Source organism: Dongia deserti, assembly GCF_003574735.1.
Classification (GTDB): Bacteria; Pseudomonadota; Alphaproteobacteria; order Dongiales; family Dongiaceae; genus Dongia_A; species Dongia_A deserti.
Window position 1 is genome coordinate 1 of the sequence record NZ_QORW01000008.1, and the last position, 54,896, is coordinate 54,896.

Here is a 54,896-nt window from a genome sequence, read left to right on the forward strand (position 1 = left end):
TCGCCGCGCGGTGGAAGAGGGGCTGCTCGATCCGAAGCGGACCGTGCAGATCGGCATCCGCGGCTCGATCTATTCGCCCGACGACATGAGCTTCGCCGAGAGCTCGGGCATGCGCGTCATCTACATGGAGGAGTTCACCAAGCTCGGCCCCGCGAAGGTGATCGAGATCACGCGCCGCGTGGTGGGCGATGGGCCGACCTATGTCAGTTTTGATGTCGACGGCCTCGACCCGGTCTATGCGCCGGGCACCGGCACGCCGGAGATCGGCGGCATGACCACGCGCGAGGCGCAGGAAGTGGTGCGCGGGCTGCAAGGCTTGAACCTGGTCGGCGGCGATGTGGTGGAAGTGGCACCCCCGTTCGATCCCAGCGGCAACACCGCCCTGGTCGGCGCCACCTTCATGTTCGAGATCATGTGCCTGCTGGCGGACGCCGTCGCACGAAGGCGAAAGTGACTCCCAGTGCCGTGATGGAGTAGGCAGAAGCCTTCCGTCTTCAAAGACTGAGGGATTCTTCCCTCATTTGGACCCTAGCCTTCCGCATACATTGAACTGCGGGGGCTTCAGGCGCAGCTTCTTGCCCGTTCGCGTCGTGTCCGCTGTCAGAATCATGCAGGTCTGCATTAAGCAACCGGAACAGAGCACGCATGCCTTCAGCACCTCTGAAGAGCTACTGCACAATGCTACCGGCGGCGTGGCACAGGTCTTCCGCTATTGGGATCGCCTGCGCGGCGCGCGGCTGATGCCCTCGCCGTCGGAAGTCGATTTTCTCGAGCTCAGGCCGTGGCTCGCCGGCATCATGATGGTCGAAGTGACCGGTGGCGAAGGCCGCGAGCTCATCTACCGCGTGGTGGGCGAGCGTGCGGTGCGCCTGCGCGGCTATGATCCGACCGGGATGACGGTCTCGAAGGCCGCCTTTGGACAATCCGTTGCCTACGTGCTCGCCAACTACAGTGTGGTGATCGACCTCCGAATTCCGCTCTACGGCTGGTACGACGACGAGATCGCGGATGGCAGGCGTGTGGGCAGCGGCACATTGCTGCTCCCGCTCTCGGGCGATGGCCGGCGCGTCGATTGGGTGTTGGTCTATATTGAGGACACGGCCGCCTACGATTGGACCTGGGCTCGCTAGTCCCATTCTGGAAACGCATGGCTGCTGCGCTGCAGCATAGTAGCAATAACCATTGTAATTAAATTACGCAGCGTCGCGTTTCGCCATTATTTTGAGCCATAGGCTCGGTATCAACCGGTGGTTCCGGTTCCACTTCCACAAGTCGTGCGGAAGGCGCGTTTCGCACATGCAAAAGGGTAGCTTGTCGGACCAGCCGATTTTAGCCAAATAGCGCGCCAACAATCGGCACAACCATCGGTGAAACGGACATGTTGCGGGACGGCCTGGCTCGCCCCACGTTGGCGCGCTCGCGCGTTTGGGAGCAGTCGAGTTCTTTGCAGTCGCTGGAGCGGTGCGGCCCCAAGGCTGTCGCCCTTTACCAGTACTGGAATGCCCGCCGCGGCGTCCGGCCGATGCCAACGCGCGCCGACATTGACCCGTTGGAGATGCGGCAGTGGCTGCCGCGCCTCACACTCGTCGACGTCGGCCCTGGCGGCCAGTTCACCTATCGTCTGGTCGGGACCCAGATGGTGGAACTGCTCGGCATGAATCCGACCGGACGTTCGGTCGAGTCCGCCTGGCCCGAGGAGTTAGCCCCGCGGGTGCTGGGAAGCTACCGTGACGTGGTCGAAAGTCGCGGCCCAATCTTCTGCCAGCAGTTCAACGGTTGGCTGGACGACCAGGAGCCGACCGCCTGGTCGATGCGCCTGCCCCTGTCTTCCGATGGCGTCGAGGTTGACATGATCATGGCCTACCTCAGCAGCAACATCGGCATGCTGAGCCAGCTCTAGAGCCGCCGTTCTGTCAGCGCCAACCTCACCGCCAGCCCCACAAATACCAACGCCGAAACGCGATTGAGCCAGCGGCCGAAGCCGGCCGAACTGCCGATGGCGCGCGCCGCCGCGCTGGCGGAGCATGCGACGATCGCGTTCACGCTGGTCCCGCCGATATTGAAGAGCGCACCGAGCAGCAGGATCTGAATCGCCGGATTGCCCTGTGCCGGATCGACGAATTGCGGCAGGAAGGCGAGGATGAAGAGCGCCACTTTGGGATTGAGCAGGTTGGTCAAGGCGCCTTCCGCGAACACGCGCCACAGCGCGCTGCGCGCCAGGTTCCGGTCGACTGCCATCGCCTGATTGCTGGCCCGGATCGCCTTCCAGGCAAGATAGAGCAGATAGGCCGCACCGGCATACTTCACGAGCAGGAACGCAGTCTCCGAATGCTGCAGCAGGGCCGAGACGCCCAGGGCCGCTAGCACGCTATGGACGAAGCTGCCGGCGGCGATGCCCAAGCTGGCGGCAACCCCGGCCGTGCGGCCCTGCGTCGCGCTGCGGGCGACCACATAGGTCATGTCGGCGCCAGGGGTGAGATTGAGGGCCAGGGCGGCGGCCAGAAAGGGCAGGAGCTGGGTCAGGTCGAGCATGGCGTCCCCATCGGGTCCTTGGCGGGTCGGTTGGTTGACCCCCTCGGGGCCGATGTGCTGAATAGCCCAGCCGAAAGGGCGGGGAAAGATGGCCGACGACAAACGCGTCTATTTGTTCGACAGCACCTTGCGCGACGGCGCCCAGACCCAGGGCGTCGATTTCAGCGCGGATGACAAGGCGGCCATCGCCCAGGCGCTGGACCGGCTCGGCGTCGACTATGTCGAAGGGGGCTGGCCGGGCGCCAACCCGACCGACGACGCCTTCTTTGCGCAGCCGCCGACCCTGAAGCGCGCGACCCTGGTCGCCTTCGGCATGACCCGCCGGCCCGGCCGCAGCGCCGCTAACGATCCCAGCCTCAACGCCCTGCTCAATGCCAAGGTGCAGTCGGTCTGCATGGTGGGCAAGGCATGGGATTTCCATGTCGACGTGGCGTTGGGTGTGGCCAATACCGAGAACCTCGACATGATCGGCGAGAGCGTGGCCCATGCGAAGACGCGCATGCGCGAAGTGATGTTCGATGCCGAGCACTTCTTCGACGGCTACAAGGCCGATCCTGCCTTCGCCCTGCAATGCGTCGAGGTGGCCTATCAAGCCGGCGCGCGCTGGATCGTGTTATGCGACACCAACGGCGGAACGCTGCCGCACGAGATCGAGCGTATCGTCGGCGACGTCACCGCCAAGATCCCGGGCACGCACATCGGCATCCATTGCCATAACGATACCGAGAACGCGGTGGCCAATTCGCTGGCGGCGGTGCGCGCCGGCGCGCGCCAGATCCAGGGGACGCTGAACGGGCTGGGCGAGCGCTGCGGCAATGCCAACCTGGTATCGCTGATCCCGAGCCTGATGCTGAAGACCGACTTCAAGACCGCGCTCAGCGAGAAGGAGCTTGCGCAGCTCACCCACATCTCACGGCTGCTCGACGAGCGCCTCAACCGCGCGCCGAGCCGTCACGCGGCCTACGTCGGCGACAGCGCCTTCGCGCACAAGGGAGGGCTGCATGTCTCGGCGGTGGAGAAAGATCCGCGCACCTACGAGCATATCGAGCCCACAAGAGTCGGGAACCGCCGGCACATCGTGGTGTCGGACCAGTCCGGCCGCGCCAATATTCTCGCGCGCTTCCGCGAGATCGGGCTGGAGGTCGATGCCGCCGATCCCAAGGTCGCCACGTTGGTCGAGCAGGTGAAGGCGCGCGAGTTCGACGGTTATGCCTATGACGGCGCGGAAGCGAGCTTCGAGCTGCTGGCGCGACGCGCCATCGGCGGCCTGCCGGAGTACTTCAAGCTGTCGCGCTTCCGCGTGATGGATGAGCGGCGCTGGAACGCGCGCGGCGAGCTGGTGACTGAATCCGAGGCGACGGTGAATGTCGAGGTGCACACCGAATCGACAATGACGGTAGCGACCGGCAACGGCCCGGTGAACGCGCTCGACACCGCCCTGCGCAAGGCGTTGATGCCGCACTACCCGCAGCTCGCCGACATGCGCCTGGTGGACTTCAAGGTGCGCATCCTGACGCCACAGGCCGGCACCGAAGCCATCACGCGCGTAATGATCGAGAGCGCCGACAAGACTGGCGAGCGCTGGAGCACAGTCGGCGTCAGCGGCAACATCATCGACGCCTCCTACGAGGCGCTGAACGACGCGATCACCTGGAAGCTGCTCAAGTCGTCGCGTGGCAACTGAAGCTTCACAGAGCGCAGCGGCGCCCGCCATCGTCCTGGTGACGCCGCAATTGGGCGAGAATATCGGCGCGGCCGCCCGCGCAATGATGAATTGCGGCCTCGCCGACCTGCGCCTGGTCGCGCCGCGCGACGGCTGGCCCAATCTCGCCGCGGAGCGCGCTGCCGTCGGCGCGCTCGATCTGATGCCGCCGGTGCGGGTGTTCGATCAGCTCGGTGCGGCGATCGCCGACCTGACCATGGTCTATGCCACCACCGCGCGCGACCGCCAGATGGTGAAGCCGATCGTGACGGCGCGGCAGGCTGCGGTCGAAGCACGCGCGCATATGGCAATCGGCGGCAAGGTCGGATTCGTGTTCGGTCCGGAGCGTACGGGATTGCTGAGCGACGATGTCAGCCTTGCCAACAAGCTGGTGACGGTACCGCTCAATCCAGCCTTCACCTCGCTTAATCTTGGCCAGGCCGTCCTGCTGATCGGCTACGAATGGTTCCAGTCCGGCGATGAAACGCCGGCGTCCCAGCTGCCGTTGGGTGGTACGGTGCCGGCGACCCAGGCGGAGTTGCAGAACTTCTTCGCTCACCTGGAGCGCGAGCTCGATGCCTGCGGCTTCCTGCGCAACGAGGAAGCGCGGCCGCACATGATCCGGAACCTGCGGGCGATGTGGCAGCGGGCCGAACTGACAGAGCAGGAAGTCCGCACGCTCCACGGCATGATCAAGGAGCTGACGACCCTGCGCGCACCGCGCCGGAAGGGTTAGGCGGATAGTCGTCGAAGGTAATGCCTCTACGTCTCTTGTCAGTGGGCGCGCGTTCCGTGATGGCTAAGGCGTCTTCGACCTGCCAGTGCTTTCTAGTTTCGCGTGACCAAAAAGTATCTGCACAGCACGAAGGTTGACTGTGCGGCGACAGATCTGCGCTGAGCGGCACATCACCCCTCGTTGCACCGGATGGTCGCCGGCATTGCGCTGGCGCGGCTGGTGCCATCCGCCGATTGCTGCAGGTGGAAATTGGCAATCACTATATCGGAGCTTCATAGGGCTCTCGGGCAGTTCGATCGGATCGCGAATTATCTACCCGCGACGGCCGGTCCAGAGGTCTTCTTCCTGCCCCCGGCGCTGGACAACGCTCGCCGAGCCGCCGGGCGAGTTCATCCTGCTCCTGTTAATGGTCCGCAAGCGCTGCAAGGGGCGGCGTCCGTGGAGGCGACCGGATCGGTACCAAGCCAGCGGCACGCTCTATTTATCCCGCTATTTATCCAGCTGATTGCCAGCCGCAATTGCGGGCTTGTTCTTTGCCAAGGAGCCGAAACCTTTGCCGGGCCTAAGTGTTGAGCCTACATCTCCCGCTTATCGCAGCGAGCTGAAATGGCGGCCAGTGACCAGGTTGTCGACATTTCACGAAATCCGGAAACCAGTCGCCGGCGCCGCCGACGCACCGTCCTGCGGATGGGTGTGCCCATTTTTGGGGTGGCGCTAGTAATCGCCGCAATTCTCGGCATCGCGCTCTACTCCCATCACGCCAACAAACAGGATGTCCTGGCGCTTTCCACCCAGCTGCTCGATACGCTCGATCGACAGATTTCCCAGCGAGTCATGGGTTATCTCGATTCCTGCACCCGTTCGCTGCAGGTCCTAGGCGGTTTGATCCTGCGTCTTCCGGAGACGGAGCGACGCGCCGTCGCGGAAGGGTTCGCGGCTGGCGCTCTGCAGCAGATCCCGCAAATCTCCGCATTCCTGATGGCTGACAGCGAGGGAAACTTCTCCATGGTCAGTCGCGGGAAGCAAGTGAACTGGACCGCGGTCAAGCAGATTTCGAACGTTCCGGACCGGCGCCAAGTGCTCTGGATCGATCGCGATCGTGAAGGCGATGAGATGTCGCGCCGCGAGGATCCGACGGACGAATTCGATCCGCGAACCCGGCCCTGGTACCGAGGTGCGCTCGAAGCCAGTGGCGTCTTCTGGACCGGCGTCTATGTCTTCTTCACCGAAAAGAAACCGGGAGTCACGATCTCGGAGCGGCTGGTCACACCAGACGGCAAGGACTACGTCCTTGGGGCCGATATTTCGCTCGAGCGGCTCTCGACCTTTCTTGGTTCGCTCGAGATCGGCCGTAGCGGGCGCGCGGTGTTGATAGATGGCGAGGGGCATCTCATCGCTGCTCCCGACGCCAAGAAGACAGTGAAGCAGGTCGGTGAGGAATTCGTGCCACCGCGCGTGGACGAGATCGACGATCCAATTCTGACGGCTGCCTATGACCGCTTCCGAGTCCAAGGCGCAGGACGACGCATGGTCGAATTCAATGGGGAGAGCTATGTGACCAGCGCCACGCCGCTTCCCGGTGAGGCGCGGGACTGGTGGGTGCTGATGGTCGTGCCGGAAGCCGATTTCACCGGCTTTGTCGCCACCAATCACCAGCGCACCCTCATGATGTCGCTGGTGATCGTAGTTGCCGTCGCTGTGATGGCCTTCCTGCTGTTCCGTCAGGGTCTGCGCTATGATCATTCGGTACATCGCATGGCAGAGCAGAGTCGGACCATATCGCGGCAGAGTTCCGCTTACGCTGCAATCGCCGAACAATCCGAGCAGTTTATCTCAGAAGAGGGCCGACTGCCGCCGATCCTGACCGAAGCCCTGACCGAGCTTGCCAGTGCGCGGCGCGCCAGCATCTGGCGGCTCACTTCCGGCGATCGCGTTCTGCATTGTGACGACAGTTTCGACAGCGAGACACAGAGCCATGCCAGCGGGTTCCAGCTCCATCGCCGCGAGATGCCACGCTTCTTCGAATTTCTGAAGGAAGGTGAGGAAGCCGAGATTACCGATGCGGCGCGTGATCATCGCACGGCACAATTTTATCGCCAGCTTATGGAGGTAGTGGGTACTCACGCGCTCTTTGTCCTGCCGCTCCATCGTGGCGAGCGTACGACCGGTGTGCTGTGCCTCGAAGATGCACAATCGCTCGAAGGCCTGCGCACCTTCGTGCATACGGTTGCAAGCATGACGGCCTTGCAGCTTCGCAGCCTGGAAGAGCCGGATCACGAGCGGCGCCCTAAGGTCACACGTTCGCAAACAGAGAAGGAGCAGACGCCCAGCCGAATCCTGCCGGCCGATCTCAGGATCCCAGGGCTTGATACAGGGTCGCTGGGCGCCAAGCTGTACACCGGCATCGCGATCATGGCGCTGCGCTTTTCCGGCCCCGTAGCACTTGCCAAGAAAGCTCATGACAATGGCTCCGACCTCGCCGATGCGGTCGCTCAGGCGTTGCAGCAAGAGGCAGACGAGGTCGGCGTCGATTACTTGAAATTTGTATCGCAGCAGGCCATTGCTGCGGCGGGACTCAATGACGAAGATGCCGGACAAGCAATGGCCAAGGTTGCAGCGCTGGCCGTGGCGCTGCGCGATCGCTGTGCGACCTTGTTCGAATCGGCCGAGGGCGCCGAGTTCCGAATCGGCCTTCATTTCGGCCATGCCTTCGGCTGCGGCATCGGGGACGAGCCGCGCCAATTCAACCTTTGGGGTGAAGCAGTTGAGACTGCCGATACCATGGCGGCTTCGGCCGCGGCCGGCGCCATCCAGGTGAGTGAAGCCGCCTATCCACGGCTGCGCCAGGACTTCCTGCTTCGGCCGCGCGGCAGCTTCTACATGCCGGGCGTCGGTGAAGGCCGGACCTTTGTGCTCGCGGGGCAGCTGTGACCGCGATCGACACAGCTGCCGCGCCACGCCGGCACAGCCGCCTCCAAACCTGGCTCGCCTGGCTCGGGCGCAAGACGAGGATCCATACGCGTTTCTTCCTCATGCTGATGGCGCTGACAGCTGGCATCGTGATCGAATGTGGTCGACCCAGCTCCTGGCGCAGGCCGGTTCAGCGCGAGTTCTGGCGTGTGCTCCATTTTGCGCTCAAGGGAAGCCTCGTGCCCACCTGCTTCATCGCACTCGTGGGTGGGATTGGCATGGTGTATCAGGCGCTCTACTGGCTCAGCGTCCTGGGAGAGGAAGCCTCGATCGGCAATATTCTCGTTGCCGTCCTGGTGCGAGAGTTGGCCCCCGTTCTGGTCGGCGTCATTCTCCTGGGCCGCGCTGGCGCCGTCACCTTAACCGAGCTTGGCCAGCTTCATGCTGGGCGGCAGGTCCGTGCCTTGCGAATGCAAGGGCTCGATCCTTTGCTCTTCCTGGTCATGCCGCGCGGGGTGGCTTTTGCGCTCGCCTCTTACACACTCGGTATCATATTCGTGCTGGCGACCTTGCTCTTTGGCTTCGTCGCCGGCAGCCTCCTTGGAATTGCCGACATGTCGATCTGGTCCTTCCTTGACAATGTGCTGCGTGCGACGGCTCGGAGCGATTTCGTGCTTTTCCCGTTGAAGATGCTGGCCATCGGCCTGATGGTGGCGGCCACCATCTGCATGACGGCATTGGCAGCAGAGACGCATGATCGGTTGGGCGTGCTGATGGCGCGTGGCTTTGTCCGCGGCATTCTGGCCGTCCTGCTGACCAGTGTGCTTTTCAGTCTCATGGTCTGATCCATGCCGCAGATCCTTCGCTTGAGTCATGTCAGATCCGCGACGCTCTTCGGCAGCGCCGGCCAGGCCCAACTCGACTTTACGCTCCTGCCAGGCGAACTTGCGTTGATCGATGCGCGGGATCCGACACTGGCCGCCGGCTTTGCCGACCTCTGCTGCGGGCTGGAGCCGATCGACGAGGGCACGGTGCGGTTCTTGGACCGCGACTGGTCGGCCCTGCCGCACGATCTCGCCGATGCTTTGCGCGGGCAGATCGGGTGTGTCATGGCGTCAGCCGGGTGGCTCAGATTCCTCGACATCGCGACCAATATTCTAGTCGCGCCGCTTTACCACACCAACCACGATCTCGATCGGTTGCGTGGCGAGGCCGCCGCGCTGGCGCGCCGATTCGGCCTTCCGGGGATTCCGGCAGGACCGATCGACTCGCTGTCGCAAGACGATCTGCTTCGGGCCGGCTTTGTGCGGGCCTTCCTGGGCGATCCGAAGCTTGTGATCTTGGAAAGCCCGGTCCAGGGCCTCTTCCCTGATCTGGTTCCGATCCTGCTCAACCAGATCGCGGTCTTGCGCGATCAGGGTGGGGCTGCCATCTGGCTGACACGCAGCCGTCTGGTCTGGGACAATCGCAGCTTCCCTGCCACGCACCGCCTGCGACTGGGCTATCGTGGGTTCGTGCACGTTCACGGCAGTCATCACCCTGCCCCCGCGGGTGCGCACGCATGATTCGGATCCGCCACACCGACGAATGGATCGGTCTCGTCGTGATCGGCGCAATCGCGGTCCTCGTCGCCGCGATCCTGCAGGCGGGTGTCTTGCGCGACTGGTTCAAGCCCAGCGAGCAATTGAGGCTGGTATTGCCGGAATCCGGTGTCGCGGGCTTGGCGCCTGGCGGCGATGTCGAAGTGCTGGGCACCAAGGCTGGGATTGTGCGACGGGTCGTCCTTGAACCCAATCAGCAGATGTACGCCATCCTCGAGATCGACGAGCAGGCCACACCTTTCATCCGGCGCGACAGCACGGCGGTCATACGCCGCCGCTTTGGTTTGGCCGGTGCCGCCTTCGTCGACATTTCGCGCGGCTCGGGTCCGGAGATGGATTGGTCCTATGCGGTGATCGAAGCGACCACGGAACGCGCGCCCACCGACAATATCAGCGCCCTGATCAATGAGCTGCGCGAGAAGATCTTTCCGATCTTGGACAATGCCGGCCGGGCGACGAATGCGCTGGCTGAGATTGTGGAGCGCATCAATCGCGGGGAGGGCAACGTGGGTCGGGTGCTGGTCGATGATGCGCTTATGGTCGAGGCAGAGAAGATCATAAAGGACGCCAATCTATCTGTAGCCAGGCTCAATCAGATCCTGGTCCAGGTCGACAGCATCGCCAAGCAGGTCGATCAAGCGGCGGAGCGCTCGCCTAACATCACCAAGTCTGTCGAGCAGAGCGTCAAAGGTCTGCCGGCGGTCCTTGCGCAGCTCCAGATCACCTTGCAGGAGATCGATAAGCTCAGCGCTTCGCTGAGGAGTTCGTGGCTCGTTGGCGGGAGACGGGAACAGACTCCGGCGCAGCAGCCCAAGACCTTCTCACCCTCACAGGTCGTGCCATGAGATGGGCTGCAGCGATCCTCGTTGCGCTGAGCGCAGCGGCCTGCGGCAGCAACCAGGAGTCCGAAGAGCCACAACCGGCAGACCAGACCTTGGCACGCCACGAGGAGGCCGGCGATATCGCAGCTTCGCTCGATCGCCCGGAAGAGGCGATCGCGCAATACCAGGAAGCGTTGAGGCGCGCCGAGGCGGGCGATGATCTGAAGGCGATTGCGGAACTGAGCTTCAGTCTGGCGGTCGCTCAGCTCCGCGCCAACAGGCCGGAAGATGCCCTCGCGACGGCGACCAGGGCGCGAGGCGAACTCGAGCGGCGCGGCGGCACACAGATGCCGGCTTTGGCTCTGGCCGAGGCCTCAGCGCATTACCGGCTTGGAAATATTGAAAAGGCCGATCAGCTCGCAGCTGAGCTCGAACAGGATGGCACGAGCGAGGTGGCGGACGGCGCCAGTTACCTGCGCGGCATCATCGCCGACGAGCGGAATGATGCGGCGGGACTGAAAGCGGCGCTCGATCACATCACCGATCGGACGACGCCGGTGCGGCGCGCCGATCGCAGCGAACTCCAAGCGCGGCTCGATCTGCGCCAACGCAATTTTCGGAGCGCGCGTCTGACGGCCCTCGAAGCCGCCAAGTTCCGCCAGGATGTCCTGGATTATCGCGGCATGGCGCGCGCACTCTCTATCGCCGCGCTTGCGGCCGAGCGCGATAAGGATTTCGAAGGCGCCGCCGATCTCTATCTCCGTGCCGGGCGCAGTGCAGCGGCGCAATCCGATCCAGAGACAGCCAAACCCTGGCTCGTTCGCGCGCTCGAGCTTACCCGCAATCCCAAAACGGCGGACGCGGTGAAGGCGGCGCTGAGATCTCTTGGTGAAAACCAGTCAAGTTCCTCGGCTAGTTCGTCGGGCTAGTTTACCCGTGAGGGCACGGCTGCTGACGAACTTGACCGCAGTCCACCGAGTGTGCCAGTCACGATGGTTGTTTCGGGTCAAAACCGCGACTAACGAATATTTGGAACGGGAGGCCGCTCTCAAAGGCGCACCGGACATGAGCATGTTTTGATGGGACGAGTACCGCGTGATTCAGGCTTCGATCAAGCAGTTCCGTCGGATCACGACGCGACGCGAAAAAGCGCGCAGCTGATTTCGCGACTTTCTCCTGGCTTGGCGTGAACCGGCTATGGCTTCGACCTAGAGGGCCACAGGCTGGTCAGTCGAACTCGAAATCCGCGCGCATAGACGGGGCGGCGGTTACGGACCACGAATTCCATTTCGCGCGGATGCCTGCGGCTTCCTGCGCAACGAGGAAGCGCGCCCGCACATGATCCGGAACCCGCGGGCGATGTGGCAGCGGGCCGAACTGACAGAGCAGGAAGTCCGCACGCTGCACGGCTGACTGACGACCCCTGCGCGCACCGCGCCGGAAGGGTTAGGGTGTGCCCTCGTGAGCAACGAGCAACCAAAGCATCCGCCATCAGTTCCGTGACTGCGTTGAGACTACGCCCGGTCTAGCCCCATCATTGCCAAGGCAGCGCGACCGTTAGCGCCATAAGGATTGCCCAGGGTTTCAGCCATCTCGTCGTGGTGGTACTGGCCTTCGATGAGCGTTACCGTCTTGCCGGCCGCATTGACGGCTGCGGCGAAGTCGCGAGCCTGGCGTCGGAATTCGGGTGTCTCGAAGACGCCGTATGAGACGACGATTGGGGTGGCCAACTTGTCGATGTGGCGCTGTGGACTCATCGCGTCCGCCATTTCGTCGGTGAAGGCTATGTAACTGCGGCGATAGGAGAGGCGAACCGGCTCCATTTCGTACATGCCGCTCATGCAGAGCCCGCCTTTGATCGCGTCGCCAGGCAGTCCGAATTCCGAGGCCCAGTCAGTCACCAGCGCCACCGCGCACAGATGGCCGCCCGACGAATGGCCGCCGATATAGAGCCGTTCGGGATCGCCATCGAAGCTGGCGGCATTCCGGTGGACCCAGGCGATGGCGCGGCGGACTTGCGCCGCCAGCACGCCGAGATCGCCGTTTACCTGGGTGACCGACGCGAAATCAATGGCGAGATAGTGGGCTCCAGCCTTGACGAACATCTCGGCGGGATAGCCGGATTCCCCAGCCGAACCGAAGCGCCACGTGCCGCCATGGATGAAGACAAATATTGGCGCGATCGGTGCGATAGATGTCCAGCGTCTCCACCGCGGTCTCTCCGTAGGAGTGGTGGAGCGGTTCGCCGATGCGCCGGCGCACCTCGCCGCTGGTGGCCGACAGACGGCCTTGAACGCGCCGGCCCAGAGGTTCGTAGTACTCTTGCCGGTATGCGATATCGAGTTCGACTTGGTCGTAGTCCATGAAGACGAGCGGGCCCTTCTCGTGCTTCGGCACGCCGATCTGGCATGACTGCGCCAGGGCCGGCGTGGCGATGGCGGCCGCGGCGGTGCCCAGCATGGCGCGGCGGGTGACGGACATTTTCCCCTCCCTCTGATCGCTATGAACGCTCCGCCAATCCCATCATGGCAAGCGCGGCACGGCCGTTCGGCCCGTACGCGTTGCCGAGGGATTCGACCATCTCGTTGTGATGGTAGTGCTGCGCCTCGATGAGCGTGACCGGCTTGCCCGTCGCCTGGATGGCGGCGGCAAAGGCGCGGCTCTGGCGGATGAACTCGGGCGTTTCGTACGTGCCATAGGTCACGACGACCGGCGCGTTCAGCTTGGCGATGTGCCGCTGCGCGCTCAGCGCCTCCACCATGGCGTCGGTGAAGGCGATGTAGTTCCGGCGCCAGGAAAGCCGCACGGGCTCCAGGTCGTACATGCCGCTCATGCACAGCCCGCCCTTGACGAGGTCGGCTGGCAAGCCGAACGCGCTCTGCCAGTTTGTCACCAAGGTGATGCCGCAGAGATGCCCGCCGGAGGAATGGCCGCCGATATAGAGGCGATCGGGATCTCCGTCGAAGCTGGCGGCGTTCCGGTAGACCCACGCGATGGCACGCCGCACCTGCGCGGCCAGCACGCCCAGGTCGCCGTTCACGCGCGTCACCGAATCGAAATCGATCGTCACGTAATGGGCGCCCGCATCCAGGAACATCTCGGCCGGGTAGGCATATTGCGCGGCCGAACCGAAGCGCCAGAGGCCGCCATGGATAAAGACGAAGATCGGCGCCTTGGGACGATCGGCGCGATAGATGTCGAGCTTCTCGAATACGTCCTCTCCATAAGCAACGCGCTGCGGCTCGCCGAGGCGGGCGCGCGTGGCGGCGCTGTTGGATTCGAGGCGCTTGAGAACCCGATTGCCGAGCGGCTCGTAGTATTCCTGGCTGTAGGCGGCGTCGAGCTCCTCCAGGTCGTAATCCATGAAGACGGGTGGCCCCTTCTCATGCGGCGGCACGCCGATCTGGCATTCCTGAGCCAGGCTGGGCGTAGCGGCCATCGCCGCGACTGCCGTCAACATGGTCCGGCGGGTCATCGATGCAGGCGACATCGTCTCCTCACGAGGGTGAATGACAGGGCGCAAAACCTCAAAGGCCGCTGCTTTGCGCGAGCGGTCCTGGTATCATCGCAGCACCAGCAAGGGTCCGGTCATGGGGTCATGCGCGGGAATCCTCGATTGGCCAAAATTGAGAGCCTCGGTGCAGCTGTAAATCTGCGCGATTGCGTTCGGCGGCGTCCTGAAGTCGCGCCGAAATTTTGCCGAAATCCGCCGAAATGGCAGCGCGACCGATGAACGGCACCTTGAAGATCGGCCAGACGACCGTTGATCTCGAGACCGGTGAGGCGCAGTCCGGCGACGGCCGCCTGGCGACGCTCCGCCCGAAGACGGCTGCGCTCTTGCGGGTGCTGGCCGCGCGGCCGGGTGAGCTCGTCACCAAGGACGAGTTGCTCAAGCTGGTCTGGCCTGGAACCCTGGTCGACGAGGATGGGCTGGTCCAGTGCGTCGGCGAGATTCGGCGCGCCCTCGGCGAAGAGGGCAGGGGGGCGCTGCGCACCCACGCCAAGCGCGGCTATTCGCTCCATCTGATTCCGGAACGGCGCGCGCAGCCGACTGTTGGCGCGCACCGCTGGCCGGTCTGGGCCGGTTCGATCCTTCTGACTGCCGTCGTGCTGGTGGTCGCGGCGCTGGCCATCGGCGGGACGGCGCGGGCGCCAAAGCAGGATGCGGCATCACACCCCGACGGCCCGGTGGTGGCGGTGCTCCCGTTCGAGGCGTTGACCGAAGGCGAACGCTGGGACCGGCTGAGCCGCGCGCTGACGCACGACATGATCGCGGACCTGGCGCAGAATCACTGGCTCTTCGTGCTCGCGGACGCCACAACGCGGGCTCATCAGCCCGCCCCGCAGACGGCCGCTGATCTCGGCGCGACCTATTTCGTGACCGGCTCCCTGCAGGTCGAGGGGGACCTTGCGCGGATCACGGCCGCGCTTAGCGACGCCGGCACCGGACGCCAACTCTGGTCGAAGCGGGTGGAAGGTGCGACCGGCGACTTCCTCGCTCTGCAACGCGCGGCGTCCGAGGCGCTGGTAGGTGAGCTTTCGGCGAACTGGAACGGCCCGATCGCCCGGGCCGAGCGCACCAGGGCGCGGGAGAGGGGCATCGATGATCTCGGCGCCTACGAGCTCTATCTGGTGGCCACGGACCGCGTCCACAGCTACACGGCGGAGGACCTGGCGGCAGCGGCCGAGATGTATCGGCGCGTGGTGGCAATGGAGCCGACCTTCGGTGAAGCCTGGGCCCAGCTTTCGCTGACCATCTACAACATGGTGGCGCCGGGCATGTCCCAGGCCGAGATGGAGCGCATGTGGCAGGAAGCAGAGGCGGCTGCGCTCGAGGCCTATCGCGTCTCACCGAACGATCCGCACGCGCTCGCACAGGCAGCGAATGCTGTTCGTTGGGATGATCCTGAAAGAGCCGAGCGCATGGTTCGCCACGCCGCTTCTGTCGCGCCCAACAACGCGGACATACTCGCTTATCTGTCCTACCGCGCTGCACACTTTCCGGCGCTCGGTCCCGAGGCAGAGGAATGGATTGCCCGCGCGATCCGCCTCAATCCCGACCATCCCGCTTGGTACCACTGGAACCGCGGCGCGGTCATGATGGTCGTCGGCCGTTACGCCGACGCGGCCGAGGCCTTTGCGCGCGCGCCCGGCCATGTCGACGCGAAAGCCGGACGCATTGCGGCGCTGGCGCTGATGGGGGAGGTCCCGGCTGCACGCAAGCTGCTTGCCGAACTTATGCAGGAGGCGCCGGACTTCTCAATTGCTTGGCACCGCGACGCGGCCGGACTCGCCGAATCCGTGGCCGAAGTCTACGCACGCGGATTCAGAGTCGCTGGCGCGCGTGAGTAGCGTGCGCTTGGCAATGAACGCCCGACTCTCCGCATATCCACTTGGAGCGACTGAGAGGAGTTCTGCCCTCGATCAAGGGGTCAAATTGCGAACGCCTTCCTGAAACAGAAGCCCTATTGGGGCACACCAGACATGAGCATTGTACTCAAGTGGAAGAGCACCGTGTGGTCCAGGATTCGATCAAGCAATGCCGTCGCGGTCGCAACGTGGCACTTTCGAATTCCACGGCCTAGCTAGCTTAGCTCGAAATCCTCGGGCTCGAGGCGGTCGAAGTCTTCGATGACCACCAGCATGTCGACGCGCTCGCCGTCGGAGGAAAGCGGCCAGATCCCGGCATAGAGATCGCACAGGGCGCCGAAGCGCGAGGTCATCCAATCGCGCGCATAGACGGGGCGGCGGTTACGGACCACGAATTCCATTTCGCGCAGATAGTCCTCGCGGCGGCCGCGGTCGAAGGTGGTCGCCTCGTGCAGGTATGTCCACTTGCCCTTGGGCCGGAACTCGTCGATGCGCGTGCCGCGCAGCCGCACGCTGATGCGGAACGGATCATCGAGGACGTTGAGCAGGATGACGTTGGGCAGGATCGACTTGAAGTCTGCCGGGTCGATGTCGCTGCGTGCGGGAATCTGGCCGCGCCGCGCCTTGGATCGCCAATAGGTGTCGAATTCGGTAACGCAGGACGAGGCCACATCCTCCAGCGGGATGTCGAACTCATAGTCGTGCCGTGGCGGCGACAACGATCCGCGACCCGCTCGCTGAAACTCGACGATCTTTCCTTGCCACTCGCGATACATGGACAACCTCCGGAGCCCTGCCACTTGGAAGAGGGCGGACCAGGACAGCCATACCCCAGACTCTCGACCTGAGACACGGCGCCGTCCACCATGCAAAGGGCATAGGAAACCCAATCATTAGTATAGCACGGTCGGAACTTGGCACTACCCGGAAAGGGATTACTAAAAGGCGAAATCCTCGATCGATAAGCCTGCGAAATCCTCGATAACGACGAGCATGTCGACATGCGACCCGTCGGCGGCGAGCGGCCAGATGCCTGCGAAGATCTCGCGGACGGCGCCAAACCGGGTTGTCATCCAGTCACGCGCAAAGGCCGGCCGGTGGCCGGTCGCGACGAACTTCATCTCGGCGATGTAATCCTCACGCCGGCCGGGATCGAAGATGGTGCTGCTATCGATGTATTTGGTGGTATCGACGGGGCGGAACTGCTCCGCCCTGGTGCCGCGCAGCCGCACGCGGCAGCGGAACGGCTCCCATTCCACGTTCAGGAGCACGAGGTCGGGCAGCAGCGGCACGATCTCCGCCGGGTCGATATCCTCGCGCGATGGCAGGCGCCCGTCCTTCATCTTGCCGCGCCAATAGGCATCGAATCCCCTGATGGGTGCCGAAGCCACCTCCGACAGGGGAATGTCGAAGCGATACACCGCCTGAACGCTTGCGGTGTCGGTACCAGATCCCGGTGGTGTGGCCGTGCTCATCTTCACCACTGAACTAGGCGCATGAAAGTTGTGGCCGGAAATCCTGCGACCCGCAACTGCCCAAATCAGTATAGCAGAGTTGTGGTTAATGCGCCGATAATGCCGTCGAGGACTGCACGTCATTGCGCCGGAGCTTCAAATAGTCCTCGACCGCAATGCACATGTCGACCGTGCGGCCGTCGCTCGCCAGCGGCCAGATGCCGGTCTGGAACGGATAGCGCGCCCCAAGCCGGCCGACCATCCAGTCGAAGCTGAAGACCGGACGCGCCTGGGTGGCTGCGATCTCATATTGGCGGAGATAGGCAGCAGTGCTCCACACATCGTGCGTCGCAACCTCGTCGAGATAGCGCCCGGTTAGGTGGCCGCAGAATTCGGTGATCCTGGTCCCGCACAGCCGATAGCGCACGCGGAACGGATCGCGCTCGATATCGACCAGGATCACATTGGGGAGAATTCGCTTGAAGTTGTTGGGATCGATGTCCGCGCGGCTGGGCAGGCGCCCATTGCTGCAGACCTGCAGCCAAAGGCGATGGAAGTGCTGGATCAGTTCCGAGCTGATCTCCGACAGCGCGAGGTCGAACCTGCTCTCCGCGTCGTAAGGATGGATCATGCTCATCATAATCATCCGAAGCTTCTTGGTCGTTTGATAAGGTGTACTTATAACGGAAGGTCGCCCCAATTCACCAACAAAGGTTGAATCGCAACAGCCCTACGCGTCGCGTATCGAGCCTGCGCAACGCGCGGTGTCCCCGAGCTGTGATCAGTGAGCCAACGCTTCAGACAATTGGATCAAAGCGATAGACATGCGCGCTGTGATAATTGGATGGCTCGGGGCTGCCATCTCCGACATTGGTCTTGCACCACCTGACCTAGGCCGGACCGGATAGACAATTCGCCGCAGGGGCGGACGTGCGCGCTACGCGGCGCTGCGTACCAGTGCGAAGTCGGTCTTCGACACGGAAGCTGTGTTCCGACTGCGGCGTGGCGTGCGGCCGCGTTCAGCCGTCGGTGTGCGGCCGTACAGTTCGGTATAGCGGCGCGTGAAATGCGAGATTGAAGCAAAGCCGGTGGCGATCGCGATCTCGGTCACGCTCAGCGTCGAGTATTGCAGCATATGACGCGCGCGCTGCAGGCGGGCCTTCAAGAAATACTGAGTCGGCGTCATGCCGAGATGACGGCGGAACAGGCGCTGCAATTGGCGCTGGCTGACGCCGGAGTGCGCGGCGATGCCCACCAGGTCCTCGCCTTCCATCATGCGGCGGCGCATCGTCGCGACCGTGTGTGCAATGGCGCTGGTGCCGCGCTGCCCGCTGAAGTCGAGCTCGCTCAGCTGTGGCTCGTTCGCCTCCCGCGGGCGCGCATGGTTCAGGCTGTCGGCCACGATGCGCGCCAGCCGATCGCCGGCGGCATCCGCGATCAGGCGCAGCGCGAAGTCGAGGGTAGCGTCGCGTCCGGCGCAAGTCGCGATCCGCTCGTCGATGGCATAGAGCCGGTCGGCGATCTCCATCGTCTTCGCGCGCTCCGTCAGCGCGTCGGTGAGCGACCAGTGGGCGGCGCAGGGGCGCGTTGCCAGCAACCCTGTCTCCGCCAGCAAGGCACAGGCGCCGCCGATCGCGGCAATGTGGGTGCCGGTGGCGTAGCGCCGGCAGAGCAGGGCCGACAACGGTGTAGCGAGGTCCGCACCGCCATAGGCGGAGAGCAGGAAGAGATGCCGGTGGTCGCTGTTCAGGACCGGCCGCGCGACGGAAATCGCGAGGCCGCCCGCGGATCGCACCGGCTCGCCATCGAGGCTGGCGAGATGCCAATCGAACAGCCGCTCGCACAGCATGCGGTTCGCGCACTCGAACGCCTCGGTCAGCGCAGAGAGTTCATTCAGCTCGAACCCGGGCAGCAGCAGAATCTGGCAGGCGATGATGCCGTCTGGCCCGTGCCTTAGGAACTGCGGATTGGCGGCGCGCCTGAGCGCCTGACTGTCGGCAAGGCAAGCATCACCGAATTTGCGACGGCCTCCGGCGGGTGTGCCGCCGCGCAGCTCCGGCTCCCCCGTCCGCTCCGCGTTCGATATCGGGTCGAGCATGCCCAGCGTCCCCAAAAACGGCCATTCTCCCGGCTTTCGGCCGGTTCAGCGCGGGAATTTGACCAGCTTCTCAGGGCTCCATGAACGCCTAAAAAACTCAGTGACCTCTTGCGCCGAACTCATGCGAGGTATCGATGCAAGGAGGGCGGCATGGCCGCCGCCCCCGAGCACGTCGACTATTGGCCGTTCACGCTCTCCGGCGATTTGTCCATGATCGTGAGCCATTTCTTGTTGGCCTCCGTGATGCGGCCGGACACGTCCTCGAGCCACTTCCGCTGCACATCGGCGCTGAGATTGAGATAGAGCTTGCCATCGACCACGCGCCAGGCGGTGGGATCGCCGTTGAACTTCTTGCCGACCGACGTTCCATAGGCGCAGTAGCCGCCATATTGCGGCAGGTATTTTTCGGGGTCGGCCAGGAACTGGCTGCGGTGCTCCGCGCTCGCGAACCGATAGGTCGCGCCGTTGTGCTCGGCCGTGATGTCGGCCTTGCCTTCGATCGCCGCGCCATCAGTGAAATACGCGACCGGATCATAGCCGTGGATGGCAAGGCCGGCCTGATCGAGATTGAGCTCATAGCCCGCCGCGACAGCCGTGGTGGCCGGCACGACGTGACCGAGGCCGGTGCTGAGCAGCGCGGCCGCCAATATCAGAGTCGGTAGTCTCATGGTCGTCTCCTTCGGTTGGGCGCAGCTCATGGATCCCGGGGCTGATCGAGCTGGAGAGTCGATGGTGCCTCGGTGCCATGTTCGAGCGAGCAGGCGAGGTGCTGACGCGGCCTCGCTGGCTCTTGTCTATCTACTGATAGATAGATATACAGATCGGAGGAAGGCGGCAGCAACTGGCAGCTGATCACATGGACGTGAGGCCTCGTGGCAAAAGACACTGAACAGCGAGCAACGGACGAAGCGGCGGAAACGCGCGCCCGCATCCTGGATGTCGCGCAACGGCTCATCCAGGAACGCGGCTACAATGGCTTCTCCTACCGCGACATTGCGGATGAAGTCGGGATCCGCGCGCCGACCATCCATTACTACTTTCCCAGCAAGTCGGATCTCGCCGCGGCGCTCGTCGACCGCTATGCGACCGTCATGGCAGAGCTGTGCACCGCGCTGGCAAAGGCCGAACCGAAGGCCTGGAAGCGCCTGTCACGCTATTTCCAAGCCACGCGCCAGATCATGCTGGAGCAGCGGCACGTCTGCCTGTGCGGCGTGCTGGCGATGGAGGCGAACAGCCTGCCCGACAATGTTCGCCGCGCCGTCGATCGCTTCTTCGATACCAGCCGCAAATGGCTGGCCGATCAGCTACGCGAGGCCAAGGCCCGCGGCGATATCGATTTCGCTGGCTCGGCCGACGACGTCGCGGCCATGATCATCTCCACGATGCAGGGCAGTCTGCTGTTGTCCCGCGCCTCGATGAGCCCGGAACCATTCGACGCCGCGATCAAGCAGATCAGCCGCTTTCTCGGCTTCTGATCGCTACAGCTCCGACAGTGCCCGGTCGATCGCGTCGACAGTCATGTCGGCCTGTTCACGGGTGAAGCAGATGGGTGGGCGGAGCTTCAGGACATTGCCGTGCGGGCCTTCGGTCGCCGTCAGTACGCCGAGGTCGCGCATACGGTTGACCACGCGCTTGGCCTCGGCCGCTGCCGGTTCGAGTGTCTTGCGGTCGCGCACCAGTTCCAGGCCGATCAGCAAGCCGCGCCCGCGCACATCGCCGATAAGGTCGTGCTTGTCAGCAAGCTTGCGCAGCGCCTGCTTGAAGTGGGCGCCGACGCTCCTTGCATTCTCCTGCAGGCGCTCGCGCTCCAGCACGTCGAGCACGGCCATGCCGGCGGCGCAGGACACGTTGTTCCCGCCAAAGGTCGAGAAGAAGACGTGCTGATCGATGAGCGCCTGCACGATCTCCGGCCGCGTCACCACCGCGCCCAGGGGATGGCCGTTGCCGATGGGCTTGCCCAGGCACACGATGTCCGGCGTCACGCCGTGCGGCTGGAATCCCCACATCGCATCGCCTTGGCGGCCGAAGCCGGTCTGCACCTCATCGGCGATACAGACGCCGCCCGCCTTCCGCACGCGTTCATAGACGCCCTGCAGCCAGCCCATCGGCGCATCGAGCACGCCGTTGGTCAGCAGCCCGGCATCGGCGATCAAGAGCGCCGGCTTGTGGCCGCCGCCGGCGAGCGCCTGGATCGCACGGTTGGCATCGGCGGCATAAAGCGCCGCGATGTCATTGCCGCCGCGTCGATAGGGCCCGCGATAATCGTCAGGGCCGATCAGCGTGCGCACGTGCGGCTTCAGCTGATCGGCTGGGCGGAACTCGGGCGACAGCGCCTCAACGGATTCGGTCCAACCGTGATAGGCATATTCCATCACCAAGGCGCCGCTCGCGCCGGTGAACGCCTTGGCAAGCCTGACGGCAAGATCGACCGCTTCGCTGCCGGAATTGACGAACATGCAGGCGGTGAGGTCGCTGTCCGTAGGCATGGTGGTGCCGAGGCGCTCGGCATAATCGAGCACGTCGTCGCACAGGTAGCGCGTGTTGGTATTGAGGATGGCGGCCTGCCGCGCGATCGCTTCGACCACGTGCGGATGGCAATGCCCGACATGCGGCACGTTGTTGTAGACGTCGAGATAGCGCCGCCCCGTCATGTCGTAGAGCCAGGCGCCTTCGCCGCGCACCATGTGCAGCGGCTTGTCATAGAACAGGTAAGTCTGCGGCCCCATGACCCGCCGTCGCCGCGCCAGCAAGGCGGAGCGGTCGGCCTCGACTTCGCTCTCCGGAATGCGCTTCACCTGCACCGAACGCGCAGGCTCGATTGCCGCGCGAAAGGCCGCACAGGCGCGCTCGCGGCCGATCTCGTCCAGTGCCCAAGCGGCCTTGCGGCACGGCTCGGCGTAGCTCTCGAGGTAGTTGGCCTCGGTCATGTTCTGCGCCCGCCGTCGCGCCAGGATGGCGAGCGACATAGCGTGCCGGGTCTGGATCAGATCATACAGCAGCTCGGTTTCTCCGGCCGTTAGCGGCACGATCTCGTGATAGCCGCGCAGCAGTTCCTGCACGCGCTCCAGCAGATCGTCCGCCAGGACGATGTCCGAGGCGGCCACCGACAACTCCATGATCAGCGGCCCATGGACCATGTCGCCGAAGTCGATCACGCCCGCGATGCGATCCGGCTGCGCATCATCGACCAGCACGTTGTGCAGGTTGAGATCGTTGTGGATCACCTGCGATCGCTGCCCCTCCAGCCTGGGCAGGATGTCCGCTGTGAAATCCGCAATGATGCGCTTGAGCAGGGCGCGGTCCGCTTTGTCTTCGATGAGCGCCAGGTGCGATACCAGCCGCGGCGCCATGCGCGCATCCCACACCACCTCGCGGCCCGCGGCCGGATGGAAAAAGCCGCGCAGTGCACGATCCATCCGGCCTGCCAACCGGCCGACCTCGCGCACGGCCTTGGGCGCGATCTCGGTCTCCATCACCGGCGTGCCGGGCAGGTAGCTCAGCATCCAGACGATGTGGCTGCGCCCGTCCTTCGAGGATTGATGCGCGATCTGTGCGCCGTCGCGCGTGTGCTGCACGCGCGGGATCGGCAGGCCAGGATCTTGTTTCGCGATGCAGTTCAGCGCTTCGATCTGAAACGTGATGGCGGAGTCATGCTCGTCCGGGTGCACGATTTTGAGCACGAATTCGCGGGCATCGTCGGCACGCAGGTAGAAGCTGCGATCACGCTCGGCATAGAACTCCTTGCCCATGGCATTCAGCCCGTAGAGCTCGCGGGCGATGCGCTCCGCATCTTCAAGCGTGAAGTTCGGTCGCGACAGCGCCAGGAACTTCACATCATCGTCATGTTTCATGATTGACCTTCCATCGTCTCGGGGCGAGATCGCCGGGGGCGGCGACTGCGATCAGCGTGCTGGAGCAGAACGGTGTCGCGCTTGGCGGAAGGTTTACAATTTATCCAACAATAGAAGTTCAAGCCCGCTCAGACGTTGACCGAGCCTGAAGGCATAGTCAAGACGGTGCGCGATCGATCAATCCCGTCGCGCGTAGCGCGCATAGGCCTGCGTCAGCAGATCATGCGGAATGGCGTGCACGGTGCGGCCTTGCCAGCCGGTCATGGTTTCCGCCGCGATCATCGCGTTCCAGATTGCTTCCTCGGTCGCCTCGGCGGCCGCCTGGAACAAAGGCGTGCATTCATCCATGCCCAGCATGCGCAGGTTCGTCATGGGCGATTTCATCGGCACCTGGTTGCCGGTGGAGAAGGCGAGGAAGATGTCGCCCGACGAGTTCGAACCGAACCCGCCGACCCACGCCAAGCCCGTGGTCGCACGCCGCGCCAGTCGCTGGCACTGGATGGGGATGAGCGGCGCATCCGTCGCCAGGATGACGATGATCGAGCCCTGATCCGTCTTCGGCTTGCTGAGCCGCTCCGGCACAGGGACGATAGCATCGGTGATCTCCAAGCCCACTGGCGCATGGCCGCAGCGCAGCATGTTGCGCAGGCCGTAATTTGCCTGCACCAGCGCGCCGACGGTCCAGCCGCCTTGCTCGGCAGGCAAGCGGCGCGAGGCCGTGCCGGTGCCGCCCTTGAACTCATGACAGACCATGCCGGTGCCGCCGCCGACATTGCCTTCGGGGATGGGGCCGCCCTTGGCGCTTTCGAGCGCTGCAATGGCATCGGCCGCGATCACCGGGAAGTGCTCGGCGTCGGACAGCCAGCCATCGTACGTCTCCGCCGTCACCGGCAGGTGCCAGGCCAGCTCGATCTTGCGCCTGGCGGCCAGTTCCACGATCGCATCGCGCACCACGCCGACCGCATGCGTGTTGGTGATGCAGATGGGCGAGGCGAGGAGGCCCTGTTCGGCGAGCCATATCGTGCCCGTCATCTCGCCGTTGCCGTTGAACGAATGGAAGCCGGCGGGCAGGAAATCCGAGAACACGTTGGCCGATGGCCAGATCGCCGTGACGCCCGAGCGCGCCACATGCGGTTCATCACGGATGATGGTGGAAACGCCGACCGTGACGCCGGCGACGTCGGTAATGGCGTTCAGTGGTCCGGCAGGCAATTGCCCCAGAGTGATCCCCAGGTCGCGTAATCTGGCTTTCGGCATGATGACTCGTCCGCTGCGGAGCGGCAATTATGCCTTGGCCTCGTCGAGCTCGGGAAGCCTCATCCACCCCGGTATGTCGGGTGACAATTTTGCGTCGCCGGCGCGGAACGTCGGCGAGGGGTCCTTCGCCAGCGCTTCCAGCCGCACCATGGCGAGACCGACCGTTCCATCGGCGCTGGCGCTACGCATCTCCGCCAGCTCCTGATTGTCCAGCATCAGCGGCGTACCAGGCGCGGGCGGCGTGCCTTCGATCCTCACCGGCAAGAGGCGCTTACGCACCAGGCCGCGATAGCGGGTGCGGGCGGTCAACTCCTGGCCCATGAAGCATCCCTTGTCCCAGTCGATGGCATTGAGTTCGTCGAAGCCGTTCTCCAGCAAGATCGATTTCTCGGGGGTCAGGTCCTGCGTCGCATCCGGCACGCCAAGGCCGATGCGCAGCCGGTGATAGGCCGCGCCATCGGCATCGTTCGTGGCTTTCAGGCCGTCCAAGGTCGCCTGGGCCGTCGCGCGCGGCAGGAGGAGGCGCACACCCAGCTCCGGCAGCCGGGGATCGACGAACGCCACGCCGCCGCCGAACGCGCCTGCGCTACCGCTTGCGCCATCAAGGCCGACTGTGGCCGCGGCGCCCTCGCCAAACAACAGCGCCACGCACCACTCGGCGTCGGCATCCGCAATGGTGGCCTTCGAGCGCAGGCGATATATCGACAGCCGCTTGGTGAGCTCTGCCCGGCGCGGCCCGGCGCAGTCCACCAGATAACGACCGTCCTGCTCCGCGATGAACAGGTCGAACAAAAACCGCCCCTGTGCCGTGAGCAGTGTTGCGTAGATCGCCCGGCCGGCAGACACTTTGGCCGTGTCATTGGAGATGAGGCCCTGCAGGAAGGCCTGGCGATCCTCGCCTGCGACCGCGATCACGGCGCGGTCCGGCGGCAAATGGTAGCGAACACCGGTCATGGCTTTGGTTCGTCTCGTTTTCCGATTCGATAACTTCGAGTTGGCCGCGTAAAACGCTCGACAATTGCCGCGGCCCAGCAATAAATCTCGGTAACTGGTCTCGGATTTGCAACCATGCTAGTTGGAGGGGCAAGATGGCTTCAGGAATCGCACACGCCGAGGGCGCAGCCCCCCAAACAAGAAACAAGGAATTCGCCGATATGACGACGCTTTCGGCCGAGGATTTCTGGACCTTCAGTCTCGATTTCTACGGCAAGCCGAACGTGGCCAAGGCGTGTCTGTCCTTCCAGGACCGGCGCGATGCCGACGTCAACTTGCTGCTCCTGGCGGCCTATCTGGCCAGCAAGGGCCATGTGCTAGACGATACCCATCTGTCGATTGCCGACGGCATGACCGCCGGCTGGCGCGCCGCCGTGCTTCAGCAGCTGCGCCAGGTCCGCCGGCGCCTGCCCAAGTTCGCCGAAGAGGTGCCGGAAGAGGACCGCAAGAACGTCAAGGAGAAGATTCTGGAGGCCGAGCTGGCGGCCGAGCAGGTGGCCCATCGCCTGATCTTCAAACGCCTGGACGACGCCCCGATGCCGACCGAAGGCGGCACGGTCAAGGAACGCGCCGAGCGGAACCTGAAGCTCTATCTCCGCCGGCTGCTGTCCCAAGCTGGGGGCTCCGCCACCCCGGACGAACGGGACCTCAGCGACCTCGACACGATCGTCGCGGCGCTCTGACCACTAATCCCGCCGCTCCCGACTTACGTCAGCTTTCTGCTGGACGCTTTTTCGCGTCTTCGCCCCAGCGTTTTGCGCCTTCGAGGTGGATGCCGTAGAGGTCGAGCACGCGGGCGAGGTTCTGGTCGATCACGTCCTGCAGGGTCTTGGGGCCGGCATACATCGCCGGCACGGGCGGGGCGATCACGCCGCCCATGTCCGTCACCGCCAGCATGTTCTTGAGATGCCCGGCATGGAGCGGCGTCTCGCGCACCATCAGGACGAGGCGCCGGCGCTCCTTCAGGGTGACGTCGGCGGCGCGCGAGAGCAGGGTCGTTGTAACGCCGCTCGCGATCTCCGCGAGGCTCTTCACTGAGCAAGGCGCAACGATCATGCCAAGCGTGAGGTACGATCCGCTGGAGATCGGCGCCGCCATGTCGTCGATGTCGTAGCAGCGATCGGCGAGCGCCTTCACATCCTTGGTCTTGTGATTGGTCTCGTACGCGAGAGTCACTTCCGCGGACCGCGACATCACGAGATGCGTTTCGATCACGGTGTCACGCAGCAGCTCCAACAGGCGCACGCCGAAAATGACTCCAGATGCGCCGGAGATTCCAATGACGAGTCGTGCTGGTTGCGGCTTGTGAGAAGGCCCGGAAATCGGCGCCATTTGGGTCAATCCTGCTGCTGCATTAACCGGTAATCTTAGGTCTTTTTTGAAGGCGCGGCGGTTCGTCCGTTTACTCTGCTGCGTGATGGTAGTAGCATTCCGACATCAAAATCGGTTGATCATTTTTCGAGGATAAACGCCCGAGAAATGCGCCACTTGTCCTACAATCTGTAGCATCGGAAAGGAGATACGCCCATGGCAGTCGCCTCGCATCAGGAATCCCTCAAGGCGAAGCACGCTGATTTGGACGCGCAGATCGCCGAAGAGGAGCGTAGACCGCATCCCGATGACGTGGTGATCCATCATCTCAAGAAGATGAAACTGAAGATTAAGGACGAGTTGATGCAATTGCAGCACGCTGACTAGCGTGCGCCCAGGTTTCGCCGCCGGGACCTGATCGGACCGACGACGCTACCCCGGCGCTGCCTGCGTCGGAAACAGCCCTCCCCGAGGCAAGCCTCCGGAGGGCTGTTGGTTTTTGGGCCAGAGATCAGATTTCAGATGCCAGATGTCAGCCCACTTCTTCTGGCATCTGAAATCTGACCTCTGACATCTTGCCGGCCCTTGATTCTCTGCGGTTTGCCGGCTAGCTTCCGCCCCATGCACAGCCTCGCCCTTACCCTGCGACTTACCGCCCCGGCGCTTTAAGAGCGTCGGCCTTGGGGCGTGCAGCCCCAAATTCAGCGGGTGCAGGTGAAGAGGGTTGTTGATGTTCTCCCCCAGATCGATAATTTTGTTGCGTTCGGACATTTTCTTGCGCGCCTGCGGCTGCGGAGGTGCCAGGCTGCGACTTCGCTGCGGTCGTCGGGCTTAGCGACTGCCCGGCGGCTGAGATCCAGCGTCGCGATCAGAGCAGCGAAACCGATCCAAAGGAATTCCGATATGCGTATCGACCCCGTGAAGAAATACCGACCGTTCCAGCCCATCAACTTGCCGGACCGACGATGGCCGTCGCGTGTCATCAACGAGGCGCCGATCTGGTGCAGCGTCGATCTGCGCGACGGCAATCAGGCGCTGATCGAGCCGATGGGGCCCGAGCGCAAGCTGCGCATGTTCAAGACGCTCTGCCGCATGGGCTACAAGGAGATCGAGGTCGGTTTCCCCTCCGCCTCCCAGACAGACTTCGATTTCGTGCGTCAGCTGATCGAAGAGGATCTTATCCCCGGTGACGTCACCATCCAGGTGCTGACGCAAGCACGCGAGCATCTGATCGCCCGCACCTATGAGAGCGTGGTGGGCGCGCGCCGCGCCATCGTGCATGTCTACAACTCGACCTCCACGCTGCAGCGCCGTGTCGTGTTCGGCCAGGACATGGAAGGGATCAAGGGCATCGCCGTGCAAGGCGCGATCTGGGTGCGCGACTATGCGGCGAAGCATCCGACTGACACCGAGTTCGTGTTCCAATATTCGCCGGAGAGCTTCACCGGCACCGAGATCGACTACGCGATCGAGGTATGCGAGGCGGTGATGGATGTGTGGAAGCCGACGCCGACCAACAAGTGCATCCTCAATCTGCCGGCGACCGTCGAGATGTCGACGCCCAACATCTATGCAGACCAGATCGAGTATTTCTGCCGCAAGCTGAAGAACCGCGACAGCGCGATCGTCAGTCTACATCCGCACAACGACCGCGGCACCGGCGTCGCGGCGGCGGAGTTGGGCGTGATGGCCGGCGCCGAGCGCATCGAAGGAACGTTGTTCGGCAATGGCGAACGCACCGGCAATGTCGATCTGGTGACTCTGGGCCTCAATCTCTTCACCCAGGGGGTCGATCCCAAAGTCGATTTCTCCGACATCAATGACCTCGTGCACACGGCGGAATACTGCAACCAGCTGCCTGTGCATCCGCGCCACCCCTATGCCGGCGACCTGGTCTTCACCGCCTTCTCGGGATCGCATCAGGACGCGATCAAGAAAGGCTTCGCGGCGATGAAGCAGTCCAACAGCGGCGAATGGGCGGTCCCGTACCTGCCGATCGATCCGGAGGATCTCGGGCGAGATTACGAGGCGGTGATCCGCATCAACTCGCAGTCGGGCAAAGGCGGCGTTGCCTACCTGATGGAGACCGATTACGGCCTCAGTCTGCCGCGCCGCCTGCAAATGGAATTCAGCCAGATAGTACAGGAGATCGCCGACAAGACCGGCAAGGAGATCTCTTCCGCTGACATCTGGAAGGCCTTCAACGACGAATATCTCGGTTTCGAGAAGCCGTTCAAGTTCGTGCATCATCAGACCATGTCCGACGCGCATGCCTCCGAGATCCGGCTGCTCACCGCGAAGATGAAGCGGGATGGCAAGGAGATCGAGATCCATGGCAAGGGCAATGGCCCGATTGATGCCTTCATGGACGCGATGAAGAAAGAGGCGGGGGTCGACCTCAAGGTAATCGATTACCGCGAGCACTCGGTCGGCCTTGGCGCCGATGCGACGGCGGTGGCCTATCTCGAGACCCGCACCCCGACCGGCGGCACGGTGTTCGGGGTCGGCATGGACCCGAATATCGTGCAGGCATCGCTGAAGGCGATCGTCTGCGCCGCCAACCGCGCCCTCGCAGGTAAGATCCGGGAGTTGCACGGTTAGTCCATGGAGGCGCCGCGCGGCGCCTCCATGAAAGCACCCCGCCATCGCATATAGCCGAACGAGCGTTTTCTCTCCCCCAATTTTGGGGGAGAGAAAACAGCGCGTGCTTGTCATATGCAAAATGCGAGTGCCTCCATTCATGCCCGGTTCATCCCCGCACGGCCGACGTCGTAACGCTTGACCCGGCGGCCGTTCTGCGTGTCCCCTAGGGTGGGCTGGCGGCTCGCTGGGGAGCGAACCGCCGATTAGGGCGGCTGGGGGAGAGGGCCGTGAACGAGGCCACGCGCGCTGCGCAGCAGGCGTTGCATCCGGCGACCGTGCGTCTGCCGGCGACGTTCAGTTATCCCCTCGGTGGCATCCTTGGCCGGACTGCAATCGGGCTCGCGCTGCTAGCGGCAGGCGGTGCCATGGTCTGGCACTCCGGCATTCTGTGGATCGTCGGTGGCGCACTCCTGGTCGTGCTGGGCGGTGTGGCAACAAGCAGCAATCTCAGCGCCTTGCTCGATCCTGAACGGCGCAAGATCGTGCTCGACGAAGAGGGCATCGAGATCCGCTACGGATTGTCGCGGCGCTACTATCGGTTCCTGGATTATTCCGACTATCGCATCACGCGCCTCGGCCTGCGCCGTTTCCTGGCCGCGCTGCCGATGGATGTCGAGCGATCGCTGGGCAAGCAGGCCGAGCGCGTGCGCGTGACGATGCACGACCAGCCGGCCTTCCTGACGCCGATGCCCCTGTTGGGCAAAGGCGCGCCGGCGACCTTACTCGAATGGCAGGCGACGTTGAACGAGCTACGCCGCGCTGCGATCGCCGCGGCGGGCCTGACCGAGGAGCTGGATCGCGCAAACGAGGAAGAGACTGCGGAGGAGGCGCGCCGCGCCGCAGTCTGGCGCGCACGCGAGCAGGCCGGCGCCAAGGCGTCGCGGCTGTCGCGCCGTCGCTATGTGCGCGGCCGTTTCATCCTGGCTCTCGTGTTCGTGCTGCTGCTGCTTGGCCCGGTCGGCTTCGCGACGGCGGTGAAGCAGGGACGCATCGCTGTTTGCGGCTCGGCCGGCGGCGCGGGTTGCCTCAGTATCGATCCGATGCTTCAGCAGATGGCGATGATCGGCGGGCCGCTTCTGGCGGTGCTCGTCTTCGCCCTCGGCAATGCGCGGCTGACGGTTCGGCGCGCGCATGATCTCGATTTAGACTTGCCGTACTGGAAGGCGGCGCTCGATCTGCTCTCGCGCAACAGCGCGCTGCGGCACCGCCTGGGTCGCGAGGTGGGAACAGCCGGCACCAATCGCTTTGGACCGATGCCACCGGAGTGAGTCGCTCCGGAAATTCAATTCGCTCAAAGGCTTCTCGAATACCCGAAATGGCGCGGGCGTTTGATCGCCGCTATGCTGAGCATCGAAAATACGGTTGGTCAGACGCGAGGTGGCCCGAATGCGTAACATGGCTTTGTCCGCCGATGCTTCGTTTCACGAGCCAGCACTACGCTGGACGAAGAGCGAGCTGCCGATCTCGCTGCCCTGGCGCAGCGTGCTGTGGCGCGCCATTGTGCCCGCCCTGTGGGTGTGGGGCTGGTCGGCCTGGCTCTGGGTGATGACCAACGACAATCCGGGGCGCAGTCTCATCGCTGAGGCCTGGCTCTTCATGGGCATGCCGCTGATCTTCGGCCTTTCCCTGCTGTGGTGGGTCCACCAGTGGCTGCATCGGCGCCAGGCGGGCACGCTGGTCATCAATGATGACTACCTGGAATGGCAGTCGGAGATGGGCTCGAACGTTGATCTGCTGTCCGACTGCGGCCCATTCGCAGTGACCGGAAAGCGCAAGTTCGAGGCGCGGATCGAGTGGGACACGGCAAGCTCCTGGGATGGCGGCGGTCACGAGTGGCCACAATGGACCAGGAAATGGCTCAAGCCCGACCGCACGCTCTATGCGCGCGACCTGGGGCTTGATCGCGGCGCTCTCGAAAGTCTATGCAAGCTGCTGAACCAGCTGCGCGAGGAGGCCCGGGCCCAAGCCTAATGGCAAGCCTAGCGGCCCTCGCGATCGGGAGGCCGCATGCTGTTCATGATCATTGAGCGTTTCCACGACAAGAACCCGAAGCCGCTCTACAAGCGCTTCCAGGAAAAGGGCCGCATGATGCCCGACGGGCTGAAATATGTCGGCTCCTGGATCGAATCCAACTTCGACCGCTGCTTCCAGCTGATGGAATGCGACGACGCGCGCGCCATCCAGGAATGGGTGCTAGCCTGGGGCGACCTCGCCGATTTCGAGATCGTGCCGGTGGTGGCCTCGAAGGAGACGGCGGAGCTGGTGAATCGGTATCTATGATCCAAAGAAATTGGGAGCGCTGAGACGAGACCAACAACGTTGCCCGTTTGACCGTTTCGTTCCTGCGGCCAATTTATACAGCAATGATCCAGCGGCTTATCGGCCAGCTTTATCCGTCCACTAAGCTTGCGCGATCGAAGGCGCAGACTGGTCTGAGCGGCCAGCCGATCTTCGGATCAGGAAAATGCCGCGATGCCGCGTTACCCCAGCCGTCGAAGAACCGCGCGCCCCTTCAAGGTGAGGGCCGGTCCGCCGAGCTTTTCCTCTACCAACCCTAGGCCCAAGAACAGCTCGTGAGCACAGTTCGCCGCTCGCGTGCCAAGAAGTCTTTCATAACCCCGAAGCTGCTCAACCTCGGCTGGGGTCATGTGCATGCCATCTGCCATCGAGCTGAAAGCTTTGAGTGCATCGGTCATAAAATCCTCCCCCGAGTCGTCGTGGAATTGTAGTCCATCAGCACCCGCAGGGCACTTGGTCTAAGGAAGAATGTTGCAGGCGCGAGGCGGTGCGCCCGCCAGACGGGCGCGAGAGCATGGCACGCCGGCTTGCGTGGAAGTCGGCCAGCGCGATGACAGTTGGACTATGCTTCCCCCGCGCTCCGGCGAGGCTGGCCTTGCCAGCACCCACGCCGCCCGGCATAGCTAAGCGCATGGTCCGCCGCTTCTACAAACTTCCCTCACTGAACGCACTGGGCGCCTTCGAGGCCGCTGCTAGGCATTCGAGCTTGAGCTTCGCGGCCGCCGAGCTCAACGTCACGCCGAGTGCGGTCAGCAAGCATGTGACGTTCCTGGAGCAGGAGCTGGGCGTGCCGCTGTTCGTGCGCGGGCATCGCACCATGCGGCTGACGCCGGAAGGCGAGCAGCTCTATCGCTCGCTGTCCGAAAGCTTCGCCGGCATGGCGGCGGCGTTCGAGGCGATCAAGACCAGCCGCACGGCGCGCACCGTCACCGTCGGCTGCACCACGGCCTTCGCGCAGCTCTGGCTGATGCCAAGGCTCGGCGAATTCTGGCGCGCGCACCAGGACATCGTGATCGATCAGGTGGTGTCGGACCGTAGCCAGGACCTGCGTCGCTCGGAGGTCGACCTGCGCATCCGCTATGGCGATGGCAAGTGGCCGGAGGAGACCGCCATCAAGCTGTTCGATGACGTGGTGGTGGCGGTCGCGAGTCCGGACTTCGCGCGCAAGCACAAGATCAAGGAGCCGGCCGAGCTCACCAGCCAGCCGCTGCTCGAGGTGATCAGCCAGGAGCGCGGCTGGACGGAGTGGGAGGAGTGGTTCGATGCGATCGGCGTGGCGGCACGGCGGCTCAAGACGCGGCGCATCAACAACTACATCATCGCCTGGCAGGCGGCACAGGACGGGCAGGGCGTCGCGCTCGGCTGGATGAGCCTGGTTGCGCCGCTGCTCGAAGCACGCAAACTGGTGACGCTGACCAAGGCCGCGTTTGTCCCGCCTGAAGCGACGTACGTGAGCTGGAGCGCGCACCGCCCGCTGAGCGCGGAAGCAACGACCTTGCGCGACTGGCTGATGGCCGAGGCGGCGAAGATACAGAGCAAGTCGGGGGAGCACGCGTGACCGAGATCGATAGACCGCCGTTCGCGGCGCAATGGCCGCTGCCGGGCGCGCCGGCGACCTTGACCTGGAGCAACTGGGATTGGCCGCCGCAGAATCGCTGGGCGTTCCAGCACGTGGGCGCGTTTCTGCGCACGGCGCGGATCGCGCGCGGCCACGGGCCGGCGTGGCATTTCGGATCGGCGCCGCGCGATCTCACCGCCGTCACTTTCACCGACATCGACGGTGCGACGCGCACGGTCGGCGACATGCTCACCGCGACCTACACGGACGGATTCCTGGTGGCGCATGACGGGAAGCTGGTCGCCGAAATCTACATGAACGGCATGGAGCGCGCGACACTCCATCTCTCGCAATCGATGGTGAAGTCCTTCACCAGCGCGCTGGTCGGTATCCTCGTCGGGGCGGGCGAGCTTGCGGTCGATCGCCTAGTATCCGACTACGTGCCAGAGCTGGCAAACTGCGGCTATCGCGGCGCGACCGTGTCGCAGGTGCTGGACATGCGGTCCGGCGTCAAGTTCGACGAGGACTATCTCGCACCCAACAGCGAGGTGGCGATGCTTGACCGCGCCAGCGGATGGAAGCCGCGCCGCGACGCTGCCGACACGGTGTCGATCAAAGGTCTGATCCTCGCGCTACAGCAGGAGCGGCCGCATGGCGGTGCATTCCTGTACCGCTCGATCGAGACCGAAGTGCTGGGCTGGATCATCTCGAAGATCACGGGCCAGGACTTTGCCACCTTCCTGTCCAACGCGCTGTGGCAGCCGATGGGGGCGGAGGCGGACGCCACCATCACCATCGATCACGAAGGCACCGGCCTGGCTGATGGCGGGTTCAATGCAAGCCTGCGCGACTATGCGCGCTTCGGGCAGCTGTTCCTGGATAGCGGCGCACGCGGCACGAAACAGGTGGTGCCGGAGGCGTGGGTGCTGGCTTGCCGCACCGGCGATGTCGACGCTTTCCGGCCGAACTACGCGGAGCGCTATGCCGTGTTCCCGAACGCCGCGTACAGCAAGCAGTGGTGGGTTTTCGATACCGTCACCGGCCTGCATCAGGCACGTGGCATCTATGGCCAGCTGATCCACGTCGAACCGGCTCGCCGACTGGTGGTGGTGAAGCTGTCGTCCTGGCTCGATCCCATCAACGATGCGCTGAGCGCCACCACATTCCGCGCCATCGATGCAATCGGGCGAGAGTTGGTGGGATAGATCGAACTGACCATCGTTCCCACTCCGCTGTCACCCCGGCCTCCGAGCCGGGGTCCGTCGTGTAGCCGCTCGTGCGGCGAAGAAGTGGATGCCGGCTCGCGCTTCGCTTGGCCGGGATGGCAGAAGAGAGAGACTGCTACTTACGCTGCGTCCTTCAGAAACTCTTCCAGCAGCGCGTTGAACTGCTTCGGCTGCTCCAGGTTGGGCAGGTGCGCAGTGCCCGGCATGAGCGCGCTCTTTGCGCCCTTGATGCGTTTGCCCAGGAGCACGCAGCGTTTCTGCAGGTGCGGGAAGTCGAGGTCGCCCCAGATGAGGAGCGTGGGCGCGCCGATCTCCTTCAGGCGCTTGAAGGAGTCGGTGGCGGGCGTGTCCTTGCCGGGCGACGGGTTCTTCAGGACGATGATGTTCATGCGCAGGAACAGATCGCGCGCCGAGCCCTGCACGCGGCCGTCGACGGCGCGCGGCCCGTCGAGCCACATGTGCGCTTCGATCTGGTTGACCAGCTCGAAATGCTGCTGGTCCTGGGCCTGCTCCGCCTGCTGCAGCAGGTCGTCGATGTCGGGCGGGAGGTCCTCCAGCTTCGGCTGTGGCGCGCCGCCGATCGCGGGCGCGACCAGCACCAGCTTCGTCACGCGCTTGGGGTAGGCGAGCGCGAAATCGACAGCGAAGCGGCCGCCTTGCGAGCAGCCGACCAGGCACGCGCGCTCGATGCCGAGCCCGTCCAGGACGGCGCGCAGATCTTGCGTGTGGGAGAACGTCTCCGCTTCGTAGCGTGACTCGCCGAAGCCGCGGCGATCGTACGTCACCACGCGATAGCGGTCCGTGAACGCCGCCATCTGATCGCGCCACATGCGCTTGTCGGCGACGCCGGCATGCAGGAACACGATCGCGGGCCCCGTGCCGTCTTCCACGCCGGTTAACTGGGCCTTGCCGCTCCGGATTGAAAAGCTGCGCATCAGCCGACCTGCTTCTTGAGGGAGAGATAGACGCTGTCGCTCCATTCGCCGCCAATGTGCCAGGTGCGCTGGGCGCGGCCGGTCTCGCGGAAGCCGAGACGCGCCAGCAGCATGAGGCACCGTTCGTTGCGCGGGTCCGCCTCGGCACGGATCTCCTCCAGCCCACGCTCGTGGAACGCGCGGTCGACCACCGCCTGCAGCGCTTCGCGCGCAAAGCCCTTGCCCCAGACGGCGGGAGAGAACAGGAAGCCGATCTCGTTGTGGCGCCAGAGTCCCGCCTTGCCGATCAGCAGTCCTTCATGCTCGACGAAGAAATCGTCGCATTCTCCGGCGTTGATCCCATCGATGGTCTTGGCGACCCAGGCTTCCGTCTCGGCAGTCGTGGTGTGAGGCAGGGTGGACCAGTAACGCATGGCCAAGGGATCGCGCAGGATCGCGTGCATGGCAGCGACATCGTCGGAGCGGGGCCGGCGCAGGACCAGCCGGGGGGTGCGTAGGATCGTGTTCATGTCCTTCATCTAGCACAAAATTTCACTCTGTCGCGCGAGTCGCCCTTGGCGCGGTGACCGCGCGCGGCTAAGCTGTATACAGCTCTGTGAGCTGAGACGGGAGGAAAGTGAAGATGGCAAGAAATGCTTTGCGCCGCTGGATGGCGACACTGGGCGTGCTGGCCGGCCTTGGCATGGCCGCACAGATGACCGGGGCCGACGCGGCCGACAAGGTCAGGGTGGGCTATTCGCCGGAGCCCTATGCGCCGTTCTGGATCCAGGATACAGCCGGCAACTGGGGCGGGTTCGAGGTCGAGCTGATCGACGCCTTGTTCAAGCAGATGGGCAAGGAATACGAGCTGGTGCCGATCGCCTGGGACGGCCTCATTCCGGCCCTGCAGGAAGGCAAGATCGATGCGATCATGAATTCCATGTCGGCGACCGAGGAGCGCAAGCAGGTCGTCGACTTCAGCGACAAGTACTACGAGACGACCGTATCCTTCTACGCCCGCAAGGACGAGCCCTTCGAGTATTCGGAGGCGGGGCTGAAGGGCAAGGTGATCGCGGTGCAGACCGCGACCTCGCAACTGGACTGGCTGCAGAAGAAGTGGGGCAATGTCGTGGAGATCAAGCTCTATGATACCCAGGACAATGCTGATGCCGATCTGGCGGCGGGACGGGTTGATTACGGCCTCGCTGATACCGTCTACACGGCGGAAGGATTCCTGAAGTCCGATGCGGGCAAGAACTACGAATTGAAGGGCGAGCCGATCAGCGATCCCTTGATCGGCGGCGATGTCGGCGCCGCGATGCGCAAGGGCGATCCGCTGCTTGCCGAGGTGAACGCCGCCATCAAGGCGCTGCGCGAGAACGGCACCTACAAGAAGATCAACGACAAATACTTCGGCTTCGACGTCTACGGCAGCTGAAGACGCTCGCGTGGCATCGCCAGCGGGGGCCGGCTTCCGCGCCGGCCCTCGTCGCTGTCTGATCTTTTAGAGGTAGGCGGAGTGGCGCTGACTCAGGAGCGCGGAGCGGCGCTCTTCCTCAACTTTCGCCTTCGGCTGCGCCTTCACCAGGGAAGCCGCTTCGAGGGCGATGCGGCCGATATCCGTGCGGCTCATGCCCATGTCGGCAAGCTCGCGCTCGGTGTACGTCTCGAGTTCGGCGCGAACCCGCTGGTAGGTCGCCCAACGGCGAGCCAGCAACGCGATCTGTTCCAGAAGCTTCATCATGTTCACATCCTTCAATCTCTTTGTTGGCCCTCGGCTCCCAGAACTGTTGAGAAGGATATGGGAGGTTCGTGCTGCACCGCAAAACCGATTTTTGCGGAGCAGCTAAGAAAATTTCGCATGCCGTGATAAGCGTTTGATTAACGATCGTAATTTATATCCCATTGCGCGTGTTGCGCTGCGAAACAAATGTGCAATATGACAGCACTCTGATGGATTCTTGTGCAGTCCGATTGTCTTGGCATTCTAGGGCCCCATCGAGAGCCGGTTGGTCCATGCTCGGGGCACCATCGTCGGCGACGGATCCATCGAGCGGGCTATCTCGGGCGCGCAAAATGGGATGACCAAGGCTGTGGCTTTCGTCGGCGCGCACCGCGAGTGACCGCAAAGCTTGCTTTCGACTCCTCCGAAGACCGCGTTCAGATCATGCGCCATAAGCGCATCATGGCGGCCGCTATGCCCGCATGCTCGCGGCAGGTCGCGAGCAGGTAACCGAGGCTGTATCACCAGACAATCGAAGGACATCGACACGTCGAGAACGGTGGAAATGATCGCGCTCTCTGGGCCCTATGGTGCCAGTTGACATCCGACTTCCGCCATCGCATCCCTTCGCGCGACGAAAAACAGGATCCTGAAAGCAAGGGAATTCTCATGCGTAAGTTTGGTACGTTGCTGAAGCAGCTGGGTGTCGACACAAGGCCGCTCAGCGTTGGCGACATCGTGGTGCATTCGCCGATCGACGGGATGGAGATCGCGCGGCTCAAGTCGGATACCAAGAGCGCGGTCGCGAAAAAGATCGGCCGCGCGGACGAGGCCTTTCGTGCCTGGCGGCAGGTGCCGGCCGCCCGGCGCGGGGAGCTCATCCGCCTGTTCGGCGAGGAACTGCGGGCGCACAAGGAGCAGCTCGGCCGCCTGGTTTCGATCGAAGCTGGCAAGATCCTCCAGGAAGGACTGGGCGAAGTGCAGGAGATGATCGACATCTGCGACTTCGCCGTCGGATTGTCGCGCCAGCTCTACGGCCTCACCATCGCGTCGGAGCGGCCCGGCCATCGCATGATGGAAACGTGGCATCCGTTGGGCGTGGTCGGCGTCGTCAGCGCGTTCAATTTCCCGGTCGCGGTGTGGTCGTGGAACTTCGCGCTCGCCATCGTCTGCGGCGACAGCGTGGTGTGGAAGCCGTCGGACAAGACGCCGCTGACCGGGCTCGCCTGCGCTGAGATCTTCGCCAAGGCGATGAAGCGGTTCGGTGATGCCCCGAAGGGCCTGCTCGAAGTTGTGTTCGGCGGCAAGGACGTTGGCGAGGCGCTGGTCGATGATCGGCGCGTCGCTCTGGTCAGCGCCACCGGCTCGACCCGCATGGGCCGTGAAGTCGGCCCGCGCGTGCTGCAGCGGTTCGGCCGCGTGCTGCTGGAGCTCGGCGGCAACAACGGCATGATCGTGTGCCCGAGCGCCGATCTCGAGCTCGCCGTGCGCGCCATCACCTTCAGCGCGGTCGGGACCGCCGGCCAGCGCTGCACTTCTTTGCGGCGCCTGATCGTGCATGAGAAGATCTATGATCATCTGGTGCCGCGCCTGAAGAAGATCTATGGCAGCGTTGCGATCGGCGATCCGCTCGACGCCAAGACCCTCGTTGGGCCCCTGATTGACGAAGGCGCCTTTAAGCGCATGCAGGACGCGCTGGCGCGCGCCAAAAAGGACGGCGGCAAGGTGACCGGGGGCGAGCGCGTGAAGGTGCGTGGCTGTGCCGGCGGCTTCTATGTGAAACCGGCCATCGTGGAGCTGCCCGCGCAAACCGACATCATGAAGGAGGAGACTTTCGCGCCCATTCTCTATGTCGTGAAGTACAAGGACTTTGCCAAGGCGATCGAGACCCACAACGACGTGCCGCAGGGCCTGTCCTCCTGCATCTTCACCCGCGACATGCGCGAGGCCGAGCAATTCACGTCGGCGCTCGGCAGCGATTGCGGCATCGCCAACGTCAATATCGGCCCATCGGGCGCGGAGATCGGCGGCGCGTTCGGCGGCGAGAAGGAGACCGGCGGCGGCCGTGAATCCGGCTCGGATGCCTGGAAGGCCTACATGCGCCGCGCCACCAACACCATCAACTACTCCGACCACCTGCCGCTGGCGCAGGGCATCAAGTTCGACGTGGGTTAGTGGCCGCGGCATCCCGCGCTTTCTGCGCGGGAAACGTCTGATCCTTTGCGCTGTTGTACTATCGCCCTCCGCGGAGCGACTTCCGCTCCGTGGAGGACAGATTTCACGGCGACAGGAGAGCACGATGGCGCTGGATCTTTGGCAAGAGCGACAGAGGTGGCGAAACGAGGAGCGCCGGCGCATGGAGGAGGAAGAGCGCCGGCGTGTGGAACAAGCCTATAGGCGCGGGTGGCGCGACGAGAGCGAGCCATACAAGACGCGCCCCGAGCTGGATTACCAGCGCTTCGGTCTGATGGGACCCGGCGGACTATGGTTCCTGCCAGGCCCCTATCCCGAGGAGGAACGGTATCAGCGCGGCTATGGCGGGTACCAGCAGCCCGGCGAGCCCCGCTACGGCGGCGGATATGGCGGGGAACGCGGATGGTGGGAGCGCGCCAAGGACGAAGTGAAATCCTGGGTCGGCGACGATGATGCAGAGCGGCGCCGATACATGGACGAAGCGCGCAGCCACTGTGGCCGCGGCCCGAAGGGCTACACGCGCTCTGACGAGCGCATTCGCGAGGATGTCTGTGATTGCCTGACGGAGGATTGGGTCGTCGATGCTTCCGACATCGAGGTGACGGTAACCGGCGGCGAGATCACTCTGAATGGCACGGTGGACAGCCGCCACGCCAAGCGCCGTGCAGAAGACCGCGCGGACAGCATCTCCGGTGTCCGCCACGTCCAGAATAATCTGCGTGTGCGGCAAGCGCCCGAAAGTCCCGGCAGGTGAGGGCTAGATGGGCCGCTCGTCCTTCAGCCACTCGATGTGGCCGAGCACCATGATCATGTTCACGGTCTCGCCGTCCTGGGACAGCGGCAGGAACAGCACGTCCTCGCGCTGCGTGCGCGTGCGCAGCGTCTGGTAGGTGCCGCGATAGAGGAGCGGCTGCCGCGTGCGTACAATCTGATCCAGATAGCCGGTCGTGACGTCAGTAGACTCGCCGTAATAGGCTTCGCTGACCGCCTTGCCGGTTGGGTCGAAGCCGCGGATCTCCACCTCGTGCGTGCCGACCAGGCGATAGACATAGCGCCGCGGGTCGGGCACGACGTCGATCAGGATCAACAGCGGCAGAACCGCCTTGAGATCGATCGGATCGATGTCGCTGCGTGCGGGCATCGGTCGATTTCCACGCCGCGCTAACCAATACTCGTAGAGCCTCTGCAGTGAGGAATGACAGCCCGCGAGCTGATCCGGTGACCAGGCTGGGAATCTTTCGACGGTGTCCGGCAAGGGTACTGGTCGATCGACCGGCGCGTACATGGCAAATACAGGGCTCGTTCTCGTTGGTGCCGCACTGTGCCTCCACTCCCTTAAAAAAGGGCGAAGATGGCGACACGGAGCTTTATCGTATCACATAGACCGCTTGATTGATGTACTGAGCGCGCAGGCGATCTTCGCACCCAGCTGCGCGTTGTTGAGCGCGAGCGCGACATTTGCGCGCTGGCTCTCGCCCTCCGTCAGATCGCGGATGTGCGCGAGTAGGAACGGCGTCACGTCCTTGCCGGCGATGCCGCGGGCACGCGCCTCCCGCAGGGCCGTGGCGATATGTCCCTCGATCTTGCCGGCTGGAATCTCCTCCGCGCTCGGGATCGGATTGGCGATTAGCGCGCCGCCCTCGTTGGAAAGGCGCCAGTGTGCGGCGAGGATGACTGCAATGTCCTCCGGGCTGTCGGCGCGTACCGGAATGCACAGCCCCGACGTGCGGGAGTAGAAGGCGGGAAACTCGTCGCATCGATAGCCGATGACAGGCACGCTCAAGGTCTCCAGCATCTCCAGTGTCCGCGGAAGATCGAGGATCGCCTTCGCGCCGGCAGAGATCACGGCGACCGGGCTTTGCGCCAGTTCCGTCAGATCCGCGGAGACATCGCCGGAGAGTTCCGCACCGCGATGCACGCCGCCGATCCCTCCGGTCGCGAACACGCGTATGCCGGCCATCGCGGCGATGCGCATGGTGGCGGCAACGGTCGTCGCGCCATCGCGCCGCTGCGCGATCAGCACCGGCAGGTCGCGCACCGATGCCTTCGCCATGTCCGGCGATTGTGCAAGCTGCTCCAGCGCTGCGTCATCCAGCCCGACCTTCAGCCGGCCGCCCAGCACCGCGATGGTGGCCGGGACCGCGCCCTCGGTGCGGATCATGCGCTCGAGCGCTCGCGCGGTGACGAGATTGCCGGGATAGGGCATGCCGTGGGCGATGATGGTGGATTCCAGCGCGACGACCGCGCCGCCCTGCGCCAGCGCCTCTGCGATCTCCGGCGCGATATCGAGGTCCGGATGTCTCATGCGGCTTGATCCTTCCTGTTCGTTCGGCGCGCGCGACGCTTGAGCATGGTCTGCAGAGCGGATGGCGAGAACGCCGGGCTCACGGTCTCCGCTACGCTCACGGTCAAGGCCGCCGCGGCTTGGCCCCAGCGCGCGGCCTCAACCAACGTTTGCTGGTTTAAGAGTGCATGGATCGCGCCGGCCAACGCGGCATCGCCGCCGCCGGTCACGTCGGCGACCGTGGCTGGAAACGGAGCGACGCGGGCAGCCACATCGATGCTGGACGCGTAGGTACCGCGATCGCTGAGCCCGATCAGGACGTGCGTCACGTTCACCTGGTGCAGAACGCGCGCGGCGCGGTTCAGATCCGCGTCGGACCGGACTTTCCCGCCAGCCAGAATGGCCGCCTCGTCCCGATTAAGCGCCAGCAGGTGGATCGGCAGGCGGGCTTTCAGCAGCGGCCGCAGCCGCTCCGCCTTGCGCGTGGAGACGGTATCGATCGCCAAGGGCACCTTGGCACCGGCGCATAGTTCCGCCAGGCGGAGCAGTGCGGCCTGTTCCAAGTTGCAGTCCGCGACAACCATCCGCGCTTGCGTGAGAGCGGCGCCACGAGCGCTGATACGCTGTGGCGTAAGCTCCTCCATCAGCTCCATGGCGGAGATCGCCGCGGTCAAGTCACCGTCCCGGTCGAGCAGCGCGACATACGTGCCCGTCGGCTTGGCGCTCATCAAGGTCATGGACACATCAAGTCCGGCGGCGCGCGCCTCGCGCAGGATTCGCTCGCCAAACTCATCCTGCCCGACCACGGAGAACAGCGCCGTGGGGACGCCGAGCCGTGCCAGGTTGCGTGCGATGTTGCAGGCAACACCGCCGACGGTTGCCGTCATGTGACCGGGATTGGATGTGCGCAGCACCATCGGCGCCTTGGCCCGGCACTTGAAATCCATGTTCGCGCCGCCGATGACCACGACCTGGCCAGCCGGCTTCAGCACATAGCCGCGGCCGATGATCTCCCCCTGCTGGCGGAGATTGCTCAAGTGCACCGTCACGGCAGCCGCGCTGGTCTTCAGCCGCCGCGCAATCGCCGCCGCAGACAAGGTCGGGTCGCCCCGCAGAAGAGCAAGGATCTGGCGCTCGCGCTCGGTCACTTTATGATTCCAAGGTAATCCTTGGCATTCTAAAGGGGCCCCCGCCACGAATGCTACACTCTTTCCCGTCATTGCCGGGCCGACGCGTAGCGGCGCGACCCGGCAATCCAAATCCGGTCAAAGCGACGGATACAAAAATGGGATCACCGGGTCTCGCAGCTTCGCTGCGGCCCAGTGATGACGGTTTATAGGGAGCGGACGAGCCTGCTCAGCTCTTGTTGCCGAAGAACGCGCTGTAGCGGCCGGCTTCGACCGGCTGCTGCGCCGGCTCTTCCGGCTGCGGCTCCGGGTTCAGCGGCTCCAGGGTCGCCGGCTTGCCGGCGGCCTTGCGGGCCTTGAGGATCGCGGCGTTGAGGTCGGTCTGGGTGCACAAGCCGAGCAGCACCGGATCGCGCGGACGGAGGTTCGCCGTATTCCAGTGGGTGCGGTCGCGCACCTGAGCGATGGTCTGCTTGGTGGTGCCGATCAGCTTGGAGATCTGCGCGTCGCTCAGCTCCGGATGATGACGTACCAGCCAAGCCACCGCATCGGGCTTGTCCTGGCGCTTGGAAACCGGCGTGTAGCGCGGGCCCTTGGTGCGGATCTGGGGCAGGGGGATGGTGACTTTCGCCTGCTGAAGCCGAGCCTCCGGGTTGCCCTCGCAGCGCTTGATCTCTTCAGACGTCAATTGGCCGTTGCTGGTCGGGTCTGTGCCGATGATGCCGACCGCGACCTCGCCGTCGGCGATGCCCTGGACCTCGAGCGGGTGCAGCCCGCAAAAGGCGGCGATCTGCTCGAAGCTCAGCGTGGTGTTCTCCACCAACCACACCGCGGTTGCCTTGGGCATAAGAACTTGCGCCATAACATCTACCTCCTCGGCCAGCCGCGGGGCGATCCGCGGACAGGCGGCCAAGACGATGCTTGACCGATTTTTGGTGAAGCATGCCCCTCTGATGCCGATCGGGCAACGTCGCGGGGCAGCGAAACGTGGCGCTCCGATAGCATCTTTGGCAGCACCATGCCAAGGATATATGCACGCTGGGGGAGGGGTTAAACCCCGGAATCCGCTAAAGTGTGAGCACGATCTTGCCGACGTGGGCGCTGCTCTCCATCAGCCGGTGCGCCTCCGCCGCCTGGTCGAGCGGAAAGGTGGCATGGATCTGCGGCAGGACCTCCCCAGCCGCGATCAGCGGCCAGACCTTCTCTTCCAGCGCCCGGGCGATGGCGCCCTTCGCCGCGACCGATTGCGGGCGGAGCGTCGAGCCGGTGATGGTCTGGCGCTTCATCATCATGCCGGCGAAATTGACCTCGGCCTTGGCGCCCTTCAGGAAGGCGATCTGCACCAGCCTGCCTTCCACCGCTAGGCACTTGAGATTGCGGGCGATGTAGTCTCCGCCAACCATATCGAGGATGACGTCGACGCCCTTGCCGCCGGTCTCCCGCTCGATCACCTGGACGAAGTCCTCGGTTTTATAGTCGACCGCCACGATAGCGCCTAATTCCTTGCATTTAGAGCATTTATCCGCCGAGCCGGCGGTCGCAAAAACGCGCGATCCGGACCGGCTGGCGAGCTGGATGGCGGTGGTCCCGATGCCGCTCGACCCGCCATGGACCAGGAAGCTCTCGCCGGCCTTCAGCCGGCCGCGGTCGAACACGTTGGTCCAGACGGTGAAAAAGGTCTCGGGCAGGGCTGCTGCCTCGACCATGTCCAGCTTGCCCGGGATGGGCAAGCACTGCGGGCTGGGGGCGGGACAATACTCGGCGTAGCCGCCGCCGGCGACCAGCGCCGCGACCGTGTCGCCCACCTTCCAGCGCGGGGTGTCCGGACCCAGCGCGACAATCTCGCCCGCCACCTCAAGCCCCGGCAGGTCGCTGGCGCCTGGGGGCGGGGCATAGCCGCCTTGGCGCTGCAGCACGTCCGGGCGGTTAACCCCGGCGGCGGCCACCCGGATCAGTACCTCGCCCTTGGCAGGCTGGGGCACGGGACGCCTGGCCGGGACCAGGACCTCTGGTCCGCCTGGCTGCTGGATCTCGATGGCGCGCATTTCGGTTGGAATTTTCATGGAATGCCCCTGGGCAATGAGCTGTTGCGATCTGAATGGGAAATAGCTAGCGGATTTGCTGCTGCAATGGAATTGACCCCAACCGGCCAGTAAACTGGCCGTCATGTTGTTGTCAGGGCAGGAGGTGATCATGGATCTCGAGGAACTCGAGCCGCGCAAGCAGAAGCCGCAACCGCGCAACCTGGATGTGCTGTCCATCGAGGAACTCAATGCCTACATCGAAGAAATGCGGGCGGAGATAAAGCGGGTCGAAGAGAAGATCGCGGCCAAGAAGGCGCACATCAATGCCGCTGCCGGTCTGTTCAAATCGGCATCGTAGAAAGGATCCCATGCTCAAAGGAAAGAGTGCGATCGTTACCGGTTCGACCAGCGGAATCGGCAAGGGCATTGCGGAGGCTCTCGCGGGCTCCGGCGTCAATGTCATGCTAAACGGCTTTGGCGATGCGGCGGAGATCGAGCGTCAACGTGCGGCGCTTGCGAGCGCGACCAGGGTCGAAGTGGCCTATCATCCCGCCGACATGTCGAAGCCGGCGGACATCCGCGACATGATCGCGAGCGCCGAGAAGACGTTTGGCGGGGTCGACATCCTGGTCAATAACGCCGGCATCCAGCATGTCGCCCCGATCGAGCAGTTCCCGGACGACAAGTGGGACGCGATCATCGCGATCAATCTTTCGTCGGCCTTCCACGCGATCAAGGCGGCCTTGCCGGGCATGCGTGCGCGGAAATGGGGCCGCATCATCAATATCGCGTCGGCCCACGGGCTCGTCGCGTCTGCCGAGAAGTCGGCCTACGTCTCGGCCAAACACGGGATCATGGGGCTCACCAAGACAGTAGGACTGGAAACCGCAGGCAGCGGCATCACGTGCGTTGCGATCTGCCCGGGCTGGGTGCTCACACCTCTCGTGCAAAAGCAGATCGATGCCAAGGCAGCTGCCGAAGATCTCTCGCCGGAAGCGGCCAAAATGGCATTGGTCGGAGAAAAGCAGCCATCAAAGGAATTCACCACGCCGGAGCAGATTGGACAGACAGTCCTATTTCTGTGCAGTCCTGCAGCAGATCAGATCACTGGCTCAGCGATTTCGCTCGATGGCGGATGGGTGTCTCAATAGGCCCGAAAATGCGGGAGAAACTACCGTTTCTGGTTAACGGTTTGTTCATGCCTCCTGCGTAACATGGCAAGCAGGAAGGTGGGCTTCCCACCTCTCCTCCTGGATCTTCGATCCAGTTTCATGCCTCCCTGTCTAACTTGCACCGCCGGTCTCCCGGCGGTGTTTTTTCGTGCGCGCGAAAGGCCTGCGCTGGATGACAATCAAGTGAACTTGTCAACGAGATTGTTCGCTTGACGACACACAGGGGCATTTCTAGGCTGCACCCCGCTGAAGAACCTAGGCGCCAAACGCCAGGGGCAAGTTAGACAGGCAGAGGCTTGAAAACGAGAGGGCCGCCACCGCAAACGGTGCAGCGGCCCTCCGCTTTTTCAGCCTTTTTCTCTCCGCACAAAAGAAGGCTGGCCGAGCTTTCGGTCGGCCAGCTGCAAAGGCGCAGATCGGATGAAGTCTGCGCGACCAGTTGGCGTTTCGCTAGGCCGCCTGGTTCTCGATCGCTTGCGGCTTGCTCGCGCCCGCGTTGATCTTGATCTGCCGCGGCTTCATCGCTTCAGGCACTTCGCGCACGAGATCGACGTGCAACAGCCCGTTGACCAGCGATGCGCCACTGACGCGGATGTGGTCGGCGAGCGTGAAGCGACGCTCGAACGCGCGACCGGCGATGCCGCGATAGAGGTACGACTGATTGTCGTCTTCCTTGGCAAGCTTGCCGGCAATCACAAGCTGGTTGTCCTTGGTCGTGATGGTGAGATCGCTCTCGCCAAAGCCGGCAACCGCCATCGTGATGCGATAGGTCTCGTCGCCGGTCCGCTCGATGTTGTACGGCGGATAGGAGAGCGCGCCGTCGTCGATTTGGGTCGCCGCATCCATCAGGCGCGACAGACGGTCAAAACCGACGGTGGAGCGGAAGAGGGGAGAAAGGTCAAAGCTACGCATGGCATGTCCTCCAATGAGCAACATGGGTTTCAATCCTCAAGTCGCCGACAATCGGCCGACTCGTTTCCGCCGAAGCCGCAGGGCCTTCGACGTGACTACGATGTAGGGGCGGAATTCGCGATTTCAAGCAGAGGCATGGGAGGGTTGACCACCCCGCTAAGGCCCTCTAAGTCTTTTGTTAACGGCTTTCCTCGTATTCCAGCCTGGCGGGTCTGGAGTGGCCAAAGCCGCTACCTCTCCCTCTGCGCGCCAAGTAAAAGCGGGTCGGGATCGCGTAATGACGGCCACCGTAGAGTTCTTCGACCGCACGATGATGGAAGCGATGGCGTTGCTGGCTGAAACCCGCCGCTATCTCATCGACCGGTCGGAAACAGAGCGCAAAGGCATGCCGGTCGAGCAGGGCCTGGCGGCGAGCATGGAATCCATGCGGCTGGTTGCGCGCTTGACGCAGGTGCTGGCGTGGCTGCTGACCCATCGCGCAGTGCATGCCGGCGAAATGAACCTGGTCGAAGCAACGCGTCCCGACCGCCGTCTTGGCGGACGCGAGCTCTGCCTCAGTACCCAAGGTGATGATGATCCGGCGATGCCGGACGAGCTGCGCTCCCTGCTCGCGCGCTCGCTATCGCTCTATCGGCGCATTGCGCGCCTCGATGAGCAGGCCGCGCAGCGCGCTGCGGAACAACTGCGGCAGAACGAGCTCACCTATCCCGGCAAGGGTGCGTGATCTCCAAATGAAAAGACCGCCCGATCGGGCGGTCTCGTTCCGCAGCAGTCCCGAACTCGGGCTTACTTCTTCTTCATCGACATGCCCTGGAAGCGCTTGTTGAACTTGGCGAGCTGGCCGCCGCTGTCCATCAGGCGATGCACGCCGGTCCAGGCCGGATGCGATTTCGGGTCGATGTCGAGATGCATCGTGTCACCCGGCTTGCCAAAGGTCGAGCGGGTGGTGAACGTGCTGCCGTCGGTCATCACGACGTTGATCTCGTGATAGTCCGGATGAATCTTCGGCTTCATGACTAACTCCTTGAAAGTCGGCCGGGGTTATAACGAAGCCGCCCCCCGGTGGCAAGGGCGTGGCAAGGGGACGCAGCGAACGCCTCATCGCCTTGTTTTCGCGGCCGGAATTGGTTAATCCCAGGCGGCGCCACGGTCCCCGGCGCCCCAGAATAGGCACTCCGACATGAATGAGGCCGAGTTTGAGCGCCAGGCCGCCGATGCCCTCGATTCCTTGTTCGAGCAGATCGAGGACCAGCTCGGCGACTGGCTGGACATTGAGATGACCGGCGGCATCCTGCAGATCGAGCTGCCCGACGGGGGCGCCTATGTCATCAACAAGCACGGGCCCAACCGCGAGATCTGGCTGTCCTCGCCCAAGAGCGGCGCCTGGCATTTCGCCGCCGGCGAAGACGGGGCCTGGCGTTCCACGCGCGGCACGGAGGAACTGGCGGCACTCCTGGCGGGCGAGCTGTCCGCGGCATCCGGCCGGTCCGTGCAGCTGGACCTGTAAGGTGGCACCACGTTCTCCCAGTGATCGGGCCTCCAGCGAACGGGAGGCCTCGCGCAACTACCGGATGCTGTTCCGCCTAGCGCGTTTCGCGATGCCTTATCGCTGGCAGATCGCGGGCGCGACCTTCGCGCTGCTGATCGCCGCCGGCACCACACTCGCGCTCGGCGCCGGCCTGCGCCTGCTGATCGATCAGGGCTTCGGCACGAGCGGCGATACCTCGCTGCTCGACCGCGCGGTACTCATCCTGTTCGGCGTCTCCGTGCTGCTCGCCTGCAGCACCTTCGCGCGCTTCTATCTGGTCTCGTGGGTCGGAGAGCGCGTGGTGGCGGACATCCGCAAGGCGGTGTTCGACCACATCATCGGGCTCAGCCCCGGTTTCTTCGAGATCACGCGCACGGGCGAGGTGGTTTCGCGGCTCACGACCGACACGACCCTGCTGCAGATGGTGGTCGGATCCTCCGTGTCGATCGCGCTGCGCAATACGCTGCTGATCCTCGGCGGCGCGATCATGCTGTTCATCACCAGCCTGAAGCTGACCTTGCTGGTGCTCGCCGTCGTGCCGCTGGTGGTGGCGCCGATCGTCATCTTCGGCCGCAAGGTGCGGCGCCTGTCGCGCATCAGCCAGGACAAGATCGCGGACGTGAGCGCGGAAGCGAGCGAAGCGCTCTACGGCATTCGCACGGTCCAGGCCTTCGCCCATGAGCCGCATGACCGAGCGCGCTTCGCCGAACGCACCGAGGAAGCTTTCACGAGTGCTTTGCTGCGCATCCGGTGGCGCGCGATCCTCACCGGCATCGTCATCCTGCTGGTGTTCGGATCGGTCAGTGTCGTCCTATGGATGGGCGGCGCAGACGTGGTGCAAGGGCGCCTCAGCGCGGGGCAACTCTCCGCGTTCGTGTTCTACGCGGTTCTGGTCGCCGGCGCCCTGGGCGCGGTGAGCGAGGTGATCGGCGATCTGCAGCGTGCAGCCGGCGCGATGGAACGGATCGGCGAACTGCTGACGACCATGCCCATGGTCGTCGCGCCGGCAAATCCGAAACCGCTGCCGCAGCCGAGCCGGGGCGCGGTCGCGTTCGAGCATGTGACCTTCCGCTATCCCTCGCGCCCGACCATGGCGGCGCTCGACGACTTCACGCTGTCGATCAGGCCGGGCGAGCGGGTGGCGATCGTGGGGCCCTCGGGCGCAGGCAAGACCACGGTCATGCAGCTGCTGCTGCGCTTCTACGATCCGGACGCAGGCACCATCCGGTTCGATGGTATGGACATCCGCGATCTGGATCCGGCCGTGCTGCGCAGCGCCATCGGTGCGGTGCCGCAAGATCCAACCATCTTCGGCGCCAGCGCCCGCGACAACATCCGCTATGCCCGGCCCGATGCCAGCGACGCCGACGTGCGGGCGGCCGCCGAGGCTGCGCACGCGCTCGATTTCCTCGAGCGGTTGCCCCAGGGCCTGGACACGTTTCTGGGCGAACGCGGCGTGCGCCTCTCGGGCGGGCAGCGCCAGCGCATCGCGATCGCGCGCGCCATCCTGCGCAACCCGGCCCTGTTGCTGCTGGATGAGGCGACCAGCGCCCTCGACGCGGAATCGGAAAGAATTGTTCAGGCGGCACTCGACGAGGTCATGAGGGACCGCACTACCCTCGTGATCGCCCATCGTCTGGCCACCGTGCTGAAGGCCGATCGGATTGTGGTCATGGATAAGGGCCGCATCGAAGCCATTGGCAGCCATGCGGAATTGATCAGGCAAGGAGGACTGTACGCCTATCTCGCAGCCCTCCAGTTCGATCAACCTCGCGTCGAATTTGGTTAAAATTTTAGTAAAAACGCAAACGATATCAATCGGATAGCATCCGTTTGCAGATGCTTCGTTCAGCTGTCGTTCATGTAGGAAGGGCTATTAGTTTTGTCCTATCCATTCACGAAGTGGGCAGCTGAACGTGATGCTTTTGAGCGACGCCTTGCAGAGGTTCTGCTTCGAATGCCGCTCTTCGCTGCAGCGATTGCGCCGCGAGGAGGACGGGGCGACAGCCCTCATGACGGCCCTGGCCATGATCGTCCTGGTCGGGTTCGTCGGTCTGGGGACGGAAGTTGGCCTATGGTACGCCGAACGGCGGGCCATGCAGACCGCGGCAGATGCGGCCGCCATGGGAGGCGCCTTCGAGATTTACAAGAGTGGCAAGGAAGCGCCCGATGAAGAGATCGCGAGCGCGGCCAAGGAAGATTCGAAGCGGAACGGCTTCGAAGACACGGTGAATAATGTCGCCGTGCTGGTCGCCCGTCCGCCGACGGCGGGCAAGTACACCAGCAGGGACACTGCCGTCGAAGCGGTCGTGACCAAGCAGCGCAAGAGCCTGCTGGGGTCATTCTTCATAGGCGACAGCGTCAATATCAAGGTGCGTAGCGTCGCGACGGTGCAGATCGTCAGACCCTACTGCCTCTTGGCGTTGGCGCCGGAAGGGCAGAGCGCGCTTTTCTTCGGCGGCACGTCGAATGTGCTGTTGAAGAATTGCGGCATCAACGTCAATTCAAACCACAAGGATAGCGCGCTGACGGCGACGGGCGCGTCCGTCGTGGGTGCTACCTTCGCCGATATCGTCGGCGGCCTCAACACCAACGGCGCCGCGCAACTCGACATCGAGGACATCACAGAGGGCGCCGATGCGGTGGATGATCCGTACGCGCATCTGGACATCCCCGACTACGACACCGTATGCGATTACAGCAACGTCAAAGTCAAACCGAACAAGACCGAAACCCTGACGCCGGGGACCTATTGCGGCGGCATTGAGGTGCAAAGTAACGGCACGGCCAATTTCGCTGCAGGTAACTATGTCATCATCGGCGGCCTTCTGGTTCAGGGCACTGCCACTTTTGGGGCAGGCAACTATATCATCGTTGGCGACGATTTCGACGTTCGTGCGGGCGCAGTCGTCACGACCGATACGGTGAACGGTGTCACGTTTTTCCTCACCGGAAATGGCAATGACTATGCGACGGTGAACATCAACGGCGGCGCGACCGTCAGCGTGAGCGCGGCAACCTCCGGCACCTATCAAGGAATTGCGTTCTTCCAGGACCGTAATGCCCCCAACGGTGGCTCGGGCAACAACTTCAATGGTGGCTCGAAGCTGAACATCACCGGCGCGCTCTATTTTCCGAACCAGCTCGTGACCTACAACGGCGGGAACACCACGAACGGCAGCTGCACGCGTGTCGTCGCCTTCAATATCAGTATCACGGGTGAGGCCGGTCTGAACACGGAATGCGGCCATGGCTTCGGCACGACGCAAATTTACGCGCCGGCACTCGCGGAGTAGATTTCATGCGCAAGCTAACGTTCGCTTTTGAACGCCTCTGCAAACGCTTTTTGGTCAATGAGGACGGGCTCGTCGCCATCGAGTTCGGCCTGGTAGCCAGCCTTCTGACGTTGATGCTGATCGGTGCGACAGATCTCGGCCTTGCAGCCCGCCATCGCAGCCAGATGGAAAGCGCGGTGCGCGCCGGCATCCAGGCCGCGCTGAAGGGCGGCAGCGAGGAGGCGGTGAAGGCGGCCATCGATGCATCCACCGACTTGCCGTCCGACCCGCCCGCCACCGTTTCGGCGAGCAAGGTTTGCTACGATAAAGATGGCGCCGAGCTGAGCGATTGCGATTCAGGCGGCGTGGCGGACATCTACATGGAAATTTCGCTGGAGCAGGATCACAAATGGCTGCTGGGCCTGCCGGGCTTCTCCAATCCCAGCAAGCTCAAGCTCAACAATTCCATCAAGATCCTTTCCGTGGCAGCCTCGTGATGCGCGCGCTCATTCATCGCATCGGCCGCCTTGCACGCGATCAGCGCGGCACAGCTGCCATCGAGTTCGGCGTCGTCGCGCCGGTGTTCTTCGCCATGTTGCTCGGTATCATCGACGTCGGCCGCTATATGTGGACACTCAACACCATCCAGTATGCGATCGATGACGGTGTCCGTTACGGCGTGGTCCAGCAAAAATCGGATTCTGAGGTCACCGATTGGGTCAAGAAATCGATGGCCGGCCTCAAGACCAGTACGATCAACGTCGATGTGGATTCTTCGGACCCGACGCTGCTTTCGGTCTCAGCCGACACCACCTACACGTTCCTGTTTCCGATCTCTGCATTCATGGAGACCACGACCATCGACCTGAGTACCCAAATGCCGAAATAACGGCCAAGGTGATTTCCCCCGCCGAGGTTTAACCAAGCCTCGCGCCGATCCTCTCCCGAACGCACATCGTCGTGTGGCGAACGGTGCGCCCGTTCATCTGCCATTCATGTTTTCTTAAGACCCTCAGCGCAGAAATGAGGGCGCTAAGTACCTGCGAGCAAAAATAAAACTAAAATTTTAGTCATCCAGACCACGCGAACGTGTGGCTCCGGGTGGTCGGCATCGATGGTTGGGGAAACAAGGCCATGTGGATGTGCCGTACCGAAGGACAGGAGTCGCAGCAGCGACGGCTGCGGAAGCGGGGCACGATCGTGCGCCGCTTGCTCGGAGACGAACGCGGGACGACGGCGATCGAGTTCGCGGTCGTCGGCCCGGTCGTGGTCTACCTCATGATCGGCATCATCGAGTTCGCGGTGGCCATGGCGGCTGCCAATTCGCTGGAGGCCGCGACCAACCTGTCGTCGCGCCTCGGCAAGACTGGGTACGTCGACGAGGAGAACCTGCTCACCCAAGAGCAGACCATTCTTGCGGAAGTCGAGCGGCGTGTCGGCCCCCTGATCAACATGGACAAGCTCGAGATCTCGCACGAGGTCTACAACGACTTCCAGAGCCTTACCATCCCGGATTTGTTCGAGGACGCGAACGGTGATGGCGATACCGATGATCCTGGTGAATGGACCGACGTCGACGGCGACGGTTTCCGAGACGGCAGCAACGGCATCGGCGGCGCCGGCCACATCGTCGTCTACAGGGTCACATACCCCTGGAAGGTGATGACGCCCATGATAGGCCAAATCATCGGAGCCCGCAGCATCGGGGGCGACGATGGCATCATCAATTTGTCGGCGTACTCCGTCGTCAAGAACGAGCCCTATTGAGAGACGCAGTCATGCTGAATCGCATCCGCAAGCTTTGGCACGACGACAGCGGTTTGGGGGCGATCGAGTTCGGGGTGCTGGCGCCGTTCCTGTTGGCTCTCCTGATCGGCTCTCTGGAGGTCTGCTTCAAGATCTGGTCGACGCAGAAGGCGGAAAAGCTCGCCGTGACGCTGTCCGACGTGATCGCCCAGTCGAAGTCGGTGACCGGAGACGATCTGGAGAAGCTGATCGGCGCATCGGACAAGATTATGGAGCCCTTCCCGTTCGGCGCGAATGGCAAGGTCATCATCAGCTCGGTGTATCGCGAGGTGGGGGACGAGGACCCGAAGGTAAAATGGCAGTGCATATTCCCGCCGACGGGCGGTTACAGCGCGACCAGCAACTTCGGCGTCAAGGGTGAAGAGCCGAATCTGCCTGCCGACTTCGAGATGAAAGAGAAGGACAACATCATCATTACAGAAGTCTTCTACGAGTACGAGCCGTTCGCTCCAGGCGTGATGTTCGACAAGAGCGAGATCTACCGGCTCGCCATGTTCGCGCCGCGCCTGGGCGATCTCACAACCGATCCGTGCGAATAAGACTAAAGTCCATGTCAGTCTATCCAGCTCCATAGGCAAGCCAATGAAGAAGCTTCGTGTTTTCAGCAAGAACTTGCAGAAATTGCGGTCCTGTCAGCATGGCGCGGTGGCGCCACTGGTCGGTGTTTGCGCCATCCTGCTGGTGGCAGCCGTGGGAGTCGCTGTCGACGTGGGTCGAGGGCAGGTGGCGCAGTCGAAGCTGCAAGCCGCGCTCGACTCAGCGGGTCTGGCGGCAGGAGCGGTGGTCAGCCAGAATCCCACTGAGGAGGAGTTGAAGCCGATCGCCGAGCAGTACCTCAAGGCCAACTTTGGCGGCAAGACGATCGACGCGGCCCTTGACGAAGACGGTTTCGTTCTTCAGCTCTCGGAAGATGAACGCGTCGTGACGTTGTCAGCCACGGCAACGATGCCGACGACCTTCATGAGGATCTTTGGCCACACGTCGATCGAAGTTGCCGCTCGATCGGAGATCACCCGCGAAATGAAAGGCCTGGAGGTGGCGCTGGTCCTGGACGTCACCGGTTCGATGGGCCTGCCCGTCTCGCCTTCGGACAGCACCCCGAAGATCTCAGTCCTCAAGGAGTCCGCGAGAAACATGATGGACATCCTGTTCGGGCAGAACAGCACCGTCGAGGATCTTTGGGTCAGCATCGTGCCGTTCTCGCATAACGTCAATATCGGCACATCCCATACGGACTGGCTGGCAGACTATGCCGGCCGTGCCGCAAAGACCAAGTGCATCGGTCCGAACAACCACGCCAACTGGTCGCACACCCACAGCGCGAGTGAGCCGGCCATGCATTACTGCCCGACCAACGGGCCGCATGTCAGCACCCGCACCAATCCGCACACGCTGGTGGACGATTGGATGATCGGAAGTCCCTCGAGCTGGTACTTTAGGCCGCACGCCTGGTCCGGCTGCGTGCTCGAGCGGTGGGCCACGGGCGACGACGTCACCGATGCATCACCGACCGATCTTCCGTTTATCACGTTCTTCTTCCCGGACACGCCAAGCACCGGGACTACCAACATCGGCTT

Annotated in this window: 58 protein-coding genes (1 of these 58 running past the window's edge); 34 read left to right on the plus strand and 24 right to left on the minus strand. The window is 63.6% G+C overall.

Going from position 1 to position 54,896, the window contains the following annotated elements; translation table 11 throughout:
• From DTX69_RS13580 to DTX69_RS13590, 3 genes are all read left to right on the plus strand, one after another.
• Positions 1-454: arginase family protein (locus DTX69_RS13580; RefSeq protein WP_284735757.1), on the plus strand; the 454-nt coding region annotated here is incomplete at its 5' end.
• A 154-nt stretch (positions 455-608) separates the two neighbouring features.
• On the plus strand, positions 609-1,130 hold the full coding sequence (locus DTX69_RS13585) for a PAS domain-containing protein (RefSeq protein ID WP_162917144.1): 522 nt from the start codon (positions 609-611) through the stop codon (positions 1,128-1,130).
• Between the two features lie 248 nt (positions 1,131-1,378).
• Positions 1,379-1,900 carry a PAS domain-containing protein gene (locus DTX69_RS13590; RefSeq protein WP_119302094.1) on the plus strand — a complete coding sequence of 174 codons (522 nt, stop codon included), beginning with the start codon at positions 1,379-1,381 and terminating at the stop codon, positions 1,898-1,900.
• On the opposite strand, the gene DTX69_RS13595 is transcribed toward DTX69_RS13590, so the two are convergent.
• Entirely contained in the window at positions 1,897-2,532 is a 636-nt protein-coding gene (locus DTX69_RS13595) for a LysE family translocator (RefSeq protein ID WP_284735758.1), read from the minus strand. The genes DTX69_RS13590 and DTX69_RS13595 overlap by 4 nt on opposite strands.
• A gap of 88 nt (positions 2,533-2,620) precedes the next feature.
• On the opposite strand from DTX69_RS13595, the gene cimA reads away from it, so the two are divergent.
• The 7 genes from cimA to DTX69_RS13630 all read left to right on the plus strand — a co-directional run bounded on the left by cimA (position 2,621) and on the right by DTX69_RS13630 (position 11,231).
• Positions 2,621-4,216 carry a citramalate synthase gene (gene cimA, locus DTX69_RS13600; RefSeq protein WP_119302095.1) on the plus strand — a complete coding sequence of 532 codons (1,596 nt, stop codon included), beginning with the start codon at positions 2,621-2,623 and terminating at the stop codon, positions 4,214-4,216.
• Positions 4,206-4,970, plus strand: coding sequence for an RNA methyltransferase (locus DTX69_RS13605; protein ID WP_119302096.1), 765 nt, complete (start codon positions 4,206-4,208; stop codon positions 4,968-4,970). The genes cimA and DTX69_RS13605 overlap by 11 nt, the downstream gene beginning before the upstream one ends.
• Positions 4,971-5,663: 693 nt before the next feature.
• Positions 5,664-7,901: a cache domain-containing protein gene (locus DTX69_RS13610; RefSeq protein WP_284735759.1), complete on the plus strand. Its 2,238-nt coding sequence runs from the start codon at positions 5,664-5,666 to the stop codon at positions 7,899-7,901.
• Positions 7,898-8,725 (plus strand): MlaE family ABC transporter permease, encoded by an 828-nt coding sequence (locus DTX69_RS13615; RefSeq protein WP_119302098.1) that lies wholly within the window; start codon positions 7,898-7,900, stop codon positions 8,723-8,725. Before DTX69_RS13610 ends, DTX69_RS13615 begins: the two co-directional genes overlap by 4 nt.
• 21 nt (positions 8,726-8,746) lie before the next feature.
• Positions 8,747-9,445 carry a P-loop NTPase family protein gene (locus tag DTX69_RS13620; protein ID WP_162917146.1) on the plus strand — a complete coding sequence of 233 codons (699 nt, stop codon included), beginning with the start codon at positions 8,747-8,749 and terminating at the stop codon, positions 9,443-9,445.
• A complete protein-coding gene (locus tag DTX69_RS13625) occupies positions 9,442-10,326 on the plus strand; it encodes an MlaD family protein (RefSeq protein ID WP_119302100.1) in 885 nt (294 codons plus the stop codon). Before DTX69_RS13620 ends, DTX69_RS13625 begins: the two co-directional genes overlap by 4 nt.
• The gene (locus DTX69_RS13630) at positions 10,323-11,231 is read left to right on the plus strand and encodes a hypothetical protein (RefSeq protein ID WP_119302101.1); all 909 of its coding nucleotides are present in this window, start codon (positions 10,323-10,325) and stop codon (positions 11,229-11,231) included. The genes DTX69_RS13625 and DTX69_RS13630 overlap by 4 nt, the downstream gene beginning before the upstream one ends.
• Before the next feature lie 585 nt (positions 11,232-11,816).
• On the opposite strand, the gene DTX69_RS30635 is transcribed toward DTX69_RS13630, so the two are convergent.
• Genes DTX69_RS30635 through DTX69_RS13645 form a run of 3 tightly spaced genes read right to left on the minus strand, consistent with a single transcriptional unit; the run spans position 11,817 to position 13,792 of the window.
• On the minus strand, positions 11,817-12,485 hold the full coding sequence (locus DTX69_RS30635; RefSeq protein WP_284735790.1) for an alpha/beta hydrolase: 669 nt from the start codon (positions 12,483-12,485) through the stop codon (positions 11,817-11,819).
• Positions 12,370-12,783: a hypothetical protein gene (locus DTX69_RS30640; protein WP_284735796.1), complete on the minus strand. Its 414-nt coding sequence runs from the start codon at positions 12,781-12,783 to the stop codon at positions 12,370-12,372. Before DTX69_RS30640 ends, DTX69_RS30635 begins: the two co-directional genes overlap by 116 nt.
• Before the next feature lie 19 nt (positions 12,784-12,802).
• On the minus strand, positions 12,803-13,792 hold the full coding sequence (locus DTX69_RS13645; RefSeq protein ID WP_119302102.1) for an alpha/beta hydrolase: 990 nt from the start codon (positions 13,790-13,792) through the stop codon (positions 12,803-12,805).
• A 224-nt stretch (positions 13,793-14,016) separates the two neighbouring features.
• Here DTX69_RS13645 and DTX69_RS13650 point away from each other — a divergent pair, with 224 nt between their 5' ends.
• Positions 14,017-15,654, plus strand: coding sequence for a winged helix-turn-helix domain-containing protein (locus DTX69_RS13650; protein WP_119302103.1), 1,638 nt, complete (start codon positions 14,017-14,019; stop codon positions 15,652-15,654).
• 233 nt (positions 15,655-15,887) lie between these two features.
• Here the strand turns inward: DTX69_RS13650 and DTX69_RS13655 are convergent, their stop codons facing one another.
• From DTX69_RS13655 to DTX69_RS13675, 5 genes are all read right to left on the minus strand, one after another.
• Positions 15,888-16,448 carry a PAS domain-containing protein gene (locus DTX69_RS13655; protein ID WP_119302104.1) on the minus strand — a complete coding sequence of 187 codons (561 nt, stop codon included), beginning with the start codon at positions 16,446-16,448 and terminating at the stop codon, positions 15,888-15,890.
• A gap of 162 nt (positions 16,449-16,610) precedes the next feature.
• On the minus strand, positions 16,611-17,147 hold the full coding sequence (locus DTX69_RS13660; protein ID WP_162917149.1) for a PAS domain-containing protein: 537 nt from the start codon (positions 17,145-17,147) through the stop codon (positions 16,611-16,613).
• An 85-nt stretch (positions 17,148-17,232) separates the two neighbouring features.
• On the minus strand, positions 17,233-17,772 hold the full coding sequence (locus DTX69_RS13665; protein ID WP_119302106.1) for a PAS domain-containing protein: 540 nt from the start codon (positions 17,770-17,772) through the stop codon (positions 17,233-17,235).
• A 291-nt stretch (positions 17,773-18,063) separates the two neighbouring features.
• A complete protein-coding gene (locus DTX69_RS13670; protein ID WP_119302107.1) occupies positions 18,064-19,224 on the minus strand; it encodes a GlxA family transcriptional regulator in 1,161 nt (386 codons plus the stop codon).
• 176 nt (positions 19,225-19,400) lie between these two features.
• Positions 19,401-19,892, minus strand: a complete 492-nt coding sequence (locus DTX69_RS13675; protein ID WP_119302335.1) for a YHS domain-containing (seleno)protein — start codon at positions 19,890-19,892, stop codon at positions 19,401-19,403.
• A 204-nt stretch (positions 19,893-20,096) separates the two neighbouring features.
• Here DTX69_RS13675 and DTX69_RS13680 point away from each other — a divergent pair, with 204 nt between their 5' ends.
• Positions 20,097-20,699, plus strand: coding sequence for a TetR/AcrR family transcriptional regulator (locus DTX69_RS13680; RefSeq protein WP_119302108.1), 603 nt, complete (start codon positions 20,097-20,099; stop codon positions 20,697-20,699).
• Positions 20,700-20,702: 3 nt separating this feature from the next.
• Here DTX69_RS13680 and DTX69_RS13685 read toward each other — a convergent pair whose 3' ends face one another.
• The 3 genes from DTX69_RS13685 to ygfZ all read right to left on the minus strand — a co-directional run bounded on the left by DTX69_RS13685 (position 20,703) and on the right by ygfZ (position 25,286).
• Complete coding sequence (locus DTX69_RS13685) at positions 20,703-23,075, minus strand: aminotransferase class III-fold pyridoxal phosphate-dependent enzyme (protein WP_119302109.1); 2,373 nt, start codon at positions 23,073-23,075, stop codon at positions 20,703-20,705.
• 177 nt (positions 23,076-23,252) lie between these two features.
• Positions 23,253-24,332 (minus strand): DmpA family aminopeptidase, encoded by a 1,080-nt coding sequence (locus DTX69_RS13690; protein ID WP_119302110.1) that lies wholly within the window; start codon positions 24,330-24,332, stop codon positions 23,253-23,255.
• 27 nt (positions 24,333-24,359) lie between these two features.
• On the minus strand, positions 24,360-25,286 hold the full coding sequence (gene ygfZ, locus DTX69_RS13695; protein ID WP_119302111.1) for a CAF17-like 4Fe-4S cluster assembly/insertion protein YgfZ: 927 nt from the start codon (positions 25,284-25,286) through the stop codon (positions 24,360-24,362).
• 200 nt (positions 25,287-25,486) lie between these two features.
• Between ygfZ and DTX69_RS13700 the strand changes: the two genes are divergently transcribed.
• Positions 25,487-26,008 carry a TIGR02444 family protein gene (locus tag DTX69_RS13700; RefSeq protein ID WP_162917150.1) on the plus strand — a complete coding sequence of 174 codons (522 nt, stop codon included), beginning with the start codon at positions 25,487-25,489 and terminating at the stop codon, positions 26,006-26,008.
• Positions 26,009-26,036: 28 nt separating this feature from the next.
• Here DTX69_RS13700 and DTX69_RS13705 read toward each other — a convergent pair whose 3' ends face one another.
• A complete protein-coding gene (locus tag DTX69_RS13705; protein WP_119302113.1) occupies positions 26,037-26,657 on the minus strand; it encodes a UbiX family flavin prenyltransferase in 621 nt (206 codons plus the stop codon).
• Positions 26,658-26,852: 195 nt separating this feature from the next.
• On the opposite strand from DTX69_RS13705, the gene DTX69_RS13710 reads away from it, so the two are divergent.
• From DTX69_RS13710 to DTX69_RS13730, 5 genes are all read left to right on the plus strand, one after another.
• Entirely contained in the window at positions 26,853-27,023 is a 171-nt protein-coding gene (locus DTX69_RS13710) for a YdcH family protein (RefSeq protein WP_119302114.1), read from the plus strand.
• 516 nt (positions 27,024-27,539) lie between these two features.
• The gene (gene leuA, locus DTX69_RS13715; protein ID WP_119302115.1) at positions 27,540-29,237 is read left to right on the plus strand and encodes a 2-isopropylmalate synthase; all 1,698 of its coding nucleotides are present in this window, start codon (positions 27,540-27,542) and stop codon (positions 29,235-29,237) included.
• Positions 29,238-29,506: 269 nt separating this feature from the next.
• Complete coding sequence (locus DTX69_RS13720) at positions 29,507-30,547, plus strand: hypothetical protein (protein WP_119302116.1); 1,041 nt, start codon at positions 29,507-29,509, stop codon at positions 30,545-30,547.
• 118 nt (positions 30,548-30,665) lie between these two features.
• A complete protein-coding gene (locus tag DTX69_RS13725) occupies positions 30,666-31,250 on the plus strand; it encodes a hypothetical protein (RefSeq protein WP_119302117.1) in 585 nt (194 codons plus the stop codon).
• 36 nt (positions 31,251-31,286) lie between these two features.
• A complete protein-coding gene (locus DTX69_RS13730) occupies positions 31,287-31,559 on the plus strand; it encodes a DUF3303 domain-containing protein (protein ID WP_119302118.1) in 273 nt (90 codons plus the stop codon).
• A gap of 200 nt (positions 31,560-31,759) precedes the next feature.
• Here DTX69_RS13730 and DTX69_RS13735 read toward each other — a convergent pair whose 3' ends face one another.
• Positions 31,760-31,975, minus strand: coding sequence for a hypothetical protein (locus tag DTX69_RS13735; protein ID WP_119302119.1), 216 nt, complete (start codon positions 31,973-31,975; stop codon positions 31,760-31,762).
• A gap of 197 nt (positions 31,976-32,172) precedes the next feature.
• On the opposite strand from DTX69_RS13735, the gene DTX69_RS13740 reads away from it, so the two are divergent.
• Positions 32,173-33,135, plus strand: a complete 963-nt coding sequence (locus DTX69_RS13740; protein ID WP_162917151.1) for a LysR substrate-binding domain-containing protein — start codon at positions 32,173-32,175, stop codon at positions 33,133-33,135.
• Complete coding sequence (locus tag DTX69_RS13745) at positions 33,132-34,340, plus strand: serine hydrolase domain-containing protein (RefSeq protein WP_119302121.1); 1,209 nt, start codon at positions 33,132-33,134, stop codon at positions 34,338-34,340. Before DTX69_RS13740 ends, DTX69_RS13745 begins: the two co-directional genes overlap by 4 nt.
• A gap of 140 nt (positions 34,341-34,480) precedes the next feature.
• Here DTX69_RS13745 and DTX69_RS13750 read toward each other — a convergent pair whose 3' ends face one another.
• Both DTX69_RS13750 and DTX69_RS13755 read right to left on the minus strand, forming a co-directional pair.
• Positions 34,481-35,296, minus strand: coding sequence for an alpha/beta fold hydrolase (locus DTX69_RS13750; RefSeq protein ID WP_162917152.1), 816 nt, complete (start codon positions 35,294-35,296; stop codon positions 34,481-34,483).
• Entirely contained in the window at positions 35,296-35,805 is a 510-nt protein-coding gene (locus tag DTX69_RS13755; RefSeq protein WP_119302336.1) for a GNAT family N-acetyltransferase, read from the minus strand. The genes DTX69_RS13750 and DTX69_RS13755 overlap by 1 nt, the downstream gene beginning before the upstream one ends.
• Positions 35,806-35,918: 113 nt before the next feature.
• Here DTX69_RS13755 and DTX69_RS13760 point away from each other — a divergent pair, with 113 nt between their 5' ends.
• A complete protein-coding gene (locus DTX69_RS13760) occupies positions 35,919-36,713 on the plus strand; it encodes a transporter substrate-binding domain-containing protein (protein ID WP_284735760.1) in 795 nt (264 codons plus the stop codon).
• 66 nt (positions 36,714-36,779) lie between these two features.
• On the opposite strand, the gene DTX69_RS13765 is transcribed toward DTX69_RS13760, so the two are convergent.
• Entirely contained in the window at positions 36,780-37,019 is a 240-nt protein-coding gene (locus DTX69_RS13765) for a DUF1127 domain-containing protein (RefSeq protein ID WP_119302124.1), read from the minus strand.
• 648 nt (positions 37,020-37,667) lie between these two features.
• Here DTX69_RS13765 and amaB point away from each other — a divergent pair.
• Both amaB and DTX69_RS13775 read left to right on the plus strand, forming a co-directional pair.
• Entirely contained in the window at positions 37,668-39,173 is a 1,506-nt protein-coding gene (amaB, locus tag DTX69_RS13770) for an L-piperidine-6-carboxylate dehydrogenase (protein WP_119302337.1), read from the plus strand.
• A 124-nt stretch (positions 39,174-39,297) separates the two neighbouring features.
• Positions 39,298-39,945, plus strand: coding sequence for a BON domain-containing protein (locus DTX69_RS13775; RefSeq protein ID WP_119302125.1), 648 nt, complete (start codon positions 39,298-39,300; stop codon positions 39,943-39,945).
• A gap of 3 nt (positions 39,946-39,948) precedes the next feature.
• Here DTX69_RS13775 and DTX69_RS13780 read toward each other — a convergent pair whose 3' ends face one another.
• From DTX69_RS13780 to DTX69_RS13800, 5 genes are all read right to left on the minus strand, one after another.
• On the minus strand, positions 39,949-40,476 hold the full coding sequence (locus tag DTX69_RS13780; RefSeq protein ID WP_119302126.1) for a PAS domain-containing protein: 528 nt from the start codon (positions 40,474-40,476) through the stop codon (positions 39,949-39,951).
• Between the two features lie 90 nt (positions 40,477-40,566).
• Positions 40,567-41,496, minus strand: a complete 930-nt coding sequence (locus tag DTX69_RS13785) for a pseudouridine-5'-phosphate glycosidase (RefSeq protein ID WP_119302127.1) — start codon at positions 41,494-41,496, stop codon at positions 40,567-40,569.
• On the minus strand, positions 41,493-42,623 hold the full coding sequence (locus DTX69_RS13790; protein WP_162917154.1) for a PfkB family carbohydrate kinase: 1,131 nt from the start codon (positions 42,621-42,623) through the stop codon (positions 41,493-41,495). Before DTX69_RS13790 ends, DTX69_RS13785 begins: the two co-directional genes overlap by 4 nt.
• 208 nt (positions 42,624-42,831) lie before the next feature.
• Positions 42,832-43,464 carry a DUF1013 domain-containing protein gene (locus tag DTX69_RS13795; protein ID WP_119302338.1) on the minus strand — a complete coding sequence of 211 codons (633 nt, stop codon included), beginning with the start codon at positions 43,462-43,464 and terminating at the stop codon, positions 42,832-42,834.
• Positions 43,465-43,669: 205 nt separating this feature from the next.
• Positions 43,670-44,665, minus strand: coding sequence for an NAD(P)H-quinone oxidoreductase (locus DTX69_RS13800; RefSeq protein ID WP_284735761.1), 996 nt, complete (start codon positions 44,663-44,665; stop codon positions 43,670-43,672).
• 130 nt (positions 44,666-44,795) lie between these two features.
• Between DTX69_RS13800 and DTX69_RS13805 the strand changes: the two genes are divergently transcribed.
• Both DTX69_RS13805 and DTX69_RS13810 read left to right on the plus strand, forming a co-directional pair.
• Positions 44,796-44,984 carry a DUF1192 domain-containing protein gene (locus DTX69_RS13805; RefSeq protein ID WP_119302339.1) on the plus strand — a complete coding sequence of 63 codons (189 nt, stop codon included), beginning with the start codon at positions 44,796-44,798 and terminating at the stop codon, positions 44,982-44,984.
• Between the two features lie 10 nt (positions 44,985-44,994).
• Positions 44,995-45,777 carry a 3-hydroxybutyrate dehydrogenase gene (locus DTX69_RS13810; RefSeq protein ID WP_119302130.1) on the plus strand — a complete coding sequence of 261 codons (783 nt, stop codon included), beginning with the start codon at positions 44,995-44,997 and terminating at the stop codon, positions 45,775-45,777.
• A gap of 471 nt (positions 45,778-46,248) precedes the next feature.
• On the opposite strand, the gene DTX69_RS13815 is transcribed toward DTX69_RS13810, so the two are convergent.
• On the minus strand, positions 46,249-46,710 hold the full coding sequence (locus DTX69_RS13815; protein ID WP_119302340.1) for an Hsp20 family protein: 462 nt from the start codon (positions 46,708-46,710) through the stop codon (positions 46,249-46,251).
• A gap of 277 nt (positions 46,711-46,987) precedes the next feature.
• Between DTX69_RS13815 and DTX69_RS13820 the strand changes: the two genes are divergently transcribed.
• Complete coding sequence (locus DTX69_RS13820) at positions 46,988-47,434, plus strand: DUF1465 family protein (RefSeq protein ID WP_119302131.1); 447 nt, start codon at positions 46,988-46,990, stop codon at positions 47,432-47,434.
• Positions 47,435-47,496: 62 nt separating this feature from the next.
• On the opposite strand, the gene rpmE is transcribed toward DTX69_RS13820, so the two are convergent.
• Complete coding sequence (gene rpmE / locus DTX69_RS13825; RefSeq protein ID WP_119302132.1) at positions 47,497-47,724, minus strand: 50S ribosomal protein L31; 228 nt, start codon at positions 47,722-47,724, stop codon at positions 47,497-47,499.
• Between the two features lie 166 nt (positions 47,725-47,890).
• On the opposite strand from rpmE, the gene cyaY reads away from it, so the two are divergent.
• From cyaY to DTX69_RS13865, 8 genes are all read left to right on the plus strand, one after another.
• Positions 47,891-48,217: an iron donor protein CyaY gene (gene cyaY / locus DTX69_RS13830; RefSeq protein WP_119302133.1), complete on the plus strand. Its 327-nt coding sequence runs from the start codon at positions 47,891-47,893 to the stop codon at positions 48,215-48,217.
• Between the two features lie 64 nt (positions 48,218-48,281).
• Positions 48,282-50,027: an ABC transporter transmembrane domain-containing protein gene (locus DTX69_RS13835; protein WP_119302134.1), complete on the plus strand. Its 1,746-nt coding sequence runs from the start codon at positions 48,282-48,284 to the stop codon at positions 50,025-50,027.
• A 130-nt stretch (positions 50,028-50,157) separates the two neighbouring features.
• Positions 50,158-51,534, plus strand: a complete 1,377-nt coding sequence (locus tag DTX69_RS13840) for a pilus assembly protein TadG-related protein (protein WP_119302135.1) — start codon at positions 50,158-50,160, stop codon at positions 51,532-51,534.
• 5 nt (positions 51,535-51,539) lie between these two features.
• Positions 51,540-52,010 (plus strand): TadE/TadG family type IV pilus assembly protein, encoded by a 471-nt coding sequence (locus DTX69_RS13845; RefSeq protein WP_162917156.1) that lies wholly within the window; start codon positions 51,540-51,542, stop codon positions 52,008-52,010.
• On the plus strand, positions 52,010-52,402 hold the full coding sequence (locus DTX69_RS13850) for a TadE/TadG family type IV pilus assembly protein (protein WP_162917157.1): 393 nt from the start codon (positions 52,010-52,012) through the stop codon (positions 52,400-52,402). Before DTX69_RS13845 ends, DTX69_RS13850 begins: the two co-directional genes overlap by 1 nt.
• Positions 52,403-52,647: 245 nt before the next feature.
• The gene (locus DTX69_RS13855) at positions 52,648-53,280 is read left to right on the plus strand and encodes a TadE/TadG family type IV pilus assembly protein (RefSeq protein ID WP_162917158.1); all 633 of its coding nucleotides are present in this window, start codon (positions 52,648-52,650) and stop codon (positions 53,278-53,280) included.
• Positions 53,281-53,291: 11 nt separating this feature from the next.
• On the plus strand, positions 53,292-53,858 hold the full coding sequence (locus tag DTX69_RS13860; RefSeq protein ID WP_119302139.1) for a TadE/TadG family type IV pilus assembly protein: 567 nt from the start codon (positions 53,292-53,294) through the stop codon (positions 53,856-53,858).
• A 43-nt stretch (positions 53,859-53,901) separates the two neighbouring features.
• Positions 53,902-54,896 carry the 5' portion of a pilus assembly protein TadG-related protein gene (locus DTX69_RS13865; RefSeq protein ID WP_119302140.1) on the plus strand. 655 nt of this gene lie beyond the right edge of the window, so only the first 995 of its 1,650 coding nucleotides appear in the window; the start codon lies at positions 53,902-53,904; its stop codon lies beyond the right edge, outside the window.

What these genes read in the sequence shown, in the direction of transcription:
- DTX69_RS30640 (WP_284735796.1), bottom strand. Translation starts at nt 12,783, where the DNA reads ATGTCCGTCACCCGCCGCGCCATGCTGGGCACCGCCGCGGCCGCCATC.
- DTX69_RS13820 (WP_119302131.1), top strand. Translation starts at nt 46,988, where the DNA reads ATGACGGCCACCGTAGAGTTCTTCGACCGCACGATGATGGAAGCGATG.
- ygfZ (WP_119302111.1), bottom strand. Translation starts at nt 25,286, where the DNA reads ATGACCGGTGTTCGCTACCATTTGCCGCCGGACCGCGCCGTGATCGCG.
- DTX69_RS13785 (WP_119302127.1), bottom strand. Translation starts at nt 41,496, where the DNA reads ATGAGACATCCGGACCTCGATATCGCGCCGGAGATCGCAGAGGCGCTG.
- DTX69_RS13835 (WP_119302134.1), top strand. Translation starts at nt 48,282, where the DNA reads ATGCTGTTCCGCCTAGCGCGTTTCGCGATGCCTTATCGCTGGCAGATC.
- DTX69_RS13845 (WP_162917156.1), top strand. Translation starts at nt 51,540, where the DNA reads ATGCGCAAGCTAACGTTCGCTTTTGAACGCCTCTGCAAACGCTTTTTG.
- DTX69_RS13585 (WP_162917144.1), top strand. Translation starts at nt 609, where the DNA reads ATGCAGGTCTGCATTAAGCAACCGGAACAGAGCACGCATGCCTTCAGC.
- DTX69_RS13765 (WP_119302124.1), bottom strand. Translation starts at nt 37,019, where the DNA reads ATGATGAAGCTTCTGGAACAGATCGCGTTGCTGGCTCGCCGTTGGGCG.
- rpmE (WP_119302132.1), bottom strand. Translation starts at nt 47,724, where the DNA reads ATGAAGCCGAAGATTCATCCGGACTATCACGAGATCAACGTCGTGATG.
- DTX69_RS13660 (WP_162917149.1), bottom strand. Translation starts at nt 17,147, where the DNA reads ATGAGCACGGCCACACCACCGGGATCTGGTACCGACACCGCAAGCGTT.
- DTX69_RS13650 (WP_119302103.1), top strand. Translation starts at nt 14,017, where the DNA reads ATGGCAGCGCGACCGATGAACGGCACCTTGAAGATCGGCCAGACGACC.
- DTX69_RS13815 (WP_119302340.1), bottom strand. Translation starts at nt 46,710, where the DNA reads ATGCGTAGCTTTGACCTTTCTCCCCTCTTCCGCTCCACCGTCGGTTTT.
- DTX69_RS13655 (WP_119302104.1), bottom strand. Translation starts at nt 16,448, where the DNA reads ATGTATCGCGAGTGGCAAGGAAAGATCGTCGAGTTTCAGCGAGCGGGT.
- DTX69_RS13795 (WP_119302338.1), bottom strand. Translation starts at nt 43,464, where the DNA reads ATGGCGCAAGTTCTTATGCCCAAGGCAACCGCGGTGTGGTTGGTGGAG.
- DTX69_RS13855 (WP_162917158.1), top strand. Translation starts at nt 52,648, where the DNA reads ATGTGGATGTGCCGTACCGAAGGACAGGAGTCGCAGCAGCGACGGCTG.
- DTX69_RS13755 (WP_119302336.1), bottom strand. Translation starts at nt 35,805, where the DNA reads ATGAACACGATCCTACGCACCCCCCGGCTGGTCCTGCGCCGGCCCCGC.
- DTX69_RS13750 (WP_162917152.1), bottom strand. Translation starts at nt 35,296, where the DNA reads ATGCGCAGCTTTTCAATCCGGAGCGGCAAGGCCCAGTTAACCGGCGTG.
- DTX69_RS13760 (WP_284735760.1), top strand. Translation starts at nt 35,919, where the DNA reads ATGGCAAGAAATGCTTTGCGCCGCTGGATGGCGACACTGGGCGTGCTG.
- DTX69_RS13730 (WP_119302118.1), top strand. Translation starts at nt 31,287, where the DNA reads ATGCTGTTCATGATCATTGAGCGTTTCCACGACAAGAACCCGAAGCCG.
- DTX69_RS13625 (WP_119302100.1), top strand. Translation starts at nt 9,442, where the DNA reads ATGATTCGGATCCGCCACACCGACGAATGGATCGGTCTCGTCGTGATC.
- DTX69_RS13800 (WP_284735761.1), bottom strand. Translation starts at nt 44,665, where the DNA reads ATGAAAATTCCAACCGAAATGCGCGCCATCGAGATCCAGCAGCCAGGC.
- DTX69_RS13595 (WP_284735758.1), bottom strand. Translation starts at nt 2,532, where the DNA reads ATGCTCGACCTGACCCAGCTCCTGCCCTTTCTGGCCGCCGCCCTGGCC.
- DTX69_RS13810 (WP_119302130.1), top strand. Translation starts at nt 44,995, where the DNA reads ATGCTCAAAGGAAAGAGTGCGATCGTTACCGGTTCGACCAGCGGAATC.
- DTX69_RS13690 (WP_119302110.1), bottom strand. Translation starts at nt 24,332, where the DNA reads ATGCCGAAAGCCAGATTACGCGACCTGGGGATCACTCTGGGGCAATTG.
- cimA (WP_119302095.1), top strand. Translation starts at nt 2,621, where the DNA reads ATGGCCGACGACAAACGCGTCTATTTGTTCGACAGCACCTTGCGCGAC.
- cyaY (WP_119302133.1), top strand. Translation starts at nt 47,891, where the DNA reads ATGAATGAGGCCGAGTTTGAGCGCCAGGCCGCCGATGCCCTCGATTCC.
- DTX69_RS13775 (WP_119302125.1), top strand. Translation starts at nt 39,298, where the DNA reads ATGGCGCTGGATCTTTGGCAAGAGCGACAGAGGTGGCGAAACGAGGAG.
- DTX69_RS13840 (WP_119302135.1), top strand. Translation starts at nt 50,158, where the DNA reads ATGCTTTTGAGCGACGCCTTGCAGAGGTTCTGCTTCGAATGCCGCTCT.
- DTX69_RS13725 (WP_119302117.1), top strand. Translation starts at nt 30,666, where the DNA reads ATGCGTAACATGGCTTTGTCCGCCGATGCTTCGTTTCACGAGCCAGCA.
- DTX69_RS13630 (WP_119302101.1), top strand. Translation starts at nt 10,323, where the DNA reads ATGAGATGGGCTGCAGCGATCCTCGTTGCGCTGAGCGCAGCGGCCTGC.
- DTX69_RS13710 (WP_119302114.1), top strand. Translation starts at nt 26,853, where the DNA reads ATGGCAGTCGCCTCGCATCAGGAATCCCTCAAGGCGAAGCACGCTGAT.
- DTX69_RS13705 (WP_119302113.1), bottom strand. Translation starts at nt 26,657, where the DNA reads ATGGCGCCGATTTCCGGGCCTTCTCACAAGCCGCAACCAGCACGACTC.
- leuA (WP_119302115.1), top strand. Translation starts at nt 27,540, where the DNA reads ATGCGTATCGACCCCGTGAAGAAATACCGACCGTTCCAGCCCATCAAC.
- DTX69_RS13675 (WP_119302335.1), bottom strand. Translation starts at nt 19,892, where the DNA reads ATGAGACTACCGACTCTGATATTGGCGGCCGCGCTGCTCAGCACCGGC.
- DTX69_RS13780 (WP_119302126.1), bottom strand. Translation starts at nt 40,476, where the DNA reads ATGTACGCGCCGGTCGATCGACCAGTACCCTTGCCGGACACCGTCGAA.
- DTX69_RS13685 (WP_119302109.1), bottom strand. Translation starts at nt 23,075, where the DNA reads ATGAAACATGACGATGATGTGAAGTTCCTGGCGCTGTCGCGACCGAAC.
- DTX69_RS13645 (WP_119302102.1), bottom strand. Translation starts at nt 13,792, where the DNA reads ATGTCGCCTGCATCGATGACCCGCCGGACCATGTTGACGGCAGTCGCG.
- DTX69_RS13590 (WP_119302094.1), top strand. Translation starts at nt 1,379, where the DNA reads ATGTTGCGGGACGGCCTGGCTCGCCCCACGTTGGCGCGCTCGCGCGTT.
- DTX69_RS13735 (WP_119302119.1), bottom strand. Translation starts at nt 31,975, where the DNA reads ATGACCGATGCACTCAAAGCTTTCAGCTCGATGGCAGATGGCATGCAC.
- DTX69_RS13665 (WP_119302106.1), bottom strand. Translation starts at nt 17,772, where the DNA reads ATGATTATGATGAGCATGATCCATCCTTACGACGCGGAGAGCAGGTTC.
- amaB (WP_119302337.1), top strand. Translation starts at nt 37,668, where the DNA reads ATGCGTAAGTTTGGTACGTTGCTGAAGCAGCTGGGTGTCGACACAAGG.
- DTX69_RS13850 (WP_162917157.1), top strand. Translation starts at nt 52,010, where the DNA reads ATGCGCGCGCTCATTCATCGCATCGGCCGCCTTGCACGCGATCAGCGC.
- DTX69_RS13670 (WP_119302107.1), bottom strand. Translation starts at nt 19,224, where the DNA reads ATGCTCGACCCGATATCGAACGCGGAGCGGACGGGGGAGCCGGAGCTG.
- DTX69_RS13860 (WP_119302139.1), top strand. Translation starts at nt 53,292, where the DNA reads ATGCTGAATCGCATCCGCAAGCTTTGGCACGACGACAGCGGTTTGGGG.
- DTX69_RS13700 (WP_162917150.1), top strand. Translation starts at nt 25,487, where the DNA reads ATGACGACGCTTTCGGCCGAGGATTTCTGGACCTTCAGTCTCGATTTC.
- DTX69_RS13805 (WP_119302339.1), top strand. Translation starts at nt 44,796, where the DNA reads ATGGATCTCGAGGAACTCGAGCCGCGCAAGCAGAAGCCGCAACCGCGC.